This window comes from Streptomyces sp. NPDC051563 (genome assembly GCF_044454225.1).
Classification (GTDB): Bacteria; Actinomycetota; Actinomycetes; order Streptomycetales; family Streptomycetaceae; genus Streptomyces.
Map to the genome: position 1 here is coordinate 224,334 of NZ_JBITDL010000001.1, position 57,258 is coordinate 281,591.

46 protein-coding genes and 1 pseudogene (2 of these 47 running past the window's edge) are annotated in these 57,258 nt (G+C 71.8%); 20 read left to right on the forward strand and 27 right to left on the reverse strand.

All coding sequences use genetic code 11. The features are described from left to right. Positions 1-954, reverse strand: partial view of a glycosyltransferase gene (locus ACIA8F_RS01080; protein ID WP_399376056.1) — the 5' portion only. 159 nt of this gene lie to the left of the window's left edge; the window shows 954 of its 1,113 coding nt (coding positions 1-954); the start codon lies at positions 952-954; its stop codon lies beyond the left edge, outside the window. Positions 955-2,031: 1,077 nt separating this feature from the next. Between ACIA8F_RS01080 and ACIA8F_RS01085 the strand changes: the two genes are divergently transcribed. From ACIA8F_RS01085 to ACIA8F_RS01095, 3 genes are all read left to right on the forward strand, one after another. After that, positions 2,032-2,514: a hypothetical protein gene (locus tag ACIA8F_RS01085; protein WP_399376057.1), complete on the forward strand. Its 483-nt coding sequence runs from the start codon at positions 2,032-2,034 to the stop codon at positions 2,512-2,514. Between the two features lie 167 nt (positions 2,515-2,681). Then, positions 2,682-3,731: an aldo/keto reductase gene (locus ACIA8F_RS01090; protein ID WP_399376249.1), complete on the forward strand. Its 1,050-nt coding sequence runs from the start codon at positions 2,682-2,684 to the stop codon at positions 3,729-3,731. A gap of 247 nt (positions 3,732-3,978) precedes the next feature. Beyond that, positions 3,979-4,821: a hypothetical protein gene (locus tag ACIA8F_RS01095; protein WP_399376058.1), complete on the forward strand. Its 843-nt coding sequence runs from the start codon at positions 3,979-3,981 to the stop codon at positions 4,819-4,821. A 3-nt stretch (positions 4,822-4,824) separates the two neighbouring features. On the opposite strand, the gene ACIA8F_RS01100 is transcribed toward ACIA8F_RS01095, so the two are convergent. The 3 genes from ACIA8F_RS01100 to ACIA8F_RS01110 form a co-directional block, all read right to left on the reverse strand. Then, a complete protein-coding gene (locus ACIA8F_RS01100) occupies positions 4,825-5,637 on the reverse strand; it encodes a hypothetical protein (RefSeq protein WP_399376059.1) in 813 nt (270 codons plus the stop codon). A gap of 148 nt (positions 5,638-5,785) precedes the next feature. Beyond that, on the reverse strand, positions 5,786-7,057 hold the full coding sequence (locus ACIA8F_RS01105) for a metallophosphoesterase (protein WP_399376250.1): 1,272 nt from the start codon (positions 7,055-7,057) through the stop codon (positions 5,786-5,788). 214 nt (positions 7,058-7,271) lie between these two features. Further along, the gene (locus ACIA8F_RS01110; RefSeq protein ID WP_214954921.1) at positions 7,272-8,387 is read right to left on the reverse strand and encodes a LacI family DNA-binding transcriptional regulator; all 1,116 of its coding nucleotides are present in this window, start codon (positions 8,385-8,387) and stop codon (positions 7,272-7,274) included. Between the two features lie 362 nt (positions 8,388-8,749). On the opposite strand from ACIA8F_RS01110, the gene hisC reads away from it, so the two are divergent. Beyond that, positions 8,750-9,832 (forward strand): histidinol-phosphate transaminase, encoded by a 1,083-nt coding sequence (gene hisC / locus ACIA8F_RS01115; RefSeq protein WP_399376060.1) that lies wholly within the window; start codon positions 8,750-8,752, stop codon positions 9,830-9,832. Between the two features lie 16 nt (positions 9,833-9,848). Here hisC and ACIA8F_RS01120 read toward each other — a convergent pair whose 3' ends face one another. Continuing rightward, the gene (locus ACIA8F_RS01120; protein ID WP_399376061.1) at positions 9,849-10,217 is read right to left on the reverse strand and encodes a cyclophilin-like fold protein; all 369 of its coding nucleotides are present in this window, start codon (positions 10,215-10,217) and stop codon (positions 9,849-9,851) included. A gap of 189 nt (positions 10,218-10,406) precedes the next feature. Between ACIA8F_RS01120 and ACIA8F_RS01125 the strand changes: the two genes are divergently transcribed. From ACIA8F_RS01125 to ACIA8F_RS01140, 4 genes are all read left to right on the forward strand, one after another. Next, positions 10,407-11,912 (forward strand): cytochrome ubiquinol oxidase subunit I, encoded by a 1,506-nt coding sequence (locus tag ACIA8F_RS01125; RefSeq protein WP_399376062.1) that lies wholly within the window; start codon positions 10,407-10,409, stop codon positions 11,910-11,912. Between the two features lie 18 nt (positions 11,913-11,930). Beyond that, a complete protein-coding gene (cydB, locus tag ACIA8F_RS01130) occupies positions 11,931-12,932 on the forward strand; it encodes a cytochrome d ubiquinol oxidase subunit II (protein ID WP_399376063.1) in 1,002 nt (333 codons plus the stop codon). A 66-nt stretch (positions 12,933-12,998) separates the two neighbouring features. Beyond that, a complete protein-coding gene (cydD, locus tag ACIA8F_RS01135; protein ID WP_399376064.1) occupies positions 12,999-16,595 on the forward strand; it encodes a thiol reductant ABC exporter subunit CydD in 3,597 nt (1,198 codons plus the stop codon). A 10-nt stretch (positions 16,596-16,605) separates the two neighbouring features. Further along, positions 16,606-18,354 (forward strand): GAF domain-containing sensor histidine kinase, encoded by a 1,749-nt coding sequence (locus tag ACIA8F_RS01140; RefSeq protein WP_399376065.1) that lies wholly within the window; start codon positions 16,606-16,608, stop codon positions 18,352-18,354. Between the two features lie 13 nt (positions 18,355-18,367). On the opposite strand, the gene ACIA8F_RS01145 is transcribed toward ACIA8F_RS01140, so the two are convergent. Beyond that, positions 18,368-19,303, reverse strand: coding sequence for an HAD hydrolase family protein (locus ACIA8F_RS01145; protein WP_399376066.1), 936 nt, complete (start codon positions 19,301-19,303; stop codon positions 18,368-18,370). A gap of 137 nt (positions 19,304-19,440) precedes the next feature. Here ACIA8F_RS01145 and ACIA8F_RS01150 point away from each other — a divergent pair, with 137 nt between their 5' ends. Next, a complete protein-coding gene (locus ACIA8F_RS01150) occupies positions 19,441-19,749 on the forward strand; it encodes a hypothetical protein (protein WP_399376067.1) in 309 nt (102 codons plus the stop codon). Positions 19,750-19,782: 33 nt separating this feature from the next. Beyond that, positions 19,783-20,688 (forward strand): LLM class flavin-dependent oxidoreductase, encoded by a 906-nt coding sequence (locus ACIA8F_RS01155; protein WP_399376068.1) that lies wholly within the window; start codon positions 19,783-19,785, stop codon positions 20,686-20,688. Positions 20,689-20,796: 108 nt separating this feature from the next. On the opposite strand, the gene ACIA8F_RS01160 is transcribed toward ACIA8F_RS01155, so the two are convergent. From ACIA8F_RS01160 to ACIA8F_RS01170, 3 genes are all read right to left on the reverse strand, one after another. Further along, positions 20,797-23,853, reverse strand: coding sequence for a tetratricopeptide repeat protein (locus ACIA8F_RS01160; RefSeq protein WP_399376069.1), 3,057 nt, complete (start codon positions 23,851-23,853; stop codon positions 20,797-20,799). After that, a complete protein-coding gene (locus tag ACIA8F_RS01165; RefSeq protein WP_399376070.1) occupies positions 23,850-25,772 on the reverse strand; it encodes an HSP90 family protein in 1,923 nt (640 codons plus the stop codon). The genes ACIA8F_RS01160 and ACIA8F_RS01165 overlap by 4 nt, the downstream gene beginning before the upstream one ends. 239 nt (positions 25,773-26,011) lie before the next feature. Then, positions 26,012-26,551, reverse strand: a complete 540-nt coding sequence (locus tag ACIA8F_RS01170; protein WP_399376071.1) for an RNA 2'-phosphotransferase — start codon at positions 26,549-26,551, stop codon at positions 26,012-26,014. Between the two features lie 135 nt (positions 26,552-26,686). Here ACIA8F_RS01170 and ACIA8F_RS01175 point away from each other — a divergent pair, with 135 nt between their 5' ends. Then, the gene (locus ACIA8F_RS01175; protein WP_399376072.1) at positions 26,687-27,490 is read left to right on the forward strand and encodes an aquaporin; all 804 of its coding nucleotides are present in this window, start codon (positions 26,687-26,689) and stop codon (positions 27,488-27,490) included. Between the two features lie 105 nt (positions 27,491-27,595). Here ACIA8F_RS01175 and ACIA8F_RS01180 read toward each other — a convergent pair whose 3' ends face one another. Genes ACIA8F_RS01180 through ACIA8F_RS01195 form a run of 4 tightly spaced genes read right to left on the reverse strand, consistent with a single transcriptional unit; the run spans position 27,596 to position 32,061 of the window. Then, positions 27,596-28,510, reverse strand: a complete 915-nt coding sequence (locus ACIA8F_RS01180; protein WP_399376073.1) for a MerR family transcriptional regulator — start codon at positions 28,508-28,510, stop codon at positions 27,596-27,598. 10 nt (positions 28,511-28,520) lie between these two features. Further along, positions 28,521-29,444, reverse strand: coding sequence for a metal-dependent hydrolase (locus tag ACIA8F_RS01185; protein WP_399376074.1), 924 nt, complete (start codon positions 29,442-29,444; stop codon positions 28,521-28,523). After that, a complete protein-coding gene (locus ACIA8F_RS01190; RefSeq protein WP_399376251.1) occupies positions 29,441-31,213 on the reverse strand; it encodes an SDR family oxidoreductase in 1,773 nt (590 codons plus the stop codon). The genes ACIA8F_RS01185 and ACIA8F_RS01190 overlap by 4 nt, the downstream gene beginning before the upstream one ends. 5 nt (positions 31,214-31,218) lie before the next feature. Then, positions 31,219-32,061 carry a M24 family metallopeptidase gene (locus ACIA8F_RS01195; RefSeq protein ID WP_399376075.1) on the reverse strand — a complete coding sequence of 281 codons (843 nt, stop codon included), beginning with the start codon at positions 32,059-32,061 and terminating at the stop codon, positions 31,219-31,221. A 254-nt stretch (positions 32,062-32,315) separates the two neighbouring features. Between ACIA8F_RS01195 and ACIA8F_RS01200 the strand changes: the two genes are divergently transcribed. From ACIA8F_RS01200 to ACIA8F_RS01220, 5 genes are all read left to right on the forward strand, one after another. Continuing rightward, positions 32,316-33,353, forward strand: a complete 1,038-nt coding sequence (locus ACIA8F_RS01200) for an ABC transporter ATP-binding protein (protein ID WP_399376076.1) — start codon at positions 32,316-32,318, stop codon at positions 33,351-33,353. After that, positions 33,343-34,230, forward strand: a complete 888-nt coding sequence (locus ACIA8F_RS01205) for an ABC transporter permease (protein WP_399376077.1) — start codon at positions 33,343-33,345, stop codon at positions 34,228-34,230. The genes ACIA8F_RS01200 and ACIA8F_RS01205 overlap by 11 nt, the downstream gene beginning before the upstream one ends. Continuing rightward, positions 34,227-35,138 carry an ABC transporter ATP-binding protein gene (locus tag ACIA8F_RS01210; RefSeq protein WP_399376078.1) on the forward strand — a complete coding sequence of 304 codons (912 nt, stop codon included), beginning with the start codon at positions 34,227-34,229 and terminating at the stop codon, positions 35,136-35,138. The genes ACIA8F_RS01205 and ACIA8F_RS01210 overlap by 4 nt, the downstream gene beginning before the upstream one ends. 14 nt (positions 35,139-35,152) lie before the next feature. Further along, a complete protein-coding gene (locus tag ACIA8F_RS01215) occupies positions 35,153-35,872 on the forward strand; it encodes an ABC transporter permease (RefSeq protein WP_383940077.1) in 720 nt (239 codons plus the stop codon). Between the two features lie 112 nt (positions 35,873-35,984). After that, on the forward strand, positions 35,985-36,626 hold the full coding sequence (locus ACIA8F_RS01220; protein ID WP_399376079.1) for a rhomboid-like protein: 642 nt from the start codon (positions 35,985-35,987) through the stop codon (positions 36,624-36,626). Positions 36,627-36,767: 141 nt separating this feature from the next. Here the strand turns inward: ACIA8F_RS01220 and ACIA8F_RS01225 are convergent, their stop codons facing one another. The 9 genes from ACIA8F_RS01225 to ACIA8F_RS01265 form a co-directional block, all read right to left on the reverse strand. After that, positions 36,768-37,580 (reverse strand): HAD family hydrolase, encoded by an 813-nt coding sequence (locus ACIA8F_RS01225; protein ID WP_399376081.1) that lies wholly within the window; start codon positions 37,578-37,580, stop codon positions 36,768-36,770. Next, entirely contained in the window at positions 37,577-38,854 is a 1,278-nt protein-coding gene (serS, locus tag ACIA8F_RS01230; RefSeq protein ID WP_399376082.1) for a serine--tRNA ligase, read from the reverse strand. Before serS ends, ACIA8F_RS01225 begins: the two co-directional genes overlap by 4 nt. Positions 38,855-39,380: 526 nt before the next feature. After that, on the reverse strand, positions 39,381-40,316 hold the full coding sequence (gene pheA, locus ACIA8F_RS01235) for a prephenate dehydratase (protein WP_399376083.1): 936 nt from the start codon (positions 40,314-40,316) through the stop codon (positions 39,381-39,383). A 42-nt stretch (positions 40,317-40,358) separates the two neighbouring features. After that, positions 40,359-41,600 carry an iron uptake transporter deferrochelatase/peroxidase subunit gene (efeB, locus tag ACIA8F_RS01240; protein WP_399376252.1) on the reverse strand — a complete coding sequence of 414 codons (1,242 nt, stop codon included), beginning with the start codon at positions 41,598-41,600 and terminating at the stop codon, positions 40,359-40,361. Between the two features lie 80 nt (positions 41,601-41,680). Continuing rightward, a complete protein-coding gene (locus tag ACIA8F_RS01245; RefSeq protein ID WP_399376084.1) occupies positions 41,681-43,666 on the reverse strand; it encodes a copper resistance CopC/CopD family protein in 1,986 nt (661 codons plus the stop codon). Positions 43,667-43,688: 22 nt separating this feature from the next. Next, complete coding sequence (locus ACIA8F_RS01250) at positions 43,689-44,201, reverse strand: copper chaperone PCu(A)C (RefSeq protein WP_399376085.1); 513 nt, start codon at positions 44,199-44,201, stop codon at positions 43,689-43,691. Beyond that, entirely contained in the window at positions 44,198-44,851 is a 654-nt protein-coding gene (locus tag ACIA8F_RS01255) for an SCO family protein (RefSeq protein ID WP_399376086.1), read from the reverse strand. Before ACIA8F_RS01255 ends, ACIA8F_RS01250 begins: the two co-directional genes overlap by 4 nt. A gap of 112 nt (positions 44,852-44,963) precedes the next feature. Further along, a complete protein-coding gene (locus ACIA8F_RS01260) occupies positions 44,964-45,692 on the reverse strand; it encodes a YcnI family protein (protein ID WP_399376087.1) in 729 nt (242 codons plus the stop codon). Positions 45,693-45,802: 110 nt separating this feature from the next. Then, entirely contained in the window at positions 45,803-46,612 is an 810-nt protein-coding gene (locus ACIA8F_RS01265) for a hypothetical protein (protein ID WP_399376088.1), read from the reverse strand. A gap of 190 nt (positions 46,613-46,802) precedes the next feature. Between ACIA8F_RS01265 and ACIA8F_RS01270 the strand changes: the two genes are divergently transcribed. After that, complete coding sequence (locus ACIA8F_RS01270) at positions 46,803-47,291, forward strand: ATP-binding protein (protein ID WP_399376089.1); 489 nt, start codon at positions 46,803-46,805, stop codon at positions 47,289-47,291. A gap of 82 nt (positions 47,292-47,373) precedes the next feature. Here ACIA8F_RS01270 and ACIA8F_RS01275 read toward each other — a convergent pair whose 3' ends face one another. Both ACIA8F_RS01275 and ACIA8F_RS01280 read right to left on the reverse strand, forming a co-directional pair. Then, the gene (locus ACIA8F_RS01275) at positions 47,374-48,840 is read right to left on the reverse strand and encodes an aminopeptidase P family protein (RefSeq protein WP_399376090.1); all 1,467 of its coding nucleotides are present in this window, start codon (positions 48,838-48,840) and stop codon (positions 47,374-47,376) included. A 174-nt stretch (positions 48,841-49,014) separates the two neighbouring features. Further along, complete coding sequence (locus tag ACIA8F_RS01280) at positions 49,015-50,622, reverse strand: PP2C family protein-serine/threonine phosphatase (RefSeq protein ID WP_399376091.1); 1,608 nt, start codon at positions 50,620-50,622, stop codon at positions 49,015-49,017. Between the two features lie 407 nt (positions 50,623-51,029). Here ACIA8F_RS01280 and ACIA8F_RS01285 point away from each other — a divergent pair, with 407 nt between their 5' ends. After that, positions 51,030-51,728: a bifunctional DNA primase/polymerase gene (locus tag ACIA8F_RS01285; RefSeq protein ID WP_399376092.1), complete on the forward strand. Its 699-nt coding sequence runs from the start codon at positions 51,030-51,032 to the stop codon at positions 51,726-51,728. A gap of 107 nt (positions 51,729-51,835) precedes the next feature. Beyond that, positions 51,836-52,504 (forward strand): hypothetical protein, encoded by a 669-nt coding sequence (locus ACIA8F_RS01290; protein WP_399376093.1) that lies wholly within the window; start codon positions 51,836-51,838, stop codon positions 52,502-52,504. Positions 52,505-52,754: 250 nt separating this feature from the next. On the opposite strand, the gene ACIA8F_RS01295 is transcribed toward ACIA8F_RS01290, so the two are convergent. From ACIA8F_RS01295 to ACIA8F_RS01305, 3 genes and pseudogenes are all read right to left on the reverse strand, one after another. Then, complete coding sequence (locus ACIA8F_RS01295) at positions 52,755-53,729, reverse strand: DUF5926 family protein (protein ID WP_399376094.1); 975 nt, start codon at positions 53,727-53,729, stop codon at positions 52,755-52,757. A 155-nt stretch (positions 53,730-53,884) separates the two neighbouring features. Next, a pseudogene (locus ACIA8F_RS01300) lies at positions 53,885-54,486 on the reverse strand (ATP-binding protein). A gap of 85 nt (positions 54,487-54,571) precedes the next feature. Continuing rightward, positions 54,572-55,372, reverse strand: a complete 801-nt coding sequence (locus tag ACIA8F_RS01305; RefSeq protein WP_399376095.1) for a glycerophosphodiester phosphodiesterase — start codon at positions 55,370-55,372, stop codon at positions 54,572-54,574. 235 nt (positions 55,373-55,607) lie between these two features. On the opposite strand from ACIA8F_RS01305, the gene ACIA8F_RS01310 reads away from it, so the two are divergent. After that, positions 55,608-57,258: the 5' portion of a S1C family serine protease gene (locus ACIA8F_RS01310; RefSeq protein ID WP_399376096.1), read on the forward strand. Its footprint extends 8 nt past the window's final position; only the first 1,651 of its 1,659 coding nucleotides appear in the window; its start codon is at positions 55,608-55,610; its stop codon lies off the right edge, out of view.

The following is a 57,258-nucleotide window of genomic DNA, read 5'->3' on the forward strand; positions in this document are numbered from 1 at the left end:
CGCGAGTTCGTCGAGTGCGCGCCAGTCGTGCCAGGCGAACTCGACGAAGAGGATGTCGTCCGGGCGGGGCACCCGTACTGCCTGCCGGGCGAACAGGTAGGCGAGCGGCCAGCGGCTTTCGAGGCGGCAGAGCCGGGCGAGGTCGCCGAGGGCCTCGGCCCGCGAGGGGCGGCTCTCGTGCGCCCGGAGGTAGCGGTCCATCACCTCGGACGGCGGCCTTTCGAGGGTGACCGCGAGCCGTGCGGCGTAGAGCTGCGCGCAGTAGGTCTCCTCGGCCCAGCCGCCCATGGCCACCCGGTGGTCGTAGGCGGCGAGCGCCTTCGCGGGCTCGCCCGCGTCGCGCCAGCTCTGGGCCAGGTAGAAGGCGTACCGGGCGTTGTCGGGCTCCTTCGCGAGGCCTTCGGTGAGGACGTCCGCGTCGCGCAGGTACTTCGCCCGCTGCCCCTCTTCGCGGAAGCGGGCCCCGCCGCCGACGGAGAGGATGTTGAAGCCCTCGATCACGTCGCGGCCGTACTCGGCGCCGCAGTCGATGTACTCGTGGAGCACGCCGACGTACCGCCAGGGCAGCCGGGTGGAGACCAGTGCCGGCCGCCAGTGGACGATCGGGCCGTCGTGCAGCGCGACCTGGTACGCGTCGAGGGTCAGCTCCGGCATGCGGAACCCGGGCCGGATCTGCATTTCGTCGTCGCCGTCGATGAAGAGCAGGTAGTCGGCGCTGGAGCGGGCGAGTTCGATCGCCTCGGTGCGGCTGCCGTCGAAGCCCTTCCACGGCCGCTCGTGGAGCGTGCCGGGCAGGTCGGCGAAGCAGTCCCGGATGACGTCCTGGGTGCCGTCGGTGGAGCCCGTGTCCACGATCACCCAGGTGTCGATCAAGGGGCGCACCGACTCCAGGCACTTCCGGATCGTCGGCGCCTCGTTCTTGACGATCATGTTCAGACAGATGGTCGGCTTCACCGCAGCACCCTCTCGTCGGACGGATCGCGGGCGACGTTAGGGAGTGGGGCCGCCGATGGGTCGGCGGCACGCCGGTGGCGGTACCACCCGATGGGCGGCGACGCATCCGTTCGGAGGCGTCCGGTAGGCCGTTCCGCTAAGCCGTTCTGCTGATAAACCTCCCCGCCCTCTCAAGATCCGGGCGGCGCCGTCCGTAAGCCCCAAGGACGTTCGAACTCGCAGCCGGGCCCCCTGCGTCCGGCTCGCATTCCGTTCCGAAGGAGCGCTGCAGATGAGTCGTGAGCACCAGACCAAGCTCGGCCTTGGTCCCGTCCCCCGCAACCGTGCCTGGATCGCGGGAGGTGCCCTGGCCTCGCTTTCCCTCGTCCTCGTGGGCATGGCCACCCCCGTCGTGGCGCTGGCCAAGCCGATGGTCACGGCGGTGAGAGCCACCGCCCCGTCGGGCGGAGGCGGAGGCGAGGACTGCGAGCGGTACGACGGTCCGCCGCAGGACAGGTACCGGGGCGGTGGCGGGGGCGACGGCAGGGACGATGAGTGGGGGGACGGCGACGGGCGCGACCACTACGACGGGCACGACCACGGCTGTCCGCCGGCAGGCCCGACGGGGTCGACAGGGCCGACGGGGCCGACAGGTCCCACCGGCGCGACGGGGGCAAGCGGCGCGACGGGTGCCACTGGGGCGACGGGGCCTACGGGTGCTGACGGTGCGACGGGCGCGACGGGTGCGACCGGTACTGATGGTGCGACGGGCCCGATGGGTCCGACGGGCCCCACGGGTGCTGACGGTGCGACGGGCGCCACGGGTCCCACGGGTACTGATGGTGCGACGGGGCCACCGGCCCGACGGGGCCTACGGGTGCTGACGGTGCGACGGGCGCCACGGGTGCGACCGGTACTGACGGTCCGACGGGTCCGACGGGTCCGACCGGCCCCACGGGTGCCGACGGTGCGACGGGCGTCACGGGTCCCACCGGTACTGATGGTGCGACCGGTCCGACGGGTCCCACCGGAACCAATGGTGCGACGGGCCCGACTGGCGCGATGGGTGCAACGGGACCGACCGGAGCTACGGGTGCCTTGGGCGCGACCGGTGCCACAGGTCCCACCGGGCCCAGGGGCGCCACGGGGGCCACGGGCGCGACGGGTGCCACGGGTGCGTGTTCCGACATCGACGCCTACACGCCTTCGAACACCGAGGACTTCCAAGCCGTGCTCACCGGCGGGAAGACGTACGCGGGCAAGGCCTCCACCGTGGGCGGGGCCATCGCCTGGCAGGACCTCACCAACACGGTCGCGACCATGACCGATCCCGCGAACCCCAACTACCCGGCCAACGTCTGCGGCGTCGCTATCGAGTCCCGGGGCAATGACGCGTTCGTCAAGGTGGTGACGGCGACCGGGACGGTGTGGCAGACGCACGGCGACATCAACGGCGGCACCTTCGTCTGGGACGAAGGCTGGATCCAGCAGACGACTCCCACCCCGGCCGTGCTCCTCAGAGGCGCGTTCAAGGGTGACCTCAAGGCCGATTCCGCTCACCGGGCCAAGCCGGGCAAGTGATCGCGCGTGCCTGAACCGATCTGAGCCGACCTGGTACACAGGCAGTACCGACGCGGCCCGGGCCGCCCTCCGGACACCGGTCCGGGAGGCGGTCCGGGCCGTCGTGGTCCGGTCGCGGGGGGTTGCGTTGGAGCGCGCTCCACCTCTTACAGTGCGGCCCCATGAGCATGCGATACCGAATTCTGGGTGGGACCGGCATCGAGGTCAGCACGCACTGCCTCGGCACGATGATGTTCGGCGCGGTGGGAAATCCGGATCACGAGGAGTGCGTACGGATCATCCACGCCGCGCTGGATCACGGGATCAACTTCGTGGACACCGCGGACATGTACTCCGCCGGCGAGTCCGAGACGATCGTGGGCAAGGCCCTCAAGGGCCGGCGGGACGAGGTCGTGCTCGCGACCAAGGTGCACTTCCAGATGGGTGAGGGCCGCAACCGCAGCGGGAACTCCCGCCGCTGGATCGTGCGCGCCGTCGAGGACAGCCTGCGCCGGCTGGACACGGACTGGATCGACCTCTACCAGGTGCACCGCCCCGACCGGGGCACGGACGTCGAGGAGACCCTCTCGGTCCTCGGCGATCTGGTCCGGGCCGGCAAGATACGGGCCTTCGGCTGCTCCACCTTCCCGGCCGAGGAGATCGTCGAGGCGCACCATGTCGCCGAACGGCGGGCCCTGCCGAGGTTCCGGACCGAGCAGCCGCCGTACTCGATCCTCGCGCGCGGCATCGAGAGCAGTGTGCTGCCGGTGGCCCGGAGGTACGGAATGGGCGTCCTGACCTGGAGTCCGCTCGCGTCGGGGTTCCTGAGCGGGAAGTACCGGCTCGGCAGTGCCGTCGACATGACCTCGGGGCGCGCGGCGCTGACTCCGGCCCGCTTCGACCCGGCGATCCCGGGCAACATCGCGAAGCTGGAGGCCGTGGAGCAGTTGGTTGAGCTCTCCGACTCCATCGGCTGCACGTTGCCCGAGCTGGCGGTGGCCTTCCCGCTGGCGCATCCCGCCGTCACCTCGGTGATCACCGGTCCGCGGACCATGGAGCAGCTGGAAGCGCTGCTGAAGGGCGTCGGCCTGGTCCTTGACGACGCAACCCTCGACCGGATCGACGAGATCGTGGAGCCGGGCCGGAACCTGTACCACCCGGACGGTGCCTGGCGCTCCCCGGCGCTGGCGGACCTCGCGCAGCGGCGGCGGGTGCCGGCAGACCGGTCCGCCGGCTAAGCGGGCGATCGCTCCGATGTTTCACGTGAAACAGCGCCGGTTGTTTCACGTGAAACATGGTGCACGCGCAGACCCGTGTGGACGTGCTGCGGGCCGCCAAGTGGCGGTGTGCACTGCGCCGTTCCGCTGACCGTCGGGCGTGCCGATCGGACGTGCGGGCGCCGGGTCCCCAGGATGGCCCGCGGAGGCCGGTCATATGTCCGGGCTTCGCAGGTCGATTCGATCCGGTGTGTGCGAGGAGCGGTACATGAGTTCTGAGAACAAGACCCGTACCTACCTGGGGCCGTTGCCCCGACGGGCCGGCTGGCTGACGGGCGGCACGCTCGCGTCGGTGGCGCTGGTGCTGGCGGGCCTGGCGACTCCGGCCATCGCGCTGGCCGAGTCGCCCGGGGGTCTGGACCACTGCGCGTCCCAGCGCCACAGAGCGGCCGTGCCGGCCCAGGCGCCGGTCGCGGGCGGTCGCGACGACTGCAGGGTGGGCCCGACGGGTCCGCGGGGCCCGCGCGGCCCGAAGGGCGCGACGGGCCACACCGGACCCCGCGGCGCGACCGGGGCGACCGGCCCCACCGGGCCGCGCGGCTACCCCGGAGCGACGGGCGCCACCGGCCCCACGGGTGCTACCGGTCCGACCGGGCCCACCGGCCCGACGGGTGCCACCGGTCCGACGGGCGCTACCGGCGCCACTGGTGCCACCGGCCCGTGCAATGACATCGACAGCTACTCGCCCTCGAACACCGAGGACTTCCACGCCGCCCTCTCGGGCGGGGTTGCCTACGCGGGACGGGCGTCCACCCCGGGCGGTGTGCCGGTCTGGCAGAACATCAGCGACCCCGACGACAACCCGGGTTTCCCCGTCGGCATCGCCTGTGGCATCTCCATCGCGTCCCAGGGCAATGACGCGTTCATCAAGGTGCTGACCACGACCGGACAGGTGTTCCAGACCCACGGCGACGTGAACGGCATGAACTTCATCTGGGACGAGGCCTGGACCCAGCTCCTGCCGGCACCGAACCCGGCGATCGGCCTGCGCGGCAAGGGCATCGAGTGGAAGGGCGACCTGGCTCACTCCGGCTCGCCGAACGGCCGGTAGCGCTCACTGCGGCTCGGGCTCCGGGCCGCCGAAGTCCGGACTCGTGAAGTCCGGGGACGAGAAACCGGGACGGGGCCCCTCAGCCGGGGCCCCCGGGCTGGTGAAATCGGGCCGGGTGTATCCCAGGTTGGGGATGCGCCCGGTTCCCGGTTTCCGGGGCGCCGGGAAGCCGGTCCCCGCGCTGGGATCGGCCAGCGCGTCCCGGAGGAACGGCACGATGCCGCGCTCCAGCAGGGCGTGGCGCCAGGCCTCCCGCGCCCGGGCCACCTCGTCCGGCACGGCCTCGGTCTCGTCCGCCGCCACCTCGGTGGAACTGTTGCGGACGGCCGTCACGAGCAGTCCGACCACGGCGAACAGCAGCGCCGCCGCGGTGAGCCCGCCGAAGAGCCAACCCGCCGTCAGCATCGTGTCGGCGAAGGCAGGTTCGGGTTCGATCATCTTCAAGATGTAGCCCACCAGCAGGAAGATCAGCATGGCGGTGCCGGCCAGGACCGGTGCGAGGACCGCGACCACGGCGCTGACGCCCGCGCCGCCGCCCTGTCCGTCGTCCTCCTCCCCCGTCGTTCCGGGGGTGGACAGGATCTCGCTCTGTCGCTCTTTGCGGATCTTGACGTAATGGTCGTACTCGGCTGCGGCCGCGGCCGTCAGCAGCCCGGTGGCCCCCATGGCCATGGTGCGCAGCTGTTCGGCGTTCAGCCGTTCGCCCAGGGCGGCGAGCTCGGGCCTGGCGTTCGCCGTGCGCAGCGCCTCGTCGAGGAGCCGATCGAACTCCGGTCGGTCTTCGGCGAGCAGGTGCGGAGCGCTGGTCATGTGCATCCCCCGATGCTCCGTGGGGACCGGTATGTCCGTGTAGAACGGGGCGCCGGCACAAACGGAGGAGAGCCTGCTACGGATAGAGCGATGGTAGAGCGCCCACGCCGTACGTCGACAGGGGCTTTCCGGAAATACCCAGCTCCGGGAAGCCTCAGTCGTTCAGCGGGAGTTGCACGACGAGCAGTTTGCCCGCCATCGTCACGCCGCCGTCCATCGCGATGGCCAGGCCTTCCGCGTACACGTGCGGGCCGACCACGGCCTCGGGGCCGTGTGCGCCGTCACCGTCCTCGGTGCCCACTTCGCCCAGCAGGTAGGGGATGGGGCTGTGCCCGTGCACGACGCGGCTGCCGCCGTAGGTGCCGATGAGTTCGCGGACGGCCTGGGGGCCGGTCTCCTCGTCCCGGAAGGCGAAGCGCTTGGTGAACTTGCGGAACAGGTCCCAGGTGATGTCGGCGTCGTTGCGGTTGAGCAGCTCGTGGATGGTGTCGTTGACGTCCTCGACCGAGTCTCCGTAGTCGAGGTAGGCGGTGGTGTCCGAGTGGAGGAGCAGGTGGTCGTCCACCAGGACCGCCGCGTCCAGCCGGGACATCCACTGGAGGTGGACGTCCTGCAGGCGGTCCATGTCGGTGCGCTGGCCGCCGTTGAGGAGCCAGGCCGCCTGGAAGGTGGCGGTGCCGGCGCCGGAGACGACGGGGGTGTCCCCGAACCGCTTGGCGCCGATGAGCAGCAGCTCGTGGTTGCCCATCAGGGCCTTGCAGTAGCCGCCCGCGGCGGCCGCTTCGGCGGAGAGCCGCATGACGAGGTCGATGACCCCGATGCCGTCGGGTCCGCGGTCGGTGAAGTCGCCGAGGAACCAGAGCCGGGAGTTGCCGGCCGACCAGTTGCGGTCGGCGTCGATGAGCCCCTGGAACTGTAGTTCGGCGACGAGTTCGTCGATGTACCCGTGGACGTCGCCGACGACGTAGAGCGGGCCGGGGCCCTCGCCCGGGGTCTCCTGGGGGACGTACTGGATCTGCACGGTGTCGCCGGGGCCGCCGAGGGCGCCGCGCCCGATGACGGGGAGGTCGCGCTGCGTCGGGGTGTACCCGTCGGGGTCACCCTCCTCGGAGGCGTGGCCCATCGGCCGGCCGGCGGGCTCGCCGGGGCCGGTGCCGAGGTCGAGGGTGGCGCCGTACGGGGCTTCGTGGCCGTACCCGTGCTGCGCGGGGATGGGAGGCGGGCCCGCGTCGTAGTACGCGGGGTACTCGCCGTAGACGGGGGCGTCCGCCCCGAACCCCGTGGCGGCGGCCGACACGGCTGCTGCGGCTCCCGGATGAACGGGATGCGCGGCGGGTTCGGCGACCGGCAACCGGAAGTCCCGCTCGGTGTCCGTCCGCACCGCGGGTCCCTGACCGGCCCCCTGAGTCATCGACCCCTCCACCACCGTCGCGCTGCCGTACACCTGCGGACCCTCCCGCCCCAGGGGCGGAGGTTCCGTGATGTCGTGCGCCCATCATAGGAATGCAGCTCGCGCTCTGTGACGCACCAGGGGTGGTGAATCCTGGTCGGAGCTGGCCTTTCCTGCCGTTTTCTCCCGATATGGGTGTTGCTGAATCCTCGGCGGGGCCGGCGGCCCCGCCGTTGGGCCGGCGTGGTGGTCAGTCCTGTGCCGGGGATCGGGGCGGGCTGACGGTCGTACGGGGCTGCCTGCGCTGGGACGAGGTGCGGATGATCAGCTCGGTCGGGATGACCTGTTCGACGGGTCCGCCCGTGTCGACGCCCTCGATGGCGTCGATGAGCAGCTGGACGACGGCGGTGCCGATGCGGCGCGGTTTGAGGGACAGGGTGGTGATGGGCGGCTCGGTGTTGGCGTACACGGTGGATTCGCTGCAGCACACGAGCAGCAGGTCCTCGGGAACGCGCAGGCCGTAGCGCCGGGCGGCGGCGAGCAGGTCGGTGCCGTTGGGGTCGAACAGGCCGTAGACGGCGTCGGGCCGGTCGGGCCGGGCGAGCAGCCGGTCGGCGGCGACGGCGCCGGCGCACGGGTCGTGGGCGGGGTAGGACTCGTAGACGGGGTCTTGGCCCACGCGCTCGCACCAGCGCAGGTAGGCGGTGGTGGAGAGCCGGGTGTAGGTGTCGGTGGTGGTGCCGGTCAGGAGCCCGATGCGACGGGCTCCGGCGGCGGCGAGGTGGTCGAGGAGGCCCAGGACGGCGGCCTCGTGGTCGTTGTCGACCCAGGCGGTGACGGGGAGTGAGCCGGCCGGGCGTCCGTCGGAGACGACGGGCAGACCCTGGCGGACCAGTTCGGTGACGACGGGATCGTGGTCGGAGGGGTCGATGACGACGGTGCCGTCGAGGGCCACGTTGGACCAGACGTCGTGTCGGGAGGTGGCGGGGAGGATGACGAGGGCGTAGCCGCGGGCGAGCGCGGCGGAGGTGGCGGCCCTGGCCATCTCGGCGAAGTACGCGAATTCGGTGAAGGTGAAAGGTTCATCCCCGTACGTCGTCACGGTCAGGCCGATCAGGCCCGACTTGCCGGTACGGAGGGTGCGGGCCGCCGCGGAAGGGCGGTAGCCCAGCCGGTCTGCGACCTCGCGCACGTGGCGGCGGGTGGCGTCCGGCAGCCGTCCCTTCCCGTTGAGGGCGTCGGAGACGGTCGTGATCGAGACGCCCGCCGCGGCGGCCACGTCCCTGATGCCGGCCCGGCCCTGTCGGCCGGCGGCCCGCCGGGTGGTCTCGGTCCGGCTCACCTGATGCTTCCCTGCTGCTGTCATGGCGAGCCGATAGTAGGGCTCGGTGGGCAGGGCGGCCCGGATGCATATGCACGCGTTGACAGGCACGATTCTGCATGGTTCGCCACCCCCAATGACCTTGGAAAGGAAGGCATTTGGTCACGAAGGATGTCTGGTGCCCCTACCGACGGGACCGTGCATGCCAAAACGGAGCGCTCTCGCGCTCTGCTCAACTCACCTGTACGAGGGACGCGCGCCACGGCGCAGGCCACCGGCGCACGCATATATGCGTGCGCTCTCCCGCAATCCAGGCGCCCGCCGTTCTCGGATGGACGGAATCCTCATAAGGTGAGGAGCATTGAGTCGGCGGCGACGTCGTACGGGACGGTCGAGGAGGACCTGCGGTGAGCGAGAAGAGCCCGAAGCTGCGCGCCGAGCTGGACGGCATCCCCACCTACAAGCCCGGAAAGCCCGCGGCCGCGGGCGGTCCGGTCGCGTTCAAGCTGTCCTCGAACGAGAACCCGTACCCGCCCCTGCCCGGGGTGCTGGAGAGTGCGGTCGCGGCGGCCGGCCAGTTCAACCGGTACCCGGACATGGCGTGCACGGGCCTGGTGAACGAGCTCGCCGAGCGCTTCGGGGTCCCGGTCGAGCACATCGCCACCGGCACCGGCTCGGTGGGGGTCGCCCAGTCGCTGATCCAGTCGACGGCGGGGCCGGGCGACGAGGTCATCTACGCCTGGCGGTCTTTCGAGGCTTATCCGATCATCGTTCAGATCTCGGGTGCGACCTCGGTCCAGGTACCGCTGACCGAGGGGGACGTGCACGACCTGGACGCGATGTTCGAGGCGATCACCGAGCGAACCCGCCTGATCTTCGTCTGCAACCCCAACAACCCCACCGGCACCGCCGTGCGCCGTGCCGAGCTGGAGCGGTTCCTGGACCGGGTGCCCTCCGACATCCTCGTGGTCCTCGACGAGGCGTACAAGGAGTTCGTCCGCGACGTCGAGGTCCCGGACGGCATCGAGCTCTACCGCAACCGCCCCAACGTGGCCGTGCTGCGGACGTTCTCCAAGGCGTACGGCCTCGCCGGCCTGCGCGTCGGCTTTGCGGTCGCGCACGAGCCGGTGGCCGCGGCGCTGCGCAAGACCGCGGTGCCCTTCGGCGTCAGCCAGCTCGCCCAGGACGCGGCGGTCGCCTCGCTGCGGGCCGAGGACGAGCTGATGGGCCGCGTCGGATCGCTGGTGGGCGAGCGCGCCCGGGTCTACGGGACGCTGCTGGCCCAGGGCTGGACCGTGGTGCCCGAGACGCAGGCCAACTTCGTGTGGATGCGGCTCGGGGAGCGCACCGCCGACTTCGCGGCGGCCTGCGAGCAGGCCGGTGTGGTGGTCCGGCCCTTCGCGGGCGAGGGCCTGCGGGTCACGATCGGTGAGCCCGAGGCGAACGATCTCTTCCTGCACACGGCGGAGGCGTTCTTCAAGGAGCTGTAGGGCTCCGGGACTGGCGTCAGGCCAGTTCCACGCGGATGGGGTCGCCGTCGCGGACGGTGGCCAGCAGGCGGGGGTCGCCGTCGAACGAGCCGAGGACGTTGCACGGGCTCGCCAGGCGGCTCTCGCCCCCGCGGGAGATCGGGGTGGGGCCGTAGGGCAGCGCGAGCGCGTCGCCCTCGGTCCAGAACGCGACCGTGCCGGGTTCGACGACCTGCCGGGCGTCGTGCTCCAGCACCACGGAGACGCCGGTGTCGAAGTAGACCTCCTCGCCCCAGGTGTTGGCCGAGGCGGAAATGGGGAGCGCGGCGGCGAGGGCCTTGGCGGTGGGGGTCTCGTCGAGGGTCGCGGTGAGCTGGCCGGCGGGCCAGAGGAATCGAATCTTCATGGGTCGCATTCAACAATCTGTTGAATTTATTCGCTAGAGGGGACCCCCCTGAAAGATGCCGACAGCAGTACGACATAATGCTTGTGAATGTGAACGCGTTCACAAGCGTGTCCTGCTTCCTCCCGGATTGAGTGGGATACACGAGGCAAACTGCGGCTGTGACCACGGCGAAACGAAGGAGACGACGACGTGGACCTAGCTTTGGCGCCAGAGACCCTGGCGCGATGGCAGTTCGGTATTACCACCGTCTATCACTTCCTCTTCGTTCCCTTGACGATCTCCCTGGCCGCGCTCGTCGCGATCTTGCAGACGGCCTGGGTGCGTTCGGAAAAGGAGAAGTACCTCAAGGCCACCAAGTTCTGGGGCAAGCTCTTCCTGATCAACATCGCGATGGGCGTCGTCACCGGCATCGTCCAGGAGTTCCAGTTCGGCATGAACTGGTCCGACTACTCGCGGTTCGTCGGTGACATCTTCGGAGCCCCGCTGGCCTTCGAGGCGCTCATCGCCTTCTTCTTCGAGTCCACCTTCATCGGTCTGTGGATCTTCGGCTGGGACAAGCTGCCGAAGAAGATCCACCTGGCCTGCATCTGGATGGTCTCGATCGGCACCATCCTCTCCGCGTACTTCATCCTGGCGGCCAACTCCTGGATGCAGCACCCGGTCGGCTACCGGATGAACACCGAGCGCGGCCGGGCCGAGCTCACGGACTTCTGGCTGGTGCTCACGCAGAACACCGCACTGACCCAGTTCTTCCACACCATGACGGCGGCCTTCCTGGTCGGCGGCGCGTTCATGGTCGGCATCGCGGCCTTCCACCTGGCCCGCAAGCGGCACATCCCCGTCATGCGGACCTCGCTGCGGCTCGGCCTGATCGTCATGATCATCGCCGGCCTGGGGACCGCCATCAGCGGCGACCTGCTCGGCAAGGTGATGTTCAAGCAGCAGCCGATGAAGATGGCCGCCGCCGAGGCGCTCTGGGACGGCGAGGCGCCGGCGCCCTTCTCCGTCTTCGCCTACGGCGACGTCGAAAAGGGCCACAACAAGGTCGCCATAGAGATCCCGGGCCTGCTGTCCTTCCTGGCCAACGACGACTTCAGCTCCTTCGTCCCGGGCATCAACGACGTCAACAAGTCCGAGCAGGAGAAGTTCGGGCCCGGCGACTACCGTCCCAACATCCCCGTCGCCTACTGGGGCTTCCGCTGGATGATCGGCTTCGGCATGGCCTCGCTCGGCGTCGGCATGCTGGGGCTCTGGCTGACCCGCAAGAAGTTCATGCTGCCGCCGGGTCTGCGCACCGGTGAGGACGAGGTCCCGCACCTGGTCCTCTACAAGAAGGCGCTCAGCCCCAAGTTCACGAACTGGTACTGGATCGTCGCGCTCTGGACCATGGGCTTCCCGCTGATCGCCAACTCCTGGGGCTGGATCTTCACCGAGATGGGCCGCCAGCCCTGGGTGGTCTACGGGGTCCTGCGCACCAGGGACGCGGTCTCGCCGCACGTCTCCCAGGGCGAGGTGCTCACCTCGATGATCGGCTTCACGCTGCTCTACGCCGTGCTCGCCGTGATCGAGGTCAAGCTCCTCGTGAAGTACGTCAAGGCCGGCCCGCCCGAGCTCACCGAGGCCGACCTCAACCCGCCGACCAAGATCGGCGGGGACGACAAGAACCCCGACCGGCCGATGGCCTTCTCGTACTGAGGCTGAGGAGACCACACCATGCAACTCCACGACGTCTGGTTCGTGCTCATCGCCGTTCTGTGGATCGGCTACTTCTTCCTGGAGGGCTTCGACTTCGGGGTCGGCGTCCTGACCAAGCTGCTCGCCCGCGACCGGACCGAGAAGCGGGTCCTGATCAACACGATCGGGCCCGTGTGGGACGGCAACGAGGTCTGGCTGCTCACGGCCGGCGGTGCGACCTTCGCCGCCTTCCCCGAGTGGTACGCCACCCTCTTCTCCGGGTTCTACCTGCCGCTCCTGATCATCCTGATCTGCCTCATCATCCGCGGGGTCGCCTTCGAGTACCGGCACAAGCGGCCCGAGGACAAGTGGCAGACCAACTGGGAACACGCGATCTTCTGGACCTCGCTGATCCCCGCGTTCCTGTGGGGCGTGGCCTTCGCCAACATCGTGCGCGGAGTGAAGATCGACCAGGACATGGAGTACGTCGGAAACTTCTTCGACCTGCTCAACGTCTACTCGATCCTCGGCGGCCTGGTCACCCTGACCCTGTTCACCTTCCACGGCGCGGTGTTCACCTCGCTCAAGACGGTCGGTGACATCCGGGACCGCTCGCGCAAGCTGGCCACGCAGCTCGGGGTGGTGACCGCCGTCCTGGCGCTTGCCTTCCTGATCTGGACCCAGGCCTCGCGCGGTGACGGCTGGAGCCTGATCGCCATGATCGTGGCGGTAGTGGCCCTGGTCGGGGCGCTCGGCTTCAACCTCGCGGGCCGGGAGGGCTGGTCCTTCGGCCTGTCGGGGGTCACCATCGCGGCGGCCGTCGCGATGCTCTTCCTGACGCTGTTCCCGAACGTCATGCCGTCCTCGCTGAACGACGCCTGGAACCTCACGGTCACCAACGCCTCGTCCAGCCCGTACACCCTGAAGATCATGACCTGGTGTGCCGGTGTGGCCACCCCGGTCGTCCTGCTCTACCAGGCCTGGACGTACTGGGTGTTCCGCAAGCGCATCGGCACGCAGCACATCGTCGACGTGCACTGAACCCTGCGCTGAACCGTGCGCTGAGTCCGCTCCGCTCCGCCTGCTCCTGCCTGGGGGATGTTTCACGTGAAACCGATCGACCCGCGCCTGCTCCGGTACGCCCGGTCCACCCGCCTCTTCCTCGGGGCGGTGGTGGCCCTCGGCCTCGCCGGGGCGGGGCTGGTCGTCGGCCAGGCGATGCTCATCGCCGAGATCGTGGTCGGCGCCTTCGAGGACGGACTGGACGGCGGAGCCCTGCGGACGCCCCTGTTGCTGCTCGCGGCCGTGGCGCTCGGCCGGGGCCTGGTCGCCTGGCTGACCGAACTGGCCGCGCACCGGGCCAGCGCGGCGGTCAAGTCCGAACTGCGCGGCCGGCTGCTGGAGCGCGCCGCCGACCTCGGACCCGGGTGGCTGAGCGGACAGCGGACGGGCTCCCTGGTGGCCCTGGCCACCAGGGGAGTGGACGCCCTCGACGACTACTTCTCCCGGTACCTGCCCCAGCTGGGGCTCGCGATCGTCGTCCCGGTGGCGGTGCTCGCGCGGATCGTCACCGAGGACTGGGTGTCGGCGGCGATCATCGTGGTCACGCTCCCGCTGATCCCCCTGTTCATGATCCTGATCGGCATGGCCACCCAGTCCCGGATGGACCGCCAGTGGCGGCTGCTGTCCCGGCTCTCGGGACACTTCCTGGACGTGGTGGCCGGCCTGCCGACCCTGAAGGTCTTCGGCCGCGCGAAGGCGCAGGCGGAGTCCATCCGCAAGATCACCGATGACTACCGGCAGGCGACGATGCGCACGCTGCGCATCGCGTTCCTGTCCTCCTTCGCCCTCGAACTGCTGGCGACCCTGTCGGTGGCGCTGGTCGCCGTGACCATCGGCATGCGGCTCGTCCACGGCGAACTGGGCCTCTACACCGGCCTGGTCATCCTGGTCCTGGCGCCCGAGGCGTACCTGCCCCTGCGTCAGGTCGGGGCCCAGTACCACGCGGCGGCGGAGGGCCTGGCCGCCGCGGAAGAGATCTTCGAGGTGCTGGAGACCCCGGTCCCCGCAGCGCCGGGGACGGCCGGCGTTCCGGCCGCGGAACTGCGGATCGAGCTCGACGGGGTGGCCGTCCGGTACGAGGGCCGGGGCGAGGACTCCCCCGGACCCGTCTCGCTGACGGTGGAACCGGGCGCATGCGTGGCCCTCACCGGGCCGAGCGGCGCGGGCAAGTCCACACTGCTCCAGGTGCTGCTGGGCTTCGTGACGCCGACCGCGGGCCGGGTCCTGGTCGGGGGAGTGGACCTGGCGGAGCTGGCGCCCGAGCAGTGGCGGGAGCGGATCGCCTGGGTCCCGCAGCGGCCGCACCTGTTCGCGGGGACGATCGCGGAGAACGTACGGCTGGCGCGGCCCGGCGCCGCCGATGCCGAGGTGACCGCCGCGCTGGTGGACGCCGGGGCGTGGGAGTTCGTACGGGCCCTGCCGCGGGGTGCGGACACCCTCCTCGGCGAGGGCGGGGTCGGACTGTCCGCCGGCCAGCGCCAGCGCCTCGCGCTGGCCCGGGCCTTCCTGGCGGACCGGCCGGTGCTCCTGCTCGACGAGCCGACGGCGGCGCTGGACGGCGAGACCGAGGCGGCCGTCGTGGAGGCGGTACGCCGCCTCGCGGTCGGCCGGACCGTCCTGCTGGTGGTGCACCGGCCGGCGCTGCTGGCCCTGGCCGACCGGGTCGTCCGGGTGGGGACGGGCGCCTCAGCGGCCGGCCCCTCCGCCGACGCGCTGCTTCCCGCCGTGCGGGCGGGGCAGCCGGCGCCGGGACGGGCGCCGCGCGATCCCGGTGAACGGGCGCCGCGCGATCCCGGCGAATGGATCCTCGGGGACGCTCCGGAACGGGCCGCCCGCACGGGCGGCGGCGACGCCGGCGGGGGCGATCCGCTCCGGCGGGTGCGGGGCGTGGCCAAGGCCTGGCAGGGACGCTTCAGGCTCGGGCTGTTCCTCGGAGCGCTGGCCGTCGGGTGCAGCGTCGGGCTGATGGCCACCTCCGGATGGCTGATCTCGCGCGCCTCCGAACAGCCGCCCGTGCTGTACCTGATGGTGGCCGTCACCGCGACGCGGGCCTTCGGCATGGGACGGGCCGTCTTCCGCTACGCGGAGCGGCTCGTGTCCCACGACGCGGTCCTGCGGATGCTCGCCGACCTGCGCGTTTCGGTGTTCCGGCGGCTGGAGCGGATCGCGCCCGCCGGGCTGCGCACCCAGCGCCGCGGGGATCTGCTGACCCGCCTGGTGGCCGACGCCGACGCCCTGCAGGACTACTGGCTGCGCTGGCTGCTGCCCGTCGGCACCGCCCTCCTCGTGGGCACGGGCTCGGTGGCGTTCACCGCCTGGCTGCTGCCCGGCGCCGGGATGGTGCTCGCCGTCGGGCTGCTGGCCGCCGGTGTCGGCGTACCGCTCGTCAGCGCGGTCTGCGCACGCCGCACGGAGCGCCGGCTCGCGCCCGCCCGGGGGGAACTCGCCACCTGTGTGGCCGATCTGCTCACCGGAACCGCGGAGCTCACCGTCGCCGGAGCACTCGGCGGCCGCAAGGCCGCCGCGAAGGAGAGCGACCGCACCCTGACCGGGATCGCGGCCCGCGCGGCCGCCGTCACCGGGCTCGGCAGCGGGCTGTCGGCCCTTGTGTGCGGACTGACCGTGGTGTGTGCGGCCGCCGTCGGGGCGAACGCCGTAGCCGGGGGCCGGCTGTCCGGGGTGGCCATGGCCGTGGTCGTCCTGACCCCGCTGGCCGCCTTCGAAGCCGTCAGCGGGCTTCCGCAGGCCGTCCAGTACCGCCAGCGGGTCCGGCGCAGCGCCGAGCGGGTCTACGAGGTCATCGACGCGCCCGTCCCGGTCACCGAGCCGGAGCAGCCCGAAGCCCTGCCCGCCTCGCCCTTCCCGCTGCGGCTGAGCGGGCTCGCCGCCCGCCACCCCGGTCAGGAGACGGACGCGCTGAGCGGGCTCGACCTGACCCTGGAGGCGGGCCGCCGGATCGCGGTCGTCGGGCCCTCGGGAGCCGGCAAGACCACGCTGGCACAGGTCCTGCTGCGCTTCCTGGACCCGCACGAAGGCTCGTACACCCTGGGCGGGACCGATGTGCGCGCCCTCGACGGGGACGACGTGCGCCGGGTCGTGGGCCTGTGCGCCCAGGACGCGCACATCTTCGACAGCTCCGTACGGGAGAACCTGCGCCTGGCCGCCCCGGAAGCGAGCGAGGAGCGGCTGCGCGAGGCCCTCGCCGGGGCCCGGCTGCTGGAGTGGGCCGAGGGGCTCCCGGACGGGCTGGACACGCTGGTCGGCGAGCACGGCGAGCGGATCTCCGGCGGTCAGCGCCAGCGACTCGCCCTGGCGCGGGCGCTGCTCGCGGACTTCCCGGTCCTCGTCCTGGACGAGCCGGCCGAGCACCTGGACCTGGCCACCGCCGACGCGCTGACCGCGGACCTGCTGGCCGCGACGGAGGGCCGGACCACCGTGCTGATCACGCACCGGCTGGCCGGTCTGGACGAGGTCGACGAGGTCCTCGTCCTGGACGGCGGCGCGGTGGTCCAGCGCGGTCCGTTCGCGGAGCTGGCGGCGGTCCCCGGTCCGCTGCGCGGGCTGGTGGAGCGGGAGCGGGAAGCGGACGGGACGGGCGTCACCGCACAGGCTCGACTTTCCTCCCCAAACGGGACTAACTAGTCTCAAGGGCATGTCAGCGCAGGAGTCCCAGGAATCCCCCGGCCAGCCGCCGGAGACCTCGCCGGAATCGCCCGACCCGCTGGAGGCCGCAACCGCCGCCACCCGGAGTTTGCAGGGGCTGTCCACCGAGCTCACGGCCCGGGTGCCGCAGTTGCTGGAGGCCATGCGCTCGGTCGGCACGGGCCTCGAACTGCACTCCACGCTGGACCGGATCTGTGAGACGGCCGCCGAGCTGGCGGACGCCCGCTACGCGGCCATCGGCGTGGTCGACACCGAGGGCCGGGGGCTCTCGGACTTCGTCACCTTCGGGATCGGCGACGCGGTGGCGAAGAAGATCGGGCACCGCCCGGACGGGAAGCGCGGCCTGCTCGGCGCGCTGATCTCGCACCCCGACACGGTGCAGCTCGCCGACCTGACCAAGGACCCGCGCTCCGCGGGCTTCCCCGCGCACCACCCGCCGATGAAGACCTTCCTCGGGGTTCCGATCCGGGTCCAGGGCGAGATCTTCGGGAACCTCTACCTCGCGGAGAAGAACGGCGGGGGTGCCTTCAACGACTACGACGTCCACATGGTCCGGGTCCTGGCCACCGAGGCGGGCATCGCCATCGGCAACGCCCGGCTCTACGAGGCCGCCACCCAGCGCGAGCGCTGGATCGACGGCTCGGTGGCCGTCACCACCGCCCTGCTGTCGGGCGGGGATGCGGACGACGCGCTCGCGGTCGTCGCCGAACAGGCCCGGCGGCTCGCCGATTCGGCCGCCGGGATCGTGATGCTGCCGGCCGAGGAGGGCGGGATGGAGATCGTCGCCGTCTCCGCGGAGAACCCGGCGACCTCGCTCGGCGTCGTCATCCCCGCCGAGAGCCCGGTGGTGGCCAGGCTGCTGGAGGGCGAGCCGGTCTTCGTGGACGACGCCGCCTCCGATCCGCGCATGATCAGCCGGCTGACCAGCCAGTACGGGGCCTGCATGATGCTTCCGCTGCAGAGCGGGGGCCGGGTGCTGGGGGCCCTCGTCACCCCGCGGGCGCGCGGGAAGCGGCCCTTCACCGAGGCCGAGCGGACCCTGGCCACGCAGTTCGCCTCGCAGGCGGCGCTGGCCCTGATGATGGCGGAGGCGCAGCGGGACCGGGAGCGCCTCGCGGTGTTCGAGGACCGCGACCGGATCGCCCGCGACCTGCACGACCTGGTCATCCAGCGGCTCTTCGCCACCGGGATGATGCTGGAGGGCGCCCAGCGCCGCTCCATCGTCCCGGAGGTCCGCGAGGGCGTCGGCAAGGCCGTGGACGAGCTCGACGTGACGATCCAGGAGATCCGCACCGCGATCTTCGCGCTCCAGCAGGGACCGGCGGAGGCCCCCTCGGGACTGCGCACCCGGGTGCTGCGGGAGATCAACATGGCTGCCGTGCCGCTGGGCTTCAAGCCCGCGCACCGCTTCCTCGGACCGATCGACGCGGTGGTCGGCGAGCTCGTCGGCAAGAACCTGATCGCGGCCCTGCGCGAGGCGCTGTCGAACGCGTTCCGGCACTCCGAGGCGTCCCGGATCGAGGTGGTGCTCGACTCCACGGTCAGCCTGCCCGACGGGCGGCCCGGAGTCCGGCTGGAAGTGTCCGACGACGGGGTGGGCATCCCGGAGGGCGGGCGCCGCAGCGGCCTGCGGAACCTGCGCCGACGGGCCGAATCCCTCGGCGGCTCCAGCTCGTACGGCCCCGGCATCGGTGAGGACGGCGGCGGGACCACCCTGGTGTGGGAGGCCCCGCTGTAGCCGCGCCGCGTGGCTACGCCTCGGTGCGGGCGGTCCGTTCGGCCAGGATGCGCTCGATGACCAGGGCGACGCCGTCCTCGTTGTTGGCGACCGTACGGCCCGACGCGGCCGCGATCACATCCGGATGGGCATTGCCCATCGCGTACGAGGTGCCGGCCCAGCCGAGCATCTCCACGTCGTTCGGCATGTCACCGAAGGCGACCACCTCGGCCGGCGAGATGCCGCGCTCCTCACAGCACAGCGCCAGGGTGCTCGCCTTGGACACCCCCGGGCCGCTGATCTCCAGCAGGGAGGTCGGGCTGGAGCGGGTGATCGAGGCATAGGCGCCTGCAACGGAGCGGGCCAGCGTCAGGAACTCGTCCGGGGCCAGCTCCGCGTGGTGCGCGAGGACCTTGAGCACGGGCGCCGAATCGTCGTCCGTGGCCTCGTGCAGCAGGGTCTCCGCGGTGGCGACATTGGCGCCCGGATCCTGGAAGAACGGCGGGTACTGCGGTTCGTAGTTGATGCCGGTGGTCAGCTCGACGGCGAAGGAGGTGCCGGGGGCGGCGGCCCGCAGAGCCTCCACCACCTTGAGCGCGGTGATCCGGGGCAGCGGCCTGACCTGCACGAACTCCCGGCCGGCGGGCTGCCGGCCCGTGCTGTTCCCCTCGGTGTCGTGCCGGTCGATGGCATGCAGGTCGACGACGGCGGCACCGTTCGCGCAGATGGCCAGGCCGTGGCCCTGGACGTGGTCGCTGACCACCCCCATCCAGCGGGCCGGGCGCCCGGTCACGAAGAACACCGCGATGCCGGCCTCCTCGGCTGCGGCGAGTGCGGCGACGGTGCGCTCCGAGACGGATTTGTCGTCGCGCAGCAGGGTGCCGTCGAGGTCGGTGGCGATGAGCCGGGTCGCGGGGGTTGGCCCGTCCGGGCGCTGGGGAGCCGAGGTCACGGCTCCATCTTCGCCCATGCCGGAGGCCGGCGATGTTTCACGTGAAACATCGCCACATGGTTGTCAGTGCGTGGTGGAAGGATCTCCTCGCCGGCTGCGCTGCCGTTCGCGCCGTCGGCCCGGTGCCGGTTCGGACGACATCACACGGGGGCGACGTGCTCATCCCTTCATCCCGCGCGTCGGACTGCGACGACGCCCGCGGCGGCTGCCACGCCTGTGGCGGCCCCCGCGCCCGACGGGTCGTGGGCCTGGCGGCGGTCCTGTGCGCGGAGTGCGAACGGGCGAGCACCCCCCACCCGGAGCGGGAACCCGTACTGGTGGGCAAGGTCCTGGCCGACGCCGCCGAAGCCCTGGCCCACGCGGCCGAAGCCCCGGCCCGCACCACCCCCACCACGACTCCGCCCGACCCCTACTCCGCCATCCTCCTCGCCCTGTGGCGAGCCAAGGCCCAGCGCGGGACATGACGGCGCCCGGGGCAGCGGTCGTAGGCTCTGGTCATGACTCTTCGCCTGAGCACCGTGATCCTTCCCGTCCACCGGTGGCACGAAGGGGGCCGTGAACGCTGGCAGCGGGCCGAGGAACTGGGGTTCCACGCGGCATACACCTACGACCACCTGTCCTGGCGGACCTTCCGGAGCGGGCCGTGGTTCGGCGCCCTGCCGACGCTCACGGCCGCCGCGACGGCGACCGAGCGGCTGCGCCTCGGGACGCTCGTCACCTCGCCGAACTTCCGGCACCCGGTGACGCTCGCCAAGGAACTGATCTCCCTCGACGACATCTCGGGCGGACGGATCACCCTCGGCATCGGCGCCGGCGGCAACGGGTTCGACGCCACCGTGCTCGGGCAGGAGCAGCCGTGGACCCCCAAGGAGCGCGCCGACCGGTTCGGGGAGTTCCTGCCGCTGCTCGACCGGCTGCTCACCGAGGACTCCGTCTCGCAGCGCGGGACGTTCTACTCGGCGGAGGAGGCCTTCAACATCCCCGGGTGCGTCCAGCGGCCCCGGCTGCCCTTCGCCGTCGCCGCGACCGGCCCGCGCGGCCTGAGGCTCGCCGCACGCCACGGGCAGGCGTGGGTCACGACCGGTGACCCGAAGATCTTCGACGAAGGCACCCCGGAGCAGTCGGTGCAGGCCCTGCGCGGCCAGATCGAGAAGCTCGGCAAGGCCTGTGCGGAGACCGGCCGGGACGTGGCCGAGCTGGACAAGATCCTGCTCACGGGCTTCACCCCGGACCGGGGGCGGCCGCTGGAGTCGGTGGCGGCCTTCGTCGACTTCGCGGGCCGCCACCAGGAGCTCGGCTTCACCGAGCTCGTCATCCACTGGCCCATCCCCGACTCCGACTTCGCCGCCGACCAGGGCGTCTTCGAGCAGATCGCCACCGAGGCGCTCGCCCAGCTGAGCTGAGCCGAGCCGGGCGGACCCGGGCGGACCGGGGAGCCGAGCCGGGCGGACCCAGAGCTGAGCCGCGCTACCGTCGCCCCGGGTTTTCCGGGGCGACGGCGCCGGGCCGTCTCAGGACGAGGTGCGCAGCAGGTGCTCCGTCGTGCGTTCGGCGCTTTCCAGCAGCCACTCCGGGGCCACGCCCTCGGGCAGTGCGCGCACCTCCTCCGCCAAAGCCGAGACCCGGGCGGCGCCGGCTTCGGGCCGGCCCAGCTCGTGCTCGGTCCAGGCGGCGTTGTTCACGCACTGGAACCGGGCCTGCAGATGCTCCGGGCCGAGCTCCGCGTGGAGGGCGGCGGCCCGTTCCCAGAGCCGGATCTCCTCCAGCCGCAGCGCCTCCAGCTCCGCCGCGCCCAGCGGGTCCGCGGACCCTGGGCCCCGGTCCCCTTCCTCCGCACCGTCTTCCTCGCGTGCCTCCTCGTCGGCGCGGACCCGGCGGTCGAGTACCTGGGCGAGCTGGTTCCAGGTCTCGGCCAGTTCGGCCCGTGCCCCGGGGTCTTCGGGGGCGTCCGCCAGCGCGGCGGTCAGCACCTCGGCCGCCTCGTCCATCCGGGCCCGGGCCCCCGCGACCGCCGCGTCGGTGACCCCGTCGCGCAGCCCCAGCCAGGCCAGGGACCGCAGGATCCGTACCTCGGCGACCGGTGCGTCCTTCGACCGCCTGCGCAGTTCCAGGGCCCGCTCGTACGCGGCGGCCGCCTCCGGCACCAGTCGTGCCTCGGAGAGCTGATCGGCGGCGGCCTGCGCGAAGTCGGCCTGCGGACGCGGGTCCTCCCAGTCCTCGGCGAGCTCCGCCGCCAGCAGGTACTGCTCGGCCGCACCCCGGGGATCCTGCAGTTCGCGCAGCAGGTCGCCCAGGAACTCCCGTACGGACACGGCCTGGCCCGCACCGTGCTCCAGCAGGTCCGGCAGCGTCGACTGCAGCACCTCGGCCGCCTCGGCGGTGTGGCCCTCGCGGGCGTGGCACCGGGCGAGCAGCAGCCGTGCCTGGGCCCCGCCGTCGGCGCCGAGCCCGGCCTGGTCGAACCAGTGCGCCGCCTCCAGAGCGTGCCGCGCGGCCTCCGCGTCGGCCTCGCCGCGCCCCAGCAGGATGTCGGCGAGGGTGAGCCGTACGACGCCCTGCGCCTCGGTGTCGGTCACCTCGGCGGCGTGGGCCAGACCGGCCCGGGCCGACTCCTCCGCCTCCGCCGCGCGGTCCAGCGACATCAGCACTCCGGCCCGCAGCACGAGCGGATCCACGGCGAGCCACGGCCGGCCGGCGGCCACCGAGCGCTCGGCGGAGTCGGCGAGCAGGGTCACGGCGCGTTCCGGGTCGCCCTGCGAGAGGGCGAGCCGGCCCAGCATCTCCTCGGCCTCCGCCACCACGTCGGGCAGGGCCGCGGCGTAGGCATCGGCGAAGGCGGCCAGTTCGGCGGCCAGCTCGCCGTGCCCGTACCCGTGCTCCTGGCCGTGGTCATGCCCGTGGCCGTCGGCGTGCCCGTGCCCGCCGGCGTGCCCGTGTCCGGGGTCCTCGGTGGCCTCGACCGAGCGCAGGTACGACTCCACCCGGATCCCGGTCAGTTCCGCGAGGGCGATCCGCCGGGTCCGCAGCGGCTCCTCGGCGTCCAGCGCCTCGGCTGCGCGCAGGGCGACGGCCAGCAGGGCGCGCAGCTCCCCCGGCTCGGTGCCCGACTGCGCCGCCACGGTCGCCAGCCGCAGTTCGGCCAGGGCGGCCCGCTCCGCGTTCCCCAGCTCCCGGTAGCGCTCGCGTACGCCGGCCAGCCGGTCCACGGCGTCCGCGGCGCCGGCCCGCGCGGCCGCCAGGGCCCGGTGGTCCGCCACATCGGCGGCGACCAGCGGATCGGACCCGGCCGCCGCCTCGGGGCGCAGGGCCACCTGCTCCCAGAGGGCTTCCGCCCCGGGGTGCCCGAGGTCGCGTGCCGCGCGGGCGCGTTCCACGAGTTCCGCGAAGCCCCCGGCCGGCGCCACCGGCTTCGGCGCCGGGGCGGGGGCGGGGCCCGGCTGCGGGAGCGCCGCGAGCGCGGAGCTGCGTACGCCCAGCGGCAGCACCTCGGTCAGAGGGGCCGCGCCGATCCGCGCGAGGAACCGCTCCGAGACCCGGGTGGAGCCGTTGCGGGCGTCGAACCGCCGGGCGCTGTCGAGCGCGCCCGCGCGCAGGGCCTCGTACAGCTCGGACACGGTGCGCGGGCTGCCCTCGTAGGGGACGGCGGGGCTCTGGCCGTGGCCCAGCTCCGTCAGCCGGCGCAGCAGGACGAGGATGCCGCCGTGGAAGGCCAGCTGGTCGGAGAGGTTGGCGAGCGGGGCCACGTGCACCGCGTGCTCGGCCAGGATCTCCAGGCCCCGGGACTCGTTCCCGGTGAGCGCGCAGAACTCGATGTGCCGTCCCACCGAGGGCAGCAGGCTCTCCTTGTCCCGGGCCAGCCGGTATCCGCGCAGATGGGCCGAGCGGGCCTCGTCGAACCGGCCGAGCCGCACCAGCGGCAGCAGCGAGGTGGCCAGGATCCGGTGGGGTTCCTCCGCGCAGGTCTGCTCGCCGGACAGCACCGGCTGCCAGATGTCCAGGGCCTCGGCGTCGTCACCGCGCAGCATGGCGTACTGGCCCTGGCCGTTGAGTTCGCAGGCGTGGCAGTCGCTCATGTCGTCGCGGTCGGCGCCCTGCCAGCGGGAGTAGGCGCGGCCGGCCCGCTCGTCGTCTCCGGTGGCGTCGGCGAGCCACAGCTCGGCCTCGCGCACGGGACGCTCGCTGTAGCCGGCGATCCGGTAGCGGCGCTCCATCTCCTCCAGCCAGCCGGCGGCCGACTCCATGGGGATCTCGGGGGAGTGGCCGATGGCGCTGGCGATCCACTTGAACTGCCAGAACAGCGAGTGGGCGTCCCATTCGTCGAAGGCGCCGGGGTCCTTGTCGTACTCCTGGAGCAGCCGGGCGAAGGGTACGAGCATCTTCGGCGACTCGGAGCTGTACAGGTAGGCGTTGATCAGATTGTCCAGTGCCGCACGGAACAGCGGGCGGTCCCCGGTCGCTTCGGCGGCGGCGGACAGGGCCTCGGCGTGCGCGTTGCGTGCGGCTCCGCCCGGGGCCCGGCGGTTCTCGGCCAGTCCGCGCTCGATCTCCTCGCGCGTCATCGTGCTCACTTCTGCTCCCCCTGGGTGTCGGTGCTGTCGATCTCGTCCGTGCTGCCCGTGCTGCCCGTGCTGCCCGTGCTGCCCGTACCGCCCGTACCGTCCGTGCTGTTGACGGGGTGGGTCGCCCATTCCAGGAGCCCGAGGAAGGCCCGGTTGAGCAGGGTGGTGTCGGCCGCCCGCAGGGGCCGCTGCGACCTCAGCAGGGCCTGCCCGTACAGCGATTCGACGGCCGTGGCGGTCAGGGCCTCGTCGGGGAGGGCGGCGATCCGGCGGATGAGCGGGTTGTTGTGGTTGAGCACGAGGCGGGCGCGCGGGGCGGAGCCGCGCAGCGAACCGAGGATGCCGCTCCACAGCGAGTCGGCGGTCTCCAGGGCGGCGGTGCGGTCGCGCTCCTGCCGGGCCTGGCGGTCGTCGAGGTAGAGCGCGGGGACCGCGGCGGGCTGGAAGGCGCGCAGGACGACGTCGCAGCTCTGGGGTTCCAGGCGGGTGCGGGCGGTGGCCAGGAAGGGGGCCAGGGCCAGTTCGGCGGAGGTCGGTACCGGATCGAGGCGTTCGGTGACGGCCCCCGCGTCGAGCTCGGTGACCTTGAGCTCCGGCCGTACGGAGGGCAGCAGGGCCAGCAGGTCGGCGTCGTAGGTGTAGCCGGCGTTGATGACCCCGAGGCCGTGGGCCGCCGCGATCGGGGCGATCTGGCGGAACTCCTCCACGGTCCGGGTGAAGTGGATCTCGGTGTGCGCGGCGGCGAACTCCTCCAGGTTCATCGAACCGTCGCTGGTCTCGAACGGCAGCCAGGGCAGCATCAGCGCGAGCAGCTCGGCGTCGTGCCGGGCGAGCGACTTCACCCCGAGGTGGTGCACGCTCAGGAAGGCGGCCAGCCGCTCGGGTTCGCTGGTCGCGAGCTCGGCGAGCCAGGCGCGGACGCGGGCGCCGAGGGCCTCGCGCACGGCGGCCAGGGTCTCGTCGTCGTACAGGTTCTCGCGGGAGGCGGTGGGCCGCAGGGTGTCGGTGTCGAGGACGGCGCGGACGAAGAACGCCCAGTCGGGCAGCAGGTTGTCGGCCTTGTCGGTCAGCAGCATGCCCTTGAGGTGCACCCGGTGTCCGGACCGGTGGGCGGGGCTGGTCGGCTCGGGCAGGACGTACGCGACTCCGCGCACCCCGGCCACGGGAAGGTCCAGGTCGATGCTGTCGAGCGGGGTGAAACCGAAGAGCTGCGCGCAGTGCCCGGCGAGCGCGACGCGACGGGCCGCGGGGGTGGGGAAGGGCCGGTCCCAGACGGCGGGCCGGTCGGTGACCGGGCGGGGTCCGGCGGCGGAGCCGTCCTCGAAGGTGATGTCGTAGGGCAGCAGGGAGCCGTAGTCGCGGGCCAGCTGTTCGACCTTGGCCGGGACGGTCCACTCCTCGGCTCCGGGCCGGGCCTCCAGGACGACGGTGGTGCCGGGCTCCGGGCGGGCGTCGGCGGGCAGTTCGCGGACGGTGTACGAGCCGTCGTCGGTGGCCAGCCATTCGACGGGCGCGGCCAGTGGATCCCGGGCGGAGCGGGTGACCACGCGGATCTCGCGGGCGACGACGAAGCAGGCGAGCAGGCCGATGCCGAACTGGCCGAGGAACTCCTGGCGGGTGGTCTCCAGGCCGTGCGGGCCTCCGCGCTTGGAGCTGCGTCCGATGGTGGCGAGGAGGGAGTGGGCCTCGTCGGCGGTCAGGCCGATGCCGCTGTCCTCGATGGTCACCCGGTTGCCCTTCGCGGACAGGCGGATGCGGATCTCGGCTTCCGGATCCAGGGCGTGGCGGGCGGTGACGGCGTCGACGGCGTTCTGGAGGAGCTCGCGGACGTATACGCGGGGGCTGGAGTAGAGGTGGTGGGAGAGGAGGTCGACCAGGCCGCGGAGATCGACTTGGAAGGTGTTCGGACGGGGTTCTTCGGGGATCATGGAGCGTCACCTCGCGTGCGGGTACGGGTTGTTCGGCGACCGCGAGGTACCCCCCTCACAGATCCCGGAGTGAGGAACAGAGTAGGGGGATGATCCGACAATCCCTCCGTTAATTCCGGGGCCTTCAAGGCATTCAGGGCCTTCAGGGGCTCCGGGGCGTCCAGGGCCTCCAGGGCGTCCAGGGCGTCCAGGGCCTCCAGGGCCTCCAGGGCCTCCGGGGATTCTCCGGGGAGCCCGGTTTATTGGAACCGCAGGAACTGCGGGGGCACGGAGTCCACCAGCCACACCCCATTGGCGCTGATCCGAAACACGTGCCCCGCGGTGCGTATCGCCCTCGCGTCCACGGAGAGGACGACCGGCCGGCCGCGCCGTGCGCCGACGCGGGTCGCGGTCTCCCGGTCCGGGGAGAGGTGGACGTGGTGGCGCGCCATCGGGCGCAGTCCCTCGGCGCGGATCGCGTCCAGGGCGGCCGCGACGGTGCCGTGGTACAGGTACGCGGGCGGTTCGGCCTCAGGCAGGTTCAGGTCCACGGGGACGGTATGCCCCTGGCTGGCGCGGATCCGGCTGCCGTCGACGGCGAACCGCTGCTTGTCGTTGGCGGCGACCACGTGGTCGAGCTCGGCCCGGCTGATGGGGAAGCCGTGGGAGGCCGTGGCGTGCAGAAGATCGTCGATCTCCACCCAGCCGTGCGGGTCGAGCACCAGTCCGATGCGTTCCGGCTGATGGCGCAGGTGTTTCGAGACGTATTTGGACACCTTGACGGTGCGCTTGTCATCCATTCGCCCAGCGTGACGGCTCGGCGGGGTCCGGCGCAGCGATTTTCCGCCGTCCTCTCGAACCTGGACTCCCTCTATCGCGTTTCCAAGATACGGAATACATTTTCCGCTGAACTGCCACTCAAGGGGAAGAATAGTATGACAAATAGTGCGTCTCTGTCGCGGCGTGCGACCGCCGAGCTCATCGGCACCGCCGCCCTCCTCGTGGTCGTCATCGGATCCGGAATCCAGGCCGCTGCACTCACCTCCGACACGGGGGTGGCCCTGGTCGCCAACTCGCTCGCCTCGGCCATCGGGCTCGGGCTGATCATCACCCTCTTCGGGCCGCTCTCGGGCGCCCACCTCAACCCGGTCGTCACCCTCACGGACTGGTGGGGGCGGCGCAGCGGCGGCGAAGGGCTCGCAGGCCGGGAGGCCCTGGTCTACGTCGCGGCCCAGACCGCCGGTGCGATAGCCGGCGCGGTCCTCGCGGAAGCGATGTTCGGCCGCCTCCCCGGAGCCTTCTCCACCCGGGTCCGCGACGGCGGACACCTGCTCGTCGGCGAGGTGGTGGCCACCGCCGGACTGGTCCTGGTGATCCAGGGCCTCGGCCGCATCGGCCGGCCGAAGCTGATCCCGGCCGCGGTCGCCGCCTACATCGCCGCCGCGATCTGGTTCACCTCCTCCGGGTCCTTCGCGAACCCGGCCGGCACCATCGGGCGCAGCTTCAGCGACTCCTTCACCGGCATCGCCCCGCAGTCGCTGCCGGGGTTCGTCGCCGCCCAGCTCGTCGGCGGGATCCTCGGCCTCGTCCTCGCGGCCGTCCTCTACGGGAACACCCGCCGGGCAGCCGCCGGCCCGGCCGGGGCCACGGACCCCGCCGGCCCCACCACCCTCACCGCCACCATCGGCGCGGTGGCCGAAACCACCACGCCCGGACCGGCCTACCAGGCCGTCGGCTGACCCTCCGGGACGGGTTCCCCACAGGTCGGCCTGACTTGTCCACAGCCCTTTGCGCCGGTTTCGCCGACAAAAGCGTGATCCGGCCTGTGGACTACTGAGCGAGCACTACCGGCCGCCGCGGCTGGCCAGATCGTTCATCGTCCTGGCCTGCAACTCCCGTTCCGTGGCGGCCCGGACGAACTCCGCCACGTGGTCGGGCCCCACCAGCTCCTGCACCGCCCGTACGGTCTCGGCGGGCAGCGCCACCGGGGCCGGCCCGGACGGCTGAGGGCTCCCCACGGCCCCGAGGTGCTGCTGGAGGTGCCGGGTCGCGAAGAGGCGCATCGCCCGCGCCAGCTCCGCGTCCACCGTCTGCTGGGCCAGCGGGCGCAGCCTTCGCACCATCGTCGCCGCCTCGGCCGCGTCGGAGTCCGTCGGAGGGACGGCCCCCAGGTACCGGGCGAAGACGTGCTCCGTGGTGAACTCCAGGAAGCGCGAGGCGATCAGCTCCACCTGACCGCGCAACTCCCGCAGATGACCGGTGATCGCGGGCAGCGGGACCCCGGCGGCATACAGCTCGGCCGCCACGGACAGCTCCTGCGGGGACGGTACGAGGAACTGGTCGGGACGCCCCGGGATCCGCTCCAGCACGCCCAGTTCGCAGGCCTCGCCCACCGCTTCGTCGTCCGGCTTGCCGCCGAACCGTTCGTTCAGCTCGTCCCGGCTTATCCGGGCCGCTTCCTCGTCCGTCCACGGCCCGTGCACCTCGGCCACCAGCCCGAGCACTCCGCCGAGCCCGCGGCCTGCGTCCCAGGCCTCCAGCAATTCCTTGATGGAGGCCAGGGTGTACCCCCGGTCCAGCAGGTCGGCGATCTGGCGCAGCCGCGCCAGATGCGTGTCCCGGTAGACATTGGAGCGGCCTCGCCGCTCCGGCTTCGGCAGCAGACCACGGTCCTGGTACGCCCGGATCGTCCGGACGGTCGCACCGCTGTGGTGCGCCAGATCCTCGATCCGGTACTCGGCTACTGCCTGCTCGGACAATCCCGGCTCCCTACGACATGGCGGCTCGGCCGACCGCGCCCGCAGCTGACCGGGCGGCAGGTGAAGCCGCGAGGTACTCGACCGCCCTGCGCAGCGAGCCCTCCTGCGAGGGATGGTACGACCGCCGCAGGTAGCGGGGTATGGCCATGCCGAGCTCTCTCCAAGTGGGCAGCAGACCCTTGGCCACGGCACGGCGGTGCTCGCGCAGCGAATAGCGGGTCCGGCCGCGCAGTTCGGGGTCGTTGCGCAGCAGGTACGAGGCCCCCGCGAGCCACAGCCAGCCCAGGACCGGTGCGACCACGGCCATGCCCCCGATGCGGCGGACGTAGCGGGGCAGGCCCGCGCCGCCGCAGTGCTGGTACATGTCGAAGGCGACGGAGCGGTGCTCCACCTGCTCCGCGCCGTGCCAGCGCAGCAGGTCGAGCATGATCTCGTCCGCCCCGGCCGCGTCCAGCCCCTCGGCGCCGAGCACCCAGTCCCCGAGGACCGCCGTGAACTGCTCGATCGCGGCGACCAGCGAGAGCCGGAAGCGCAGCCACTCCTGTGCGGTGACCGGGGCCCCGAAGGGCGGGGTCTCCCCCAGCAGCTTCTCGAAGAGGAAGTCCACGTACGTCGTGTACGCCTCGGTGGGCAGCCGCTGTTCGGCGAGGTGGTCCAGGACGTAGGAGTGCTGCACGCTGTGCGTGGCCTCCTGGCCCATGAACCCCTTCACGTCGCTGCGCAGCTTCGGGTCCGTGACCAGGGGCAGGCCCTCCTTGAAGACCTTCACGAACCACCGCTCGCCGGCCGGCAGCAGCAGGTGCAGCACGTTGATGACGTGGGTGGCGGTGGGCTCGTCCGGTATCCAGTGCAGCGGGGTGGTCTTCCAGTCGAAGGCCACCCGGCGCGGTGCGATCGCGTACCGGGCAGTCCTGCCCGGGGCCGCCCCGCTCACAGCCTGGGCTCCAGCTTCGCGAACCGCCGCAGCGTCCCCGGCGCGAACCGGGACATCCACAGGGCGCCCTTGGACTCGGGGGTCACCGGGACCACGGCCTGGTTCTTCACGACCGCGAGCAGGATCGCGTCGGCGACCTTCTCCGGCGGGAAGTTGCGCAGCCCGTAGAGGCGCGAGGACTTCTGCTGGCGCCGCTTCTCCTCGGCCTCGTCCACTCCGGCGAAACGGGAGGTGGCGGTGATGTTGGTGTTGACGATGCCGGGGCAGATCGCCGACACCCCGATCGACTTCGACGCCAGCTCGGCCCGCAGGCACTCGCTGAGCATCAGCACCGCCGCCTTGGACGTGCTGTAGGCGGGCAGCGTCTTGGACGGCAGGTAGGCGGCGGCGGAGGCGGTGTTGACGATGTGCCCGCCCTGGCCGCGGTCGGCCATCTGCTTCCCGAAGAGCCGGCAGCCGTGGATGACGCCCCACAGGTTGACGTCGAGGACCTTCTTCCAGTCCTCGGCGGTCGTGTCCAGGAACGGGCCCGAGAGGCCGACACCGGCGTTGTTGACCAGGACGTCCACGATCCCGTACTCGGTGGCGACCTTCTCGGCGAGCTTCTCCATGGCCTGCTCGTCGCTGACGTCGACGCACTCGCCCCAGGCCTGCGGCGCACCGACCAGGCGCGCCATGTCGGCGGTGCGGGCGGCCCCGTCGGCGTCCCGGTCCACGCACACCACGCGGGCGCCGGCCTCGGCGAACGCGAAGGCGGTGGCCCGCCCGATGCCGCTGGCGGCCCCGGTGACCAGGACCAGCTGGCCGCCGAAGCGGTCCGCGTACCTGCCGGGGGCCTTCTGCTCGGGCGCCCGCGTGGCGGGCTCCTCGCGGGAGGTGACGAACTCGGTGATCCACGCGGCCAGCTGGTCGGGCCGGGTCCGCGGCACCCAGTGCTTGGCCGGCAGGGTGCGCCGCACCAGGTCCGGGGCCCACAGCTCCAGATCGTCGTAGAGCCGCTCGGAGAGGAAGGCGTCCCCGGTGGGGGTGATCAGCTGCACCGGTACGTGGGCGTACGCGTCGGCGCGCGGCCTGCGCATCCGGGGCCGGACGTTGTCCCGGTAGAGCCAGGCGCCGTGCGCGGCGTCGGAGCGCAGGGAGGCCGTCGGGTAGTCCCCGACCGGGACCTGCTCGAGGCGCTCCAGCATCTTCGGCCAGCGCTTGCCGAGCGGTCCGCGCCAGGCCAGCTCCGGCAGCACGGGGGTGTGCAGCATGTACACGTACCAGGACTTGGCGCCCTGGTTCAGCAGCTGGGCCGTCCGGCGCGGGGTCGGCCGGGCCATCCGCTTCTTGATCCAGTGCCCGAAGTGGTCCAGGGAGGGCCCCGACATCGAGGTGAAGGAGGCGATCCGGCCCTCGGTCCGGGCGACCGTCGCGAACTCCCAGCCCTGCACGGACCCCCAGTCGTGACCGACCAGGTGCACCGGGCGGTCCGGGCTGACCGCGTCGATGACCGCGAGGAAGTCGTCGGTCAGCTTCTCCAGGGTGAACCCGCCCCGCAGCGGCTGCGGGGCGGTGGAGCGCCCGTGGCCGCGCACGTCGTAGAGCACGACGTGGAACCGGGACGCCAGCAGACCTGCGACCTGCGACCAGACCTCCTTGCTGTCCGGGTACCCGTGCACCAGCACGACCGTCGGCCGCTCCACGTCGCCGAGTTCGACCACGCACAGCTCGATCCCGCCGGTGCTCACCCAGCGCTCGCGCCCGCCCGCCAGGCCCGCGTCCGTCATTGCGCTCATGCCGCCTTCTCCTCAGCCCAGCGCCGCACGTGCGGCAGATCGTCGTCCAGCCAGTACGCGCTCTCCTCGGGGTCCCGGGAGTCGGTGACGACCAGGATCTCCTCGAACTTCGCGCCGGTGCCCCGGAATCCCAGGTGCGGCTCCACCGCCCACAGGCCGGGCTGGGGCGGATGGTCGGAGAAGCGGTACGGGCTCCACAGCGGGGACCAGCCCTCGCGATGGCCGCGCAGCGCGTCGGAGGCCAGCCCCTTCAGGGCCTGGGTGCCGAACCCGAACGCGGTCGGTGCCCAGCTCCGCTCCTTGACCCGGTCTATCTTGTGCGCGATGACGCCGAAGGGGTAGGCCCGGTGCCGGTTGGCGTACCCCTGGCCGGTCATCAGCCGCTCCACCGCCTCGTAGATGTCGCGCAGGGAGCGGCGCTCGCGGACCTGGTCGAGGATCAGCGTGCGGTGCGCCTGCAGGTCCGACATCAGCCGGTCCTGCACGGGATTGAGGCCGAGGCTGCCCGAGTATCCGATGTCCGCGGTGTGGCCCTTGTAGACCGGGGCCATGTCGAGGATGAACGGCATCCCCGGCTCCAGGGCCCGGTTCGTCGGGAAGAACTGCAGGGGGATCTTGAAGCCGGTGAATGCGGTCCGGTCTCCGAACCACGCGAACGGCATGTGGAACCAGTCCCGCACCCCGCGCTCGCGCAGCCAGTCGCGCTGCATCCGCGCGGCCTCGCGCTCGGTCACGCCGGGGCGCAGCTGCGCCGCGACGGCCTCCGCGCACTCGTAGGAGAGGCGCTGCACTTCCTTGAACCCGCGCAGCTCGGCGGAGAGCTCCGTGGTGCGTCGCATCGTGCGTTGCCTGGTGTCCCCAGCCATCCCAGCCGTCCGTCCATATAGCCGTACGCGCCCGTAACTTGACACTGATGAATGTGACAATGACCGGAGATCACGTCAAGGCCCGTGCACGGACCTGTGGACAAACTTGTCCGGTACGCATCAGCCCTACGTCAGCCTTATGTCGGGGTCCGTAGTCCTGAAGGCGGAGAAAGGATCGAGCTCCAGGTCTGACGATCCGGGCCCGGCGCGCCACTAACGTCGTTCACGTGACTGTCATCGCGACCGAAAGCCTGAGCAAGCGGTACCCCCGAGTGACCGCCCTCGACCGGCTCTCCTTGGACATCGGACCCGGAGTCACCGGGCTCGTAGGCGCCAACGGAGCCGGCAAGTCCACGCTGATCAAAATCCTGCTGGGACTGTCCCCCGCCACCGAGGGCACCGCCGCCGTGCTCGGACTCGACGTAGCCACCCATGGCAGCGCGATCCGCGAGCGCGTCGGCTACATGCCCGAACACGACTGCCTGCCCCCCGACGTCTCGGCCACCGAGTTCGTCGTGCACATGGCGCGCATGTCCGGGCTCCCGCCGACCGCCGCCCGTGAGCGCACCGCGGACACCCTGCGCCACGTGGGGCTGTACGAGGAGCGCTACCGCCCCATCGGCGGCTACTCCACGGGCATGAAGCAGCGCGTCAAGCTCGCCCAGGCGCTGGTCCACGACCCGCAACTGGTGCTCCTCGACGAGCCCACCAACGGCCTCGACCCGGTCGGCCGCGACGAGATGCTGGGCCTGATCCGCCGCGTCTACACCGACTTCGGCATCTCGGTCCTGGTCACCTCCCACCTGCTCGGCGAGCTGGAGCGGACCTGCGACCACGTCGTGGTCGTCGACGGAGGCAAGCTGCTGCGCTCCAGCTCCACCAGCGACTTCACCCAGACCACCACGACCCTCGCGGTCGAGGTCACCGACTCCGACGCCCACCCGGACGGCACCGCCGCCCTGCGCAAGGCGCTCACCGAGGCGGGACTGACGCTGCACGCCGGCGAGGAGGAGGGCCTGCCCGGGGCCGGCCACATCCTCCTCGTGGAGGCCACCGGCGAGGCCACGTACGACACCGTCCGCGACACGGTGGCCGATCTCGGCATCGGGCTGGTCCGCATGGAACAGCGCCGCCACCACATCGCCGAGGTCTTCCGCGACAGCGACGCGGCCGCCGCCCGCACCGAGCAGTACGCAGCCCAGTCCGCCCAGGCCGCCGCCTGGGCCGCCACCCAGCAGAAGGGAGCCGGTTCCGATGGCGCCTGACACCTCGACCCAGATCCACAACATCGGCTACCGGTCCTACGACGGCCCCCGGCTCGGCCGCGCCTACGCCCGCAAGTCGCTCTTCGCGCAGTCCCTGCGCGGCGCCTACGGACTCGGCCGCTCGGCCAAGTCCAAGGTGCTGCCGATGCTGCTCTTCGCGGTGATGTGCGTTCCCGCGCTGATCCTCGTCGCCGTCGCGATCACCGTGCCCGGCTCGACCTCGCTGCCGATCAAGTACACGACGTACGCGATGACCACCCAGGTGATCGTCTACCTCTACCTCGCGTCGCAGGCACCGCAGTCCGTCTCGCGGGACCTGCGCTTCAAGACGGTGCCGCTCTACTTCTCGCGGCCCATCGAGCGGGTCGACTACGTCGTGGCCAAGTTCGCGGCCATGGCCTCGGCCCTGTTCATCCTCACCGCGACCCCGCTGCTGATCATGTGGATCGGCTCGCTCCTGGCGAAGTTCGACTTCGCCGACCAGACCAAGGGATTCGGACAGGCACTGGTGTCGGTACTGCTGCTGTCGCTGCTCTTCTCCGGCCTCGGCCTGGTCATGGCCGCGCTCACCCCGCGCCGCGGCTTCGGCGTCGCCGCCATCATCGCCGTGCTCCTGATCCCCTACGGCGCCGTGTCCGCCGTCCAGGCCATCGCCTACGAGACCGGCTCGACCGGCGGCATCGAGTGGCTGGGCCTGTTCTCCCCGATGAGCCTCATCGACGGCCTGCAGACCGCCTTCCTCGGCGCCGACTCGGGCTTCCCCGGCAGCGAGGGCCCCTCGGGCGCCATCGGCTTCGTCTACCTGCTCGTCATCCTCGGCCTCATCGCCGGCTCCTACGCCGCCCTGATGGCCCGCTACCGGAAGGCCGGGCTGTGAGCATCATCGACATCGACCACACCTCCCGCTGGTTCGGGAACGTCGTCGCCGTCAACGACGTGACCATGCGCATCGGTCCCGGAGTCACCGGTCTGCTCGGCCCCAACGGCGCCGGCAAGTCCACCCTCATCAACATGATGGGCGGCTTCCTCGCCCCCTCCACGGGCACCGTCACCCTCGACGGCACCCCGATCTGGCAGAACGAGCAGGTCTACAAGCAGATCGGCGTCGTGCCCGAGCGCGAGGCCATGTACGACTTCCTCACCGGCAAGGAGTTCGTCGTCGCCAACGCCGAGCTCCACGGCCTCGACGAGGCGTCCGCCCAGCGGGCCCTGGCCACGGTCGAGATGGAGTACGCGCAGGACCGCAAGATCTCCACGTACTCCAAGGGCATGCGCCAGCGCGTGAAGATGGCCTCCGCCCTGGTGCACGACCCCTCCGTGCTCCTGCTCGACGAGCCGTTCAACGGCATGGACCCGCGCCAGCGCATGCAGCTCATGGAGCTGCTGCGGCGGATGGGCGACGCCGGCCGCACCGTGCTGTTCTCCTCGCACATCCTGGAGGAGGTCGAACAGCTCGCCTCCCACATCGAGGTGGTCGTGGCCGGCCGGCACGCCGCCTCCGGCGACTTCCGCAAGATCCGCCGCCTGATGACGGACCGCCCGCACCGCTACCTCGTCCGCTCCTCCGACGACCGGGCCCTCGCCGCGGCCCTGATCGCCGACCCGTCCACCGCCGGGATCGAGGTGGACCTCAAGGAGGGCGCCCTGCGCATCCAGGCCGTCGACTTCGGGCGCTTCACCGAGCTGCTGCCGCGGGTCGCCCGCGAGCACGGCATCCGGCTGCTGACGGTCTCGCCTTCCGACGAGTCCCTCGAGTCGGTCTTCTCCTACCTCGTCGCGGCCTGAAGGAGCTGGCACCCATGTACAACCCCACCGTTGCCCGGCTCACCTACCGGGCCCTGCTCGGCCGCCGCCGCGCGCTGATCCTCTGCGCGCTGCCCGTCCTGCTGATCGCCATCTCCATCGCCGTACGCGCCTTCGCGGGCCTCGACGACAAGGTCGCCGCCGATCTCCTCGGCGGGTTCGCACTGGCCACGATGGTCCCGCTGATCGGCGTCATCGCCGGCACCGGCGCCATCGGCCCGGAGATCGACGACGGCTCGATCGTCTACCTGCTCTCGAAGCCGGTGAAGCGCCCGACGATCATCCTCACGAAGCTGACCGTCGCGATCGCCGTCACCATGGTCTTCTCCGCGATCCCCACCCTGATCGCCGGCTTCATCCTCAATGGCAACGGCCAGCAGATCGCCGTCGCCTACACCGTCGCCGCCCTCGTCGCCTCGGTCGCCTACAGCGCACTGTTCCTGCTGCTGGGCACCGTCAGCCGGCACGCGGTCGTCTTCGGCCTGGTCTACGCCCTGATCTGGGAGTCGCTCTTCGGCAGCCTCGTCGACGGCGCCAAGACCCTCAGCGTCCAGCAGTGGTCGCTGGCCCTCGCGCAGAAGGTCGCGGGCGAGGGGTACGTGGACGCCACCGTCGGGCTGCCCACCGCGGTGATCCTGCTCGTCGCCGTCACCGTCGGCGCCACCTTCTACGCCGGTCAGAAGCTCCGCCGCCTGACCCTGGCCGGCGAGGAGTAGGACGACCGCGCGGCGTCCCCGGCGGCGCCGTCCCCGGATGTTTCACGTGAAACCGTGCCCCGCCCGGCCCACCGGCCGGGCGGGGCACAGCTTTGCGCGAGATCATCGATGCATGATCGAGTACACCGAGCCCGAGCCGTCCAGGCCAGTGCGGTCCTGGATACGCTCCGCGCCCGGGACTCACATCTGGCTGCTGATCATCGTGGTCACCAGCGTCGTGGTCGTGATCGTGCCCGACCACCTCGAACACGTCCTGCTCCACCGCAACAGCAGCAACATCCACGAGCTCGCCCGGCATCCCATACGGGCGCTCCTCAGCAGCGCGTTCTGGATCGAGGATCCCGCCTCGCTCCCGCTCTACTTCGTCCTCTTCGAGATCTTCCAGGCCAACGTCGAGCGCTGGCTCGGCACCCTGCGCTGGCTCTTCATCATCGCGACCGGACACATCACGGCCACGCTCATCAGCCAGAAACTGGTCCTGATGGCCATCCAGGACCACCGCGCCCCGCGCAGCATGGTCCACGTCGTCGACATCGGCGTCAGCTACGGACTCGCGAGCGCCATCGGAGTGCTGACGTACCGGCTGCCCGGCCCCTGGCGCTGGCTCTACCTGGCCGGGGCCGTGGCCTTCTTCGGACTCCCGCTCGCCAGCGACGGCACCTTCACCGACTTCGGCCACGCCATCGCGCTCGCCGTCGGCCTCCTCGCCTGGCCCCTGACCCGGCACCCGAACCCGCACCGGACTCCCGGCTGACGCACGTAAATTCACTGGTACGAGGCGTGCGGCGGGGGCAGAGTGAGCCGTGCGGGGAGAAACAAGAAGGTCCGGAACAGCCACTTCGAGCGCGCCTCGCGGCGCGGGCCGTTCCGGACCTTCCTTCCGTCCTGCGCCCCGTTACGCGGCGCCCAGCAGACGCTCCAGGACCACGGCGATGCCGTCCTCCTCGTTGGACATGGTGACCTCGTCCGCCACCGCCTTGAGCTCCGCGTGCGCGTTGGCCATCGCCACGCCGTGCGCGGCCCAGCCGAACATCGGTATGTCGTTGGGCATGTCGCCGAAGGCGATCGTCTCGGCCGCCTTCACCCCCAGCCGGCGCGCGGCCAGCGAGAGGCCGGTGGCCTTGCTCAGGCCCAGCGGAAGGATCTCCACGACACCGGGACCCGCCATGACGATGCCGACCAGGCTGCCCACGGTCTCCCGCGCCACCCGGACGAGGGCGTCCTCGTCCAGCTCGGGGTGCTGGATGTACAGCTTGTTCAGCGGGGCCGACCAGACCTCGGCGGTGTCCTCCAGGTAGAGCGCGGGAAGGCCCTCCTGGACCTGGTAGCCGGGGCCGAAGAGCACCTCGCCCTCGACTCCGTCCCGGCTGGCGGCGATCGCCAGCGGACCGACCTCGGCCTCGATCTTCTCCAGCGCCAGCGCGGCGAGCTTCCGGTCGAGGGTCACCGAGGTCAGCAGCCGGTGCGCGCCCGCGTCGTAGACCTGGGCGCCCTGTCCGCAGACGGCGATGCCCTTGTAGCCGAGGTCGTCGAGGACGTGCCGGGTCCACGGCACGGCACGGCCGGTGACGATGATGTGCGCCGCGCCCGCGGCGGTGGCCGCGAGGAGCGCCTCGCGGGTGCGCTCCGAGACGGTGTCGTCGCCGCGGAGCAGCGTGCCGTCGAGGTCGGTCGCGACGAGCTTGTACGGGAACGGGGCCGTGCTCACTTGGTGATCGGCTCCAGGACTTCCCGGCCGCCCAGGTAGGGCCGGAGCACCGGGGGAACCCGGACCGTGCCGTCGGCCTGCTGGTGGTTCTCCAGGATCGCGACGATCGTGCGCGGGACCGCGCACAGCGTTCCGTTCAGGGTGGACAGCGGAGCGGTCTTCTTGCCGTCGCGGTAGCGGATCGACAGGCGGCGCGCCTGGAAGCCGTCACAGTTCGAGGCGGAGGTCAGCTCGCGGTACTTGCCCTGGGTGGGGATCCACGCCTCGCAGTCGAACTTGCGCGAGGCGGAGGCGCCCAGGTCGCCGGTGGCGACGTCGATCACCTGGAACGGCAGCTCCAGGCTGGTCAGCCACTGCTTCTCCCAGTCCAGGAGACGCTGGTGCTCGGCCTCGGCCTCGTCCGGTGCGACGTACGAGAACATCTCGACCTTGTCGAACTGGTGGACGCGGAAGATGCCGCGGGTGTCCTTGCCGTACGTCCCGGCCTCGCGGCGGAAGCACGGGGAGAAGCCGGCGTAGCGCAGCGGCAGCTTGTCCGCGTCGATGATCTCGTCCATGTGGTACGCGGCGAGCGGGACCTCGGAGGTGCCGACCAGGTAGAGGTCGTCGCCCTCCAGGTGGTACACGTTCTCCGCGGCCTGGCCGAGGAAGCCGGTGCCCTCCATGGCGCGCGGGCGGACCAGCGCCGGAGTGAGCATCGGGGTGAAGCCGGCCTCGGTGGCCTGGGCGATGGCCGCGTTGACGAGGGCGAGCTCCAGCAGGGCGCCGATGCCGGTGAGGTAGTAGAAGCGCGAGCCGGAGACCTTGGCGCCGCGCTCGACGTCGATGGCGCCCAGGGACTCGCCGAGCTCCAGGTGGTCCTTGGGCTCGAAGCCCTCGGCGCCGAAGTCGCGGATGGTGCCGTGCGTCTCGAGGACGACGAAGTCCTCCTCGCCGCCGACGGGCACGTCCGTGTGGACGATGTTGCCGAGCCGCAGGAGCAGCTGCTTGGCGGCTTCGTCCGCCTCGTTCTGCTCGGCCTCGGCGGCCTTCACGTCCTGCTTGAGCTGATCGGCCTTCTTCAGCAGCTCGGCCCGCTCCTCCGGAGAGGCCTTGGGGATGAGCTTGCCGAGCGACTTCTGCTCGTTGCGCAGTTCATCGAATCGCATGCCGGAGGACCTGCGGCGCTCGTCGGCGGAGAGCAGTGCGTCGACGAGGGCGACGTCCTCTCCACGGGCGCGCTGCGAGGCGCGGACACGGTCAGGGTCTTCACGGAGCAGCCGGAGGTCAATCACCCCTCCAGGCTACCGGGCCGGGCTTCAGGGGATCGCACCGATATCACGCTGCGTGTCGCTTTGTCCCAATTGCCGCGAATGGAAAACTGTCGGCAGGGGGCCGGAAGCGGCCCTTCCGTGCGCCCCAATAAACCGCCCCCATTCTCCGAAAAGGGGCAGAGCGGCGGAGAGCGGGCAGCCCCTGAGCAGGACGGAAGGGGCTTCCTTGTCCACAGGAATTCCCCAGGCGACCGGCTTATCCACAGGCTGTGCGCCGGATCTGTGGACACAGGAATAGATCAATCCCGACGGTGGAGCGAGCGGGCTCAATCAGGGTTCAAACCACCCTCACACACTCATTCGGGTGGGAATGACTCGCCCCAAAGAGTTGATCGGTGATACAGGGGTGACGGCGTTCACCTCCCGCTCGTCAGCGCGAAACCTGTGCCGCCCGACCGATTTGTCGACCTTGTCGTGTTGCTCTGTCGACTTGTCCCCAGGTGCACACCTGGCCCTGTGGATAACTCTGTGGACAGTGGACGGAGCGTCAGGGGCGCCCGTCGAGACACCGTGTCAGCCAGTCCGAGGCCGCGGTGAAGGCGCCGTCGGAGGTGCCGGCCCGGGCGGCCTGGACGTCACCCTGAGCGACACCGGCGCGCGGGTAGGAGCCGAGGAACCGGATCTGGGGGCAGGTCCGCTTGAGACCCATGAGGGCCTCCCCGACCCTGCGGTCGGAGATGTGGCCCTCGGCGTCGACGGCGAAGCAGTAGTTGCCGATCCCCGCACCCGTCGGACGGGACTGGATCAGCATCAGGTTCACCCCGCGCACGGCGAACTCCTGGAGCAGTTCCAGCAGCGCACCGGGGCGGTCGTCGCCCATCCACAGGACGACGGAGGTCTTGTCGGCACCGGTAGGCGCGGCGGGGCGGGCCGGACGCCCGACGAGCACGAAGCGGGTCTCCGCGTTCTGCGCGTCGTGGATCTCGGTGACCAGCGGGACCAGCCCGTAGGTGGCGGCCGCGAACTCGCCCGCGAAGGCGGCGTCGAAACGGCCCTCCTGGACCAGCCGGGCACCGTCGGCATTGGACGCCGCCGATTCCCACAGGGCGTCGGGCAGGTTCGACCGCAGCCAGTTGCGCACCTGCGGCTGGGCGACCGGGTGCCCGGTGACGGTCTTGACGTCCGACAGCTCGGTCCCGGGCCGCACCAGCAGCGCGAACGCGATGGGGAGCAGCACCTCGCGGTAGATCATCAGCGGTACGCCGGCCGCCAGCTCGTCCAGGGTCGAGGTGACCCCGCCCTCCACCGAGTTCTCGATCGGGACCAGGGCCGCCGCGGCCTCGCCGTTGCGCACGGCGTCCAGGGCTGCCGGGACCGAAACCATCGGGACGAGCTCCCGGGTCGCGGCTTCGGGGAGGGTGCGAAGGGCGGCTTCGGTGAACGTGCCTTCGGGACCGAGATAGGTGAAGCGGGTGGCCGACATGCGATCAGCCTAATGCCGGGGCCCCGACGCCACCTGGGCTGTTCACCCTTCGAGCAGCCGTTGCCCCACGTACTCCCCGGCGCGTGCACCGGGCGGCACCGCGTACAGGCCGCTCGACTCGTGCCGGATGAATTCCGACAGGGCGTCGCCGCGGTCGAGCTTGCGCTGGACGGGCACGAAACCGCGGGACGGGTCGGCCTGCCAGCAGATGAAGAGCAGCCCGGCGTCGGGGGTCCCGTCGGCGTCGATCCCGTCGTGGAAGGAGAAGGGACGCCGGAGCATGGCCGATCCGCCGTTCTGCGCGGGTGCCGAGATCCGGGCGTGCGCATTGGAAGGGATCACCGGCCTGCCGTCGGCGCCGATCTTGTCGAGGGCTATGGCGGTGGTCTCGCCGCCTCCGGTCAGCGGGGCGCCGGTGGCCTTCGTCCGCCCGATGACCTGCTCCTGCCGGTCCAGTGACTGCTGGTCCCAGTGGTCGAGGAGCATGCGGATGCGGCGGACGACGGCGTACGAGCCCCCGACCATCCAGGCGTGCTCGGGGGGCACGGTGCCCTGGACGAAGATCCGCTTGTCGAAGTCGGCCTCGGTGGGCTTCGGGTTGTTCGTGCCGTCGACCTGGCCCATGAGGTTGCGGGCCGTCATCGGGGAGGCGGTGGCGCCGGGAGAGCGGTTGAAGCCGTTCATCTGCCAGCGCGGCCGGGCCGCCTCGCCGGCGTCCTTCTGCAGCGCGCGCAGCGCGTGGAAGGCGACCAGGGCGTCGTCGGAGCCGATCTGGACCCACAGATCGCCGTTGCTGCGCTGGGCGTCGAGCCGGTCGGCGGAGAAGTCCGGCAGCGGGTCGAGGGCGGCGGGGCGGCGCGCGGTCAGCCCGGTGCGCTCGAAGAAGGAGTGGCCGAAGCCGAAGGTCACCGTGAGCGAGGAGGGGCCGGAGCCGAGGGCGATGCCGGTGTCGGCGACCGGCGCGGTCTCGCCCGCCGTGAGCCGCCGCGCGGTATCCGACCAGCGCCGCATCAGGGCGGCGGCCTCGGTGCGGCCCGCTCCCGGCGCCAGGTCGAAGGCCAGCACGTGCCCCTTGGCCTGGAGCGGCGTGGTGATGCCGGCCTGGTGATCCCCGTCGAAGGCGACCCGGGTCGCCCCGAGGGCGGCGGGGGCACCGCCGGAGCCCGCCGTCCCCGGCCCGGACACCTCGGACTGCACGAGGGCACAGCCCGCGGCGCCGAGCGCGAGCCCGGCGGCGCCCGCGGCACCGACCGTGCCCAGCAGGCGGCGCCGGGAGATCTCGATGCCGGGGACTGCGGCGCTGCCCTCGGTACGCGCGGTGTTCGTCGTGCTCTCGGTGGAGGCGCTGTTCTGGGTCACGCTGGTCAGCCGATCTTCACGTTCTTCTGGACGGTCGTCTGGTCGATGTCGGAGGTGCGGACGGTCACGTCGATCCGCCAGTCCCCGGTCAGCGGAAGCTGGACGCCCGATGCGGTCCAGTGTCCGGGAGCGGCGCGTTCGGGCAGGACCGGAAGGGGACCGATCTCCTTGGCTTCCAAGGTGAACGACACCCTGACCTCGGGCAGGTCGAGCGGCTTGCCGTCGGGCGTCTCGGCCCACACGTGGAGCGAGTTGGCACCGGTGCGGCCCGGGTCCATCTGGAGCCGGACGGAGCCCTTGCCGTTCTCGCCGCCGGTGTCGAAGGGCAGCGTGACCTTGACCGCGCGGTCGGGAACGGCGGTGGCGGTGGACCCGCGGCCGGCCTCCAGCTCCGCGGCCCGGCCGGGCTCGGTGCTGGTGAGGACGGTGGTGACGGCCAGCAGGACGATGGCGACACCGGCCTCGGCGAGGACGGACCGGCGCAGACCGGTGCGGTCCGGGTCGGCGTCGCGCACCTGCTTCTCCCGCGCGGTGCGCCGGGCGGCGCTCTGGCGCGCGAGCTGCGCGGCGCGCCGGGGGTCGGAGGCGTCGGCCGCGGAGGCTTCGGGGACGGCGTCGGCGGCCGCCGGGGAGACGGTCACGGACGATGTTTCACGTGAAACATCGGAGGCGTCGGCCTCGGCCTCGGCTTCGCCCTGGCCGCCGGCCAGCCGCGCGGTCCACTTCCGCGAGGTGTACGCGATGGCGACGACGATGGCGACGAGGCCGATCTTGAGGAGCAGCAGCCGGCCGTAGTCGGTTCCGGTCAGTGCGGACCAGCTGCCGACCTGGCGCCAGGCCTGGTAGGTGCCGGTGCAGGCCAGGACCACCACGCTGGTGAAGGCGACGGTGGAGAAGCGCCGGATGGCCGAGCGCTCGATCCCGGGGACCTTGTGGAGCGCGACGAGCAGTGCGGTGAGTCCGCCGAGCCACGTGGCGACGGCCAGCAGGTGCAGGATGTCGAGGGGCATGGCGAGGCCGGGCTGGATACCGGTGGAGGCGTGTTCGGACAGCGCCCAGGTGGCGGCGATGCCCGCGGCGACGACGGTCCCGCCGATCCCGAGCCCGAAGACGAGGTCGCTCTCCCCCTTGGTGTCCTCCTCGGAGGCAGCGGCCCCGTCCGAGGTGTGGCGCCGGGCGTAGGAGCCGAACAGGACGGTGATGAACAGTGCGGCCGCGCCGAGGAGGAGCAGCCGCGAGACGAGCGAGGCCCCGGACTTGGTCTCCAGGACGGCCTTCAGCCCGGCCAGGTCGAAGGCGTCGGCGAAGTTCCCCGACCCGGTGTACGGGTTGCGGAGCAGCAGCATCACCAGGGTGGCCACGGTGAGCGCGACCCAGGCCCGTACGACCAGCCGCTGCATCGGCCGCTGCGCGGCGCCCCGGCGCCAGCACAGGAGGATGAAGGCGGCGGAGCCGACGAGCACGGCGAACCCGGCGTAGGCCACGTAGCGCGCGATGCCGTAGGCGACGGCGACGGGCCCGTCGCCCGCCGTCCGTGAGGGCAGCGAGACGGCCGTGTCGGAGGGGGCTCCGATGGAGAAGGTGAAGGCGCCGGAGACCGGATGGCTGTCCGCGGATATGGCCTGCCAGGCGACGGTGTAGGTGCCGTCCGGCAGTCCCGGGCGCAGCGCGGTGCCGTAGCGGATGATGCTCCCGCTGCAGAGGTCGCGCAGTTCACCGGTGTCGACGCGCTTGCCCTGGGGGTCCAGGACGCGGATGGAGTCGCCGTTCATGGCGACCCCCTCCGAGAAGGAGAGCGTGATCTGGGCGGGCGCCGTGGCGACCACCGCCCCGTCCGAGGGGTCGCTCGCGGTCAGCGCGGCGTGTGCCGAGGCCGGCGCGGCAGCGGCGAAGAAGGCTGCCAGCAGAGCGGCGAGGACCAGCGTGAGCCGCGGCAGGAGTGCCGTGGCGCGGACGCGGGCCGTGGATGGGGTCGGGGCGGTGGCCGTCATGGCGTGTCAGTCCCTCGGTCCGTCAGTGGGAGGTGCCATCGGTGGATGCAGGAGCCTTGTACGTCCGCTCCTTGACGTCCAGCTCGACCTTGACCGGGCCGGACTTCTCGAAGCGCAGTTCGACGGTGACCTTGTCGCCGACCTTGGGGGTGTTCTTGAGCCCCATGAACATGATGTGGCTGCCGCCGCGCTCCAGCTTGAGCTCGCCGCCGGCGGGCACGGCCATAGACTGCACCTGCTGCATCTTCTGGTCCTTGGTCTCGTGGACCTGCAGATCGTCGGAGAGCGGGCTCGTGGCACCCGTCAGCTCGTCGGCCGTCTTGGAGTCGTTCTTGATGACCATGAACGCGCCGGCCATCTGGTCGTTCACGGGCTCCGGCATGTAGCCGCCGCTGACCGTCAGCTTCGGCGCGTCACCGGATCCCGATGCGGACGCCGACCCGGAATCCGAGGAGCAGCCGGATATGGCGAGCGCGGCCGTCAGGGAGAGGGCGGCTGCGAGGGTGCGGGTGGTGCGGGTGGTGCGGGTGTTCACGGGTTCTCTCCCTTGACGACCTTCGGCAGGTCCTTGGTGTAGTCATCGACGGTGGTGCTCTCGCCGTAGAGGAGGTATCCCTCGTCGGTCTTGGGCGAGAAGGCGATGACCTGCGCGCCGTGCATGGAGACCACGTTGCCGTTGGCGTCCTTCGTGGCGGCCTCGATACCGATGCCGAGTGTGCGTGCGGCGGCCTGGATGGTGGCGAAGTCCCCGGTCAGGCCGGTGAATGCCGGGTCCTGGGCCTTGAGCCACGAGCCGAGGGTTTCGGGAGTGTCCCGTTCCGGGTCGGTGGTGATGAAGACGACCTGGAGCTTGTCCTGGTCGGCCTTGGGGAGTGCCTTCTTGGCGACGGCGATGTTGCTCATCGTCAGGGGGCACACGTCGGGGCAGTGGGTGTAGCCGAAGTAGATGAGCGTCGGCTTGCCCTTGGTCTGCTCGCGCAGGTTCCACGGCTTGCCGGTGGTGTCCGTCAGGACGACGTCCGGCTTGTCGAAGGGGCGGTCGAGCACGGTGGCGGACCCGGCTTTCGCCTGGTTCTCGCTGATCTGGGTGACCTGGCCGTTCTTGGCCGGTTCACCACCGCAGGCGGTGAGGGTGAGGGCGGCCGCCGCCACGAGGGCGGCGAGCGTCACACGTGTGGTGCGCATGGGAATGTCCCTGAGATCGGGGGTGGTACGGGTGGATCCGCGAGCCCGGCCGGCCCGGAAGGCCGGCCGGCTGCGCAGGATCGCCGGGCCGGGCGGCCGGGCGGTCGGGCGGTCAGGAGGTGCGGCGGCGCGAGGCGACGCCGAAGGCCACGCCGCCGAGCCCGATGACGATGCCGGCGATGCCGAGGGCCCGCGCGGTGGTGTCGGATCCGCTCTTGGCGGCGGCCGTCTCGTGGCCGTCCTTGTGGTCGGCGTCGGTGTTCTTCGCCTCGTCCGAGGGCTTGGCCGCGTCGTCGTGGTGGTCGGCGCCGGCCGCGGCGGTGAGCTTCAGGACGGGCGCCGGGGTCTGCGGTTCGGCGGCGCCTTCCTTGGACTCCTCGATCCAGCGGACGACCTCGCCGTTGTCGTAGGTCTGGATCGCCTTGAAGACCATCTGGTCGGCGTTCTCGGGCAGCTTGCCGACGGAGACCGGGAACTGCTGGAACTTGCCGGGCTCGATCTTGCCGCCGGACCAGGTCACCTTGGTGACGACCTCGTTGACCTGCTTGCCGTGCACGGTGAGCGGCTTGTCGAGCTTGGTCTTCTCGACGTTGGACGTCCAGCCGGGGATGTCCTGCGGCATGACGGACGTGAGCGGCTGGTCCACGGGGAAGTTGACCTCGAGCTGCGTGGTCGAAGCGCCGTCGCGCTCGTTGGGGACCTTGAAGTTGAGCGTCGCGTACCCGCCCTTGGCGGCCTCTCCGACGGGCTGCACGCCGACGTGGGCGAAAGCGGTACCGGAGAGGAGGAGGACGGAGCCGGCGGCGAGGGCGGCGGCGAAGGAGACGCGAGAGGTCTTCATGGCAGAAACACTCCACGGAAGCTGTGGTGACGGTGGCTCCGCGCGCGGCGCGCACGGAGTTCGCGGCACCGGTGCTCCCGTCGTGAGTCCCGGGGAGGAGAGGTGCCGCTTCAGGCTGCGAGGGCGAATGCCGTGGGCGGCCCGCGCCTGATCACCGTGTGCTGGAGTGCGTCCCGGCCCGTGGAGCGGGCGGGTCCGGTCCCGTCCCCCGCTGCCCGCGGCATGCGTGCGGGCCGGCCCGGAAGGCCGGCGCCGAGGGCGCGTACGTAGGCCAGCGCGGCCCGCAGCGGGCGCACCGGTCCGGCTCCGGCGGAGAGCCTGGACAGTTCGAGGAGGCGGAACAGCGCGGCGTCGCCGCGCCCGAGCAGCCAGCCGGCGGCGAGCGCGGCCAGCAGGTGCCCGGTCAGCATGGCCGGGCTGAGCAGCCCCACCAGTCCGCCGGCCGGCTCCACCAGGCCCTGCCCCATGTGGGCGTGGGCGGCCATGTGCCCCTGCGTTCCGGCCATGAGGTCGGGGTCCAGCCCGGCGCTCTCCACGATCCGCCGGGCGTCAGCCGGGTGGATGGGGACCGAGTTGCCCCCGCAGACCAGCTGGGCGGCCAGCGCCGCGAGCGAGGTCTCCGAGGAGGTACCGCTGCCGGCCGGGGCGTTGTGCTGGCCGAGGCCGAACAGGGTGTGCAGTGCGAGCTGTCCGCCCGCGAGGGCGGCGGCGATGCCGGGCAGCGAGCGGCGGCGTCCCGCGAGCGGGGCCGCGACGGCGAAGACGGCGAGGAAGCCGGCGCAGAGGGACCACCAGGGCACCGTCGCGCAGGAGGCCAGTGCGTGCCCGGCCGCGGACAGCACGACACAGACCGCGGTGAACACCGCGGCCCGGATCAGCCTGAGGCCGGGTCCGGCCTGCGTCGCGTGGGGGGCAGTCATGGCCGGGCCATCATCGCACTGGCCTTAGGCGCCGCATACGGCAGGTGCGACAGCCGGTTTGCATTCCCGCGCACGGCTGCCGGGTCTGCGTCCGCATACACCGCCGCCCGGGAGAGCCGCATCGGCCGAACGAGGGCTCTGTCGGCCCGCAGGGGCTTAGCTCCGGCCCCGGGCGGCAATAGGTAACCGTATGAGCATCTGGTGGTCTCTCCACTTGAGGCGCGAAGCAGCGAGTGTGCCCCTCGCGAGGCGACTGCTGTTGGGGACGATGGAGACCGCGGGGGTGGACCCGGACATCTCCTTCGACCTGTCGGTGGCGTTGAGCGAGGCGTGCGCGAACGCGGTGGAGCACGGCGGCCATGAGGCCGTACCGCGCTCGGGGCACACGGACGACGTGCCTTCGGGCGGCGGAAGCCCGGACGGGACCGGGGCGTACCACGTCACGGCGTACCTGGACGGGGACCGCTGCCGCATCGAGGTGAGCGACTCGGGTCCCGGGTTCCCGCCCGCGACCGTGGCCCGCCGCAGACCGTCCCTGGCCGAGCACGGCCGCGGCCTGCACCTGATCGAGGAACTCGCCGACCACGTCCGCTTCCGCAACCGGCCGGGCCGGGGGGCGGTGGTCAGCTTCGACAAGATGCTGAAGTGGCGGGACGACTCCCTGCTGAAGGTGTCGTAGACGCGAGCTGAAGGTGTCGTGGACGCGCCGATGGGCGGCACCCGCGGAGGGTGCCGCCCATCGGCGCGTACGAGCGGTGGCGTCAGCCCTTGAGGCGCGCCATCCAGGCCTCGACCTCGTCCGAGGTGCGGGGCAGACCGGCCGACAGGTTCCGGTTGCCGTCCTCGGTGACGAGGATGTCGTCCTCGATCCGGACGCCGATGCCCCGGTACTCCTCGGGCACGGTCAGGTCGTCGGCCTGGAAGTACAGACCGGGCTCGACCGTGAGGCACATCCCGGGCTCCAGCGTGCCGTCGACGTACGCCTCGGTGCGCGCGGCGGCGCAGTCGTGGACGTCCATGCCGAGCATGTGGCCGGTGCCGTGCAGGGTCCAGCGGCGCTGCAGGCCGAGCTCCAGGACGCGCTCGACCGGCCCCTCCAGCAGACCCCACTCGACGAGCTTCTCGGCGAGCACGTGCTGCGAGGCGTCGTGGAAGTCGCGGAACTTCGCGCCCGGCTTGACGGCGGCGATGCCCGCTTCCTGGGAGGCGTAGACCGCGTCGTAGATCTTGCGCTGGATGTCGGTGTACGCACCGCTGATCGGCAGCGTGCGCGTGACGTCGGCGGTGTAGAGGGAGTGGGTCTCCACACCGGCGTCGAGCAGCAGCAGGTCGCCCGAGCGGACGTCGCCGTCGTTGCGGACCCAGTGCAGGGTGCAGGCGTGCGGGCCGGCGGCGCAGATGGAGCCGTAGCCGACGTCGTTGCCCTCGACACGGGCGCGCAGGAAGAAGGTGCCCTCGATGTAGCGCTCGGAGGTGGCCTCCGCCTTGTCGAGCACCTTCACGACGTCCTCGAAGCCGCGGACGGTGGAGTCGACGGCCTTCTGCAGTTCGCCGATCTCGAAGGCGTCCTTCACGGCGCGGGCCTCGGAGAGGTAGACGCGCAGCTCCTCGTCGCGCTCCTTGGTGACCTTGTCGGTCAGCGCGGTCTCGACGACGGAGTCGTGACCGCGCACGGTACGGACCGGGCCCTCGGCCTCGGCCAGCTCCTCGGGGAGCTTGCGCACGTCCTTGGCCGGGATGCCCAGGAGCTGCTCGGCCTCCGTGAGGGAGTGGCGGCGGCCGACCCACAGCTCGCCGCTGCCGGAGAGCCAGAACTCGCCGTTCTCGCGGTCGGAGCGGGGCAGCAGGTAGACGGTGGCGTGGTGGCCGGTCTCCCCCGCGGGCTCCAGGACCAGGACGCCGTTCTCGGTCTGGTCGCCGGTGAGGTACGCGTACTCGGTCGAGGCGCGGAAGGGGTACTCGGTGTCGTTCGAGCGCGTCTTCAGCCGTCCGGCGGGGACGACGAGGCGCTCACCGGGGAAGCGCCGGGACAGCGCGGAGCGGCGGGCGGCGGTGTGCGAGGCCTGGGCGATCGGCTCCAGTCCGCGCAGCTCGGTGTCTGCCCAGCCCGTGCGCATGCTCGCGGCGAGCTCCTCGCTGACACCCGGGTACAGCCCGTTCTTGCGCTGCTTGTGCTTCTTCTTGGGCTGCTCTTCTTCCGGGGTCTCCGGGGTGAGCTCGTCAGCCACGTCTTCTCCTCAGTACGACGGACACGGACCGGGTATGGACCTCATCCATCGTATGTGTGAGCGGACGCCCCCCGACGGGTCGTGTGACAAATCAGCTAAACCCGGCCACACCGTCACACGCCCCGCCCCACCCCGCCTCTCATCGGCTCACCGGCTCGTCACCTCACCGGCTCCTCACTCGAACCGGGCCGCCAGCAGCACGATGTCCTCCGAGGCGTCCGCCGGAGCCGCGGGTCCGTCCCCTTCGCCGTCCGGCAGCACCGTGCGCAGGATGTGGTCGCAGATGGCGGCCGGGTCCTCGCGGGCGCTACGGGGAATCCCCGCGGCGGCGGCGTGCAGCCGCGCGTACGCCCGGTCCATCGGGTCCCCGGTGCGCCGGAGCAGGCCGTCCGTGTAGAGCAGCACCGTTTCTCCGGGCGCGGGCTCGATCTCCACGCTCGGGGCCTCCCAGCAGGACAGCATCCCGAGCGGCGCGGAGAGGGTGGTCTCCACGTACTCGGTGCGCCGCTCGCCGATCAGCAGCGGCGGGGCGTGCCCGGCCCCGGCCAGGATGAGCTTGCGCCCCGGGCCGTTCGCGTTCGGGCCGCCGGCGGGCTCGCAGTAGGCGAAGAGGGCGGTCGCCGAGCGCGCGGGCTCGGTCAGGCGCAGCAGCAGCTCCAGGTCCGAGAGGACGGCGACGGGGTCCTCGCCCTCCATGACGGCGTACGCCCGCAGGGAGGCGCGCAGCCGGCCCATCGCGGCGACGGCGCTCGGTCCCGAGCCGGTGACGGAGCCAACGGCCAGGCCGAGGGCGCCCTCCGGCAGCGGCAGCGCGTCGTACCAGTCGCCTCCGCCGTGCGGGCCGGTGTGGTGCCGGGCGGCGAGCTGGACCCCGGGGATCCGGGGGAGACGGCTGGGCAGCAGTTCCTCGGCGACGGTGGCCAGGCCGGCGCGGGCGCGCTCCACCTCCAGCATCCGGGCCAGGTGTTCGGCGGCGTGCCGGACGTACAGCCCGGCCAGGTCGCGCTGGCGGTCGCTGGGCTCGGCCTGTTCGTCGTAGAGCCAGACGGCGGCGCCGAGCCGGCCGGTGGCTTCGGCGGTCAGCGGCAGCGCGTAGCTGGCGGCGTAGCCGAGCCGGGCGGCGACCTCGCGGTGGCGGGGGTCGACGGCGGTGGCGTACCCGCCGGCGCCCGTTCCGGGGGCGGTGCCGGGCTCGGGAAGGAACTCCGAGCCGCCCTGGGCGTCGGGCAGGCCGTCGAGGATGCGGCCGTAGGAGGTGGCGCTGCGCGGCACCGTCTCGATGTGCCCGAGGTCGGCATGGCCGAGCCCGAGGCCGATCGTGCTGGTGGGGCCTAGCCCGTCGGAGGGCTCCAGGACGATCAGGCCGCGCCGGGCGCCGACGAGGGACGCCCCCGCCCGCAGGAACTCCTGGAGGGAGGAGGTGAGGTCACTGGCGCGGGCGAGCCGCTCGGTGAGCTCGTGGAGGGTGGTGAGGTCGGAGACCATGCCTGCGAGACGGTCCTGAATGACCGAGCTCGCAGCGGGACCCTGCGCCGGGGCGTGGGCCGTTCGCGGGCTCGTCGGTGTGGACACGGCAGTGGGCACCGGTGTGGGCGCCACAGTGTGCGGGGACGCTGTGACGGCTGGATCGATTCCAGCCACTTTCGGCAGATGCGGGGCGCTCATGGCGTCCGCCTTTCCAGCTGGTGCGATTCGCCATATAGCATCGCAAACCCCCAGATCATGCTGCGCCGCTATCAATGAATCCACATCTACACGCACACGAGGAGCGATGTCCAGCATTGCCCAGGTGGGAATCCTGGTGTCCGTGGGGCGGCAACTCACTGTTCGGTCGGGGCTAGAACTTGGCCGGAAAAAGCGGGAAGCAGACGGTTTTTGCGGTCGACTGGGCGAGTCAGTCGGCCGGTCCGGGTACGTAATCCGTTGCACCCGGGGAGAGTTGGCCCAGCCCGGTGCCCGACGGGAACCGTCGGGCACGGCCCGTCGTCCCCATCGACGAGAGCCGTCCCCCGTGCGGACCCGGGTCGCGTACCGCCCCCGACGGACGTTTCATGGACCCGTAAGAAAACTGCACGAACCGTGTGAACCTGCTTCAAGCGGACAGAGACGCGCAACGTGTACGTGTGGTGAACCACCGCTTACCTGGTGTGATGTGGCCCTCGGCGTTCAACGGAAAGGAACGAGCGCTCATGCGCGAGATCCTCGGAAGGCGTCTCCAGCGGCTCCGCAATCGCTTGCAATCCCTGCGCCCCGCCCCGCCGCAGGGTGATGCGCCGGCCCTCCTCGACGCGGCGCTGACCTGCGCCACCACCTGGAACTGGCCCGTGCTGCCGGGAGTCGGACGCTCGGGCGCCGACAGCGCCCGGTGCGCCTGCCCCGACCCCGACTGCGTCGTACCCGGCGCGCACCCCTTCGATCCCGGACTGCTCGCGGCCACCACAGACCCCCGGATGGTGTCCTGGTGGTGGGCCAACCGGGCGTGCGCCCCCGTACTGCTGGCCACCGGCGGGAGTGCGCCCTGCGCGGTGAGCCTGCCCGCCGCGGCGGCCGCGCGCGCCGTCGTACGGCTGGACGCCGAGGGGATGCGGCTCGGGCCGGTCGTGGCCACGCCCACGCGGTGGTCGCTGCTCGTGGAGCCGTACTCCCTGGAGCGGCTCGGCGAGATCCTCTACGCCAAGGACCACGTGCCCTCCTCGCTGCGTTTCCACGGCGAGGGCGGGTACTTGCTGCTCCCGCCCTCCCCTGCGATCGGCGGAGGCCAGGTGCGGTGGGAGCGCGAGCCCGAGGGGGCCGGGGAGATCTGGCTGCCCGAGGTGGAGGCGGTCGTGGACGCGCTGGTGGAGGCGAGCAGCGGTGCGCCGGGCGGCGGGAGCCGGCTCGCGTACTGAGCCTGCGAGCTGACGGATCACTCGTACGGGTGTCAGCGAGACCGGTTTCCAAGGGAATTGGGCGCGGGGATCTCCGTGCCCCATTCCCGCATCGCTATCTTCGGCGAATGAATCTCCGCCTGATCGGTATCGGCGCCGGTGTGTTGATCATCTTGTCGCTCCCGCTGGCGGGAGCGATCGCCGGGCCGGATTTCGCCGGTCAGAGCGATGGAAAGGGCGGCGGGCTGCTCTCCACCTTCGGCCTCGGGCACCCCGCCAAGGGCGCTCCGGGGACGTCGGGTTCCGCGGACCCGGACCATCCCGGAAACACCGGCAATGCGGGGGGCTCGGCCGATTCGGGCGGCCCGGACGCGAGTTCCGCCTCCGGCGGGTCCCGTACGCCGGCCCGGGCCGCGGCGCCGGCCCGCCCGGGCCCCGCCGAGCAGCCGCGCACGGACGCCCGCTGCGGTCCCGAACTGTCCTCGCCGCGGGGGGTGGAGGCGCAGACCTGCGTCCTGTCGGGCGAGGGCCGGACGTGGGGCCGCAGCTACTACCGGAACACCAGCGGCCGTCCGCTCGACGCGGTGCTCACGGTGATGGGTCCGGCGGGGCGCACGGTGCAGATCCGCTGCGCGGTCGGAGCGGGCGACGAGCCGGGGCTGTGCGAAACGCCGAGGGAGGAGTCGGCCGGGGTTGCGGGGGACTACTCGGCCGTAGCGGAATTTGCAGTTCCGGATGATGAAGGAGCCCTGCTCCTGCGGTCCGGGAGCAACTCACCGGTACCGGGTGACGGTTGAGCGTCACGGAAACTCAAGGGCCCGGTCGCTGGCGACGGGGGATGCACCAGCGACCGGGCTACAAGAACGGTAACAAGAGATCGCCTGTTCGCAAATTCGATCTCTGATATTCGGACACCGATTTGCAGGCGATTACCGGGAGTTGTGACACCGATCACCGGTGACCGGTCACCTGTGACGTCTCCCCGGCCCTCCCGGGGGCCCGTCCGCGGACCCTCGTGGCCGGCCCGCGGACGGGCCGGCCACCCGGTCAGCTGAGCGTGACCTGGCGGTTGGTGAGGCCGCCGCGGGCGCGGCGCTCCTCCGTGGTCAGCGGCGCGTCCGTCGCGAGGGCCGTGGCCAGCCGCTCCGCGAGCTCGGCCGCGGGCTTCTCCACGTCCTCGGCCGAGACCCCGGTCGGCAGGTCCCAGACGGGGACCATCAGGCCGTGGGCGCGGAAGGAGCCGACCAGCTTGGTGCCCTCGCCGAGCGAGGACGTGCCCGCGGCGTGCAGGCGAGCGAGCGCGTCGAGCAGCTTCTCCTCGGGGTGCGGCATGACCCAGCGCAGGTGGTTCTTGTCCGGGGTCTCGCACCAGTAGGCGGCATCCACGCCGGTCAGCTTGACGGTCGGGATGGCGGCCGCGTTGGCGCGCTCCAGGGAGGCGGCGACCTCCGGGGAGGCGTTCTGCGCGCTCTCCGCTTCCGGAATCCAGAATTCGAACCCGCTGTGGACAACCGGCTCGAAACCGTCGTCCGCGGACAGGAGATCCTGAAGTCGCGGGCCTTCGGCCGGAACCCGGCGGGCCGTGACGACGGTGCCGGGCTCGGCCACGAGGGCGCGCTCCAGGGTGTCGGCCATGTCCCGGGCGAGGTCGCCGGTGGTCGAGTCGTTCTGCAGGCCGAGCAGGACGGAGCCGTCCTCACGGCGCAGGGCCGGCGAGGCCAGCGGGAGTACGGTCACCAGCGTGACGGAGGGGACGCCCTCGGGCAGTCCGCCCTTGAGGGTCAGCGGCACGGTGGCGGCGGGGACGAGCTCGCGCAGCGCCACCCAGTCGCACTCGCCGGGCAGGCCTTCGAACGGGCGGGCCACGTGCTCGGTCACGGCGTGCGCGGCGGCCGCGCCGTGGCAGGCCTTGTAACGGCGCCCGGATCCGCAGGGGCAGGGCTCGCGAGCGCCCACCACCGGGATCTCCCCGTTGTTGAGCTGCGGCTTTGCGGACTTCGCGGCGGGGCGCTTCTTGGCCATCGTGGGTGTCTCCCGGTTGCGGCGGTACGGCGTCGGTCTGGGCGCGAGCCTAGCCGTTCGTACCGCCGCAGCCGGTGGGGTGCGGCCGGGAGCACGGTCGGCGTGCACTCCCGGACGGCCGCCATCCGTCCACCCGCGGTCGGGGACCGGTCGGATCAGGGGTCCAGATTGTCGAAGGCCGTACTGAAATCGATCGCCGGGGGCGCAACGCGCGTAGCGAAATCCTCGTGCCGGGGCCCGCAGGCAACGGTCGCCCAGACGGTGACCTCACCCGCCGCTCCGTCCCGGACACCCCAGTCCTGGGCCAGGGCGCTGATGATGTTCAGCCCCCGCCCGCCCCGCGCGGTGACCGAGGGCTTGGCCGGGATGGGGCGGGTGGGCCCGCCGCCGTCCGTGACCTCGACCGTCAGCCGCCCCGCCTTGTCGACGCGCCACGACGCGTGTATCCCGCCGTCGCCGATCTCCCGTAGACCCAGTGGCCTGCCGTGCCGGCAGGCGTTGCTGAGCAGTTCGGAAAGGATCAGTACGGCGTCGTCCACGATCGATTCGGACACTCCGCTGATGCGCAGCTGCTCGCGCATCCGGTGCCTCGCCTCGCCCACGCCCGCAGGACCATGGGACACGTCCATGCACGACGACGTGGGCACTTCTTGTGCCACCATCAACGCCACCCCCGGAACCTCCTTAGCCCCACGCATGGTCTGGATGCCCCAATGGCCTGGACCGGAAACCGCCGCACCGGCGCCCTCTGACGCATTGGGAGCGACCGAATGCGGAGTGGATGCGCCGGTGCACACCCCGTAACGGGTGTTTCGCGTGGGACGAAAGCGCAAAACGGGATGTCAGCGACCCAGCTGTGACAAAACCTGTCGCGGTCTGTTCGTGATGATCGCTTCCACACCCAGATCAGCGCACAGCTGAACATCTTCCGGATCGTTCACGGTCCATACGTGAACGGAGTGGCCCGCGGCCTGAAGCTTGCGGATGAAGGCCGGGTGGTTGCGCACGATCCGCATGCCCGGCCCCGCGATCCGTACACCCGCCGGCAGCCGCCCGTCCCGCATCCGGGGCGAGATGAACTGCATCAGGTAGACGGTCGGGACCGTCGGCGCGGCCGCCCGCATCCGGTGCAGGGAGCGCGCGGAGAAGCTCATCACCCGGATCGGGTGCGGCCCCTCGGCCGGCGGGGCGTCCAGCGCGAAGCGTTTGAGGAGGAACAGCAGGCGCTCCTCCACCTGTCCGGCCCAGCGGGTCGGATGCTTCGTCTCGATGGCCAGCTGTACCGGCCGCCCGGCGTCCGCGACCAGCTCCAGCAGCCGCTCCAGGGTGAGCACGGAGGTCCGCTCGGGGTCCGCGTCCCAGTCGGGGGACTCCTCCCGGTCCTTCCACGAGCCGAAGTCGAGGGCGGCGAGGTCGGCCAGCTCCAGGGCGGAGACGGCGCCGCGCCCGTTGGAGGTGCGGTTCACCCGCCGGTCGTGGACCAGGACCAGATGGCCGTCGGCCGTGAGCCGGACATCGCATTCCAGGGCGTCGGCCCCGTCCTCGATGGCTCTGCGATAGGCGGCCAGCGTGTGTTCGGGGGCATCCTCCGAGGCGCCGCGGTGGGCGACGACCTGGATGGGGCGCGGCGTTGCGTGGGTCACCGGGTCATGGTGCCACCGAGAGGGTCCGGATGTCGGGGGGAGCCCTGTGGGTGCTTCTGCGGATGCGCCAGAAATGTCGGAGATAAAGGATGGGGGAGACTCACAGGTCCGGCTTACAGTGCTCTGACGGGTCATGGGAAAGGCTTTGCCCAGGAACTTGTACGGCACGTCGAACGTTCAGTCGGACCGTTATCGCCCGTATTTCTGAAGCCGTGTGTGACGAGGAGAGAGCGCTGTGAGCACCGAGAACGAGGGCACCGCGGCCCCGATGCCCCCCGCGGCCCCGCCCGTACCCCCGGTGGCCGCGCCCGTCGACGCCGCGCCGGCCGCGGCTCCGGCGCCCGCGGCTCCGGCGCCCGCGGCTCCGGCGCCCGTGGACCCGGCGACGCAGCAGCTGCCGCCGGCGCCCGCGCCCGGTACCGAGCCGACCCAGCAGCTCCCCCAGACCACGCCCGCGCCTGCCGCGGCCGCGCAGCCCCCGGCGGCGCAGCCCGCCGCGCCCGCCCAGCCTGCGGCGTACGCCGAGACCCCGGTTCCGCCGGCCACCCCCGCGTACGCCGAGAACCCGGCCCCGCCGGCCACCCCCGCGTACGCCGAGAACCCGGCCCCGCCGGCCACCCCCGCGTACGCCCAGGCTCCCGGCCCGCAGGCGACGGGTGCCGAGGGCTGGCCTCCCCCGCCGCCCGCGGCCCCCGCGTACGGGGCCGGTGACGGCCACGGCGGTGGCGGCTGGGGTGCGCCCCTGGCCACCGAGGGTGCCCCGCAGCCCAAGCGGAAGGGCAAGGGCGGCCTGATCGCCGGCGTGCTCGCGGCGGCGCTCCTCGCGGGCGGCGTCGGCGGCGGCGTCGGCTACTGGGCGGCCGAACGGAGCGGTGACGGCTCCGGCTCGACCACGGTCAGCGCCGGCAACACGCCCAAGGACCTCAAGCGCGATGCGGGCTCCGTCGCGGGCCTCGCCGCCGGCGCGCTGCCCAGCGTCGTCACCATCGAGGCCTCGGCCGGCGACGGCGAGGGCGGCACCGGCACCGGCTTCGTCTACGACCAGCAGGGCCACATCCTCACGAACAACCACGTGGTCGCCTCCGCGGCCAACGGCGGCAAGCTGAGCGCGACGTTCTCCGACGGCAAGAAGTACGAGGCCGAGGTCGTCGGCCGGGCCCAGGGGTACGACGTCGCCGTCATCAAGCTGAAGAACCCGCCGTCCGGGCTCAAGCCGCTGCCGCTGGGCGACTCGGACAAGGTCGCCGTCGGCGACTCGACCATCGCGATCGGCGCCCCCTTCGGCCTGTCCAACACGGTCACCACCGGCATCGTCAGTGCCAAGAACCGCCCGGTCGCCTCGGGCGACGCCTCCGGCGGGAAGAACTCGTACATGAGCGCCCTCCAGACGGACGCCTCCATCAACCCGGGCAACTCCGGCGGTCCGCTGCTCGACAGCCGCGGCGCGGTCATCGGCATCAACTCCGCGATCCAGTCGGCCGGCAACGGCGGCTTCGGCGGCGGCCAGGCCGGCTCCATCGGCCTCGGTTTCGCGATCCCGGTCAACCAGGCGAAGAACGTCGCCGAGTCCCTGATCAAGACGGGCCAGCCCGTCTACCCGGTGATCAAGGTTTCGGTGGACCTCGCGGCCAAGACCGACGGCGCGAAGATCTCCGAGACGGGCGCCTCGCCCAACGAGCTGGTCGACCCGAACGGTCCTGCGGGCAAGGCGGGACTGAAGCCCGGAGACATCATCACCGAGCTCGGCGGCAAGCCGATCGACAGCGGCCCGACCCTGATCAGCGAGATCTGGACGTACAAGCCGGGTGACACGGTGAAGCTGACCTACCTGCGCGGCGGCAAGCCGACCACGGTGGACATCACGCTCGGCTCGCAGGTCGGGGACA

What these genes read in the sequence shown, in the direction of transcription:
- ACIA8F_RS01090 (WP_399376249.1), top strand. Translation starts at nt 2,682, where the DNA reads ATGCGATACCGAATTCTGGGTGGGACCGGCATCGAGGTCAGCACGCAC.
- ACIA8F_RS01095 (WP_399376058.1), top strand. Translation starts at nt 3,979, where the DNA reads ATGAGTTCTGAGAACAAGACCCGTACCTACCTGGGGCCGTTGCCCCGA.
- ACIA8F_RS01100 (WP_399376059.1), bottom strand. Translation starts at nt 5,637, where the DNA reads ATGCACATGACCAGCGCTCCGCACCTGCTCGCCGAAGACCGACCGGAG.
- ACIA8F_RS01110 (WP_214954921.1), bottom strand. Translation starts at nt 8,387, where the DNA reads ATGACAGCAGCAGGGAAGCATCAGGTGAGCCGGACCGAGACCACCCGG.
- ACIA8F_RS01120 (WP_399376061.1), bottom strand. Translation starts at nt 10,217, where the DNA reads ATGAAGATTCGATTCCTCTGGCCCGCCGGCCAGCTCACCGCGACCCTC.
- cydB (WP_399376063.1), top strand. Translation starts at nt 11,931, where the DNA reads ATGCAACTCCACGACGTCTGGTTCGTGCTCATCGCCGTTCTGTGGATC.
- ACIA8F_RS01140 (WP_399376065.1), top strand. Translation starts at nt 16,606, where the DNA reads ATGTCAGCGCAGGAGTCCCAGGAATCCCCCGGCCAGCCGCCGGAGACC.
- ACIA8F_RS01145 (WP_399376066.1), bottom strand. Translation starts at nt 19,303, where the DNA reads ATGGGCGAAGATGGAGCCGTGACCTCGGCTCCCCAGCGCCCGGACGGG.
- ACIA8F_RS01155 (WP_399376068.1), top strand. Translation starts at nt 19,783, where the DNA reads ATGACTCTTCGCCTGAGCACCGTGATCCTTCCCGTCCACCGGTGGCAC.
- ACIA8F_RS01165 (WP_399376070.1), bottom strand. Translation starts at nt 25,772, where the DNA reads ATGATCCCCGAAGAACCCCGTCCGAACACCTTCCAAGTCGATCTCCGC.
- ACIA8F_RS01170 (WP_399376071.1), bottom strand. Translation starts at nt 26,551, where the DNA reads ATGGATGACAAGCGCACCGTCAAGGTGTCCAAATACGTCTCGAAACAC.
- ACIA8F_RS01175 (WP_399376072.1), top strand. Translation starts at nt 26,687, where the DNA reads ATGACAAATAGTGCGTCTCTGTCGCGGCGTGCGACCGCCGAGCTCATC.
- ACIA8F_RS01190 (WP_399376251.1), bottom strand. Translation starts at nt 31,213, where the DNA reads ATGACGGACGCGGGCCTGGCGGGCGGGCGCGAGCGCTGGGTGAGCACC.
- ACIA8F_RS01195 (WP_399376075.1), bottom strand. Translation starts at nt 32,061, where the DNA reads ATGCGACGCACCACGGAGCTCTCCGCCGAGCTGCGCGGGTTCAAGGAA.
- ACIA8F_RS01205 (WP_399376077.1), top strand. Translation starts at nt 33,343, where the DNA reads ATGGCGCCTGACACCTCGACCCAGATCCACAACATCGGCTACCGGTCC.
- ACIA8F_RS01215 (WP_383940077.1), top strand. Translation starts at nt 35,153, where the DNA reads ATGTACAACCCCACCGTTGCCCGGCTCACCTACCGGGCCCTGCTCGGC.
- ACIA8F_RS01220 (WP_399376079.1), top strand. Translation starts at nt 35,985, where the DNA reads ATGATCGAGTACACCGAGCCCGAGCCGTCCAGGCCAGTGCGGTCCTGG.
- pheA (WP_399376083.1), bottom strand. Translation starts at nt 40,316, where the DNA reads ATGTCGGCCACCCGCTTCACCTATCTCGGTCCCGAAGGCACGTTCACC.
- ACIA8F_RS01245 (WP_399376084.1), bottom strand. Translation starts at nt 43,666, where the DNA reads ATGACGGCCACCGCCCCGACCCCATCCACGGCCCGCGTCCGCGCCACG.
- ACIA8F_RS01255 (WP_399376086.1), bottom strand. Translation starts at nt 44,851, where the DNA reads ATGCGCACCACACGTGTGACGCTCGCCGCCCTCGTGGCGGCGGCCGCC.
- ACIA8F_RS01260 (WP_399376087.1), bottom strand. Translation starts at nt 45,692, where the DNA reads ATGAAGACCTCTCGCGTCTCCTTCGCCGCCGCCCTCGCCGCCGGCTCC.
- ACIA8F_RS01265 (WP_399376088.1), bottom strand. Translation starts at nt 46,612, where the DNA reads ATGACTGCCCCCCACGCGACGCAGGCCGGACCCGGCCTCAGGCTGATC.
- ACIA8F_RS01270 (WP_399376089.1), top strand. Translation starts at nt 46,803, where the DNA reads ATGAGCATCTGGTGGTCTCTCCACTTGAGGCGCGAAGCAGCGAGTGTG.
- ACIA8F_RS01280 (WP_399376091.1), bottom strand. Translation starts at nt 50,622, where the DNA reads ATGCTGGACATCGCTCCTCGTGTGCGTGTAGATGTGGATTCATTGATA.
- ACIA8F_RS01285 (WP_399376092.1), top strand. Translation starts at nt 51,030, where the DNA reads ATGCGCGAGATCCTCGGAAGGCGTCTCCAGCGGCTCCGCAATCGCTTG.
- ACIA8F_RS01290 (WP_399376093.1), top strand. Translation starts at nt 51,836, where the DNA reads ATGAATCTCCGCCTGATCGGTATCGGCGCCGGTGTGTTGATCATCTTG.
- ACIA8F_RS01295 (WP_399376094.1), bottom strand. Translation starts at nt 53,729, where the DNA reads ATGGCCAAGAAGCGCCCCGCCGCGAAGTCCGCAAAGCCGCAGCTCAAC.